Annotated in this window: 33 protein-coding genes and 3 tRNA genes; 7 read left to right on the forward strand and 29 right to left on the reverse strand. The window is 41.3% G+C overall.

Annotated features, from left to right (window positions below; genetic code table 11):
- The 5 genes from MTBBW1_RS03705 to MTBBW1_RS03725 form a co-directional block, all read right to left on the reverse strand.
- Positions 1-1,369 (reverse strand): KGGVGR-motif variant AAA ATPase (locus MTBBW1_RS03705; RefSeq protein WP_145980996.1); only part of this gene is annotated, 1,369 nt, incomplete at its 3' end.
- 224 nt (positions 1,370-1,593) lie between these two features.
- A complete protein-coding gene (gene brxC, locus MTBBW1_RS03710; RefSeq protein ID WP_080799293.1) occupies positions 1,594-5,175 on the reverse strand; it encodes a BREX system P-loop protein BrxC in 3,582 nt (1,193 codons plus the stop codon).
- 90 nt (positions 5,176-5,265) lie between these two features.
- On the reverse strand, positions 5,266-5,841 hold the full coding sequence (locus MTBBW1_RS03715) for a DUF1788 domain-containing protein (protein ID WP_080799295.1): 576 nt from the start codon (positions 5,839-5,841) through the stop codon (positions 5,266-5,268).
- Positions 5,842-5,929: 88 nt separating this feature from the next.
- On the reverse strand, positions 5,930-6,538 hold the full coding sequence (locus MTBBW1_RS03720) for a DUF1819 family protein (RefSeq protein ID WP_080799297.1): 609 nt from the start codon (positions 6,536-6,538) through the stop codon (positions 5,930-5,932).
- A gap of 682 nt (positions 6,539-7,220) precedes the next feature.
- Positions 7,221-7,318 (reverse strand) — tRNA-Sec (locus MTBBW1_RS03725).
- A gap of 719 nt (positions 7,319-8,037) precedes the next feature.
- Here MTBBW1_RS03725 and MTBBW1_RS03730 point away from each other — a divergent pair.
- From MTBBW1_RS03730 to MTBBW1_RS03760, 7 genes are all read left to right on the forward strand, one after another.
- Entirely contained in the window at positions 8,038-9,186 is a 1,149-nt protein-coding gene (locus tag MTBBW1_RS03730; protein ID WP_080799299.1) for a M20/M25/M40 family metallo-hydrolase, read from the forward strand.
- Entirely contained in the window at positions 9,179-10,447 is a 1,269-nt protein-coding gene (gene larC, locus MTBBW1_RS03735) for a nickel pincer cofactor biosynthesis protein LarC (RefSeq protein WP_245809232.1), read from the forward strand. The genes MTBBW1_RS03730 and larC overlap by 8 nt, the downstream gene beginning before the upstream one ends.
- Positions 10,448-10,827: 380 nt before the next feature.
- Entirely contained in the window at positions 10,828-11,886 is a 1,059-nt protein-coding gene (gene recA / locus MTBBW1_RS03740) for a recombinase RecA (RefSeq protein ID WP_080799302.1), read from the forward strand.
- A gap of 169 nt (positions 11,887-12,055) precedes the next feature.
- Positions 12,056-14,692 (forward strand): alanine--tRNA ligase, encoded by a 2,637-nt coding sequence (gene alaS / locus MTBBW1_RS03745; RefSeq protein WP_080799304.1) that lies wholly within the window; start codon positions 12,056-12,058, stop codon positions 14,690-14,692.
- A gap of 110 nt (positions 14,693-14,802) precedes the next feature.
- Positions 14,803-15,846 (forward strand): ABC transporter permease subunit, encoded by a 1,044-nt coding sequence (locus tag MTBBW1_RS03750; protein ID WP_080799307.1) that lies wholly within the window; start codon positions 14,803-14,805, stop codon positions 15,844-15,846.
- A gap of 263 nt (positions 15,847-16,109) precedes the next feature.
- Positions 16,110-16,931, forward strand: coding sequence for a substrate-binding periplasmic protein (locus MTBBW1_RS03755; protein WP_080799310.1), 822 nt, complete (start codon positions 16,110-16,112; stop codon positions 16,929-16,931).
- 141 nt (positions 16,932-17,072) lie between these two features.
- Positions 17,073-18,905, forward strand: a complete 1,833-nt coding sequence (locus tag MTBBW1_RS03760) for a PAS domain-containing sensor histidine kinase (RefSeq protein WP_080799312.1) — start codon at positions 17,073-17,075, stop codon at positions 18,903-18,905.
- Positions 18,906-19,165: 260 nt separating this feature from the next.
- Here MTBBW1_RS03760 and MTBBW1_RS03765 read toward each other — a convergent pair whose 3' ends face one another.
- The 24 genes from MTBBW1_RS03765 to MTBBW1_RS03885 form a co-directional block, all read right to left on the reverse strand.
- On the reverse strand, positions 19,166-19,876 hold the full coding sequence (locus tag MTBBW1_RS03765; protein WP_080799315.1) for a hypothetical protein: 711 nt from the start codon (positions 19,874-19,876) through the stop codon (positions 19,166-19,168).
- 63 nt (positions 19,877-19,939) lie between these two features.
- Entirely contained in the window at positions 19,940-20,296 is a 357-nt protein-coding gene (locus tag MTBBW1_RS03770; protein ID WP_080799316.1) for a hypothetical protein, read from the reverse strand.
- 291 nt (positions 20,297-20,587) lie between these two features.
- On the reverse strand, positions 20,588-21,595 hold the full coding sequence (locus tag MTBBW1_RS03775; RefSeq protein ID WP_080799319.1) for a virulence RhuM family protein: 1,008 nt from the start codon (positions 21,593-21,595) through the stop codon (positions 20,588-20,590).
- Positions 21,596-21,598: 3 nt separating this feature from the next.
- Positions 21,599-22,663 (reverse strand): TaqI-like C-terminal specificity domain-containing protein, encoded by a 1,065-nt coding sequence (locus tag MTBBW1_RS03780; RefSeq protein ID WP_186441068.1) that lies wholly within the window; start codon positions 22,661-22,663, stop codon positions 21,599-21,601.
- A gap of 1,670 nt (positions 22,664-24,333) precedes the next feature.
- A complete protein-coding gene (locus MTBBW1_RS03785; RefSeq protein ID WP_080799325.1) occupies positions 24,334-24,780 on the reverse strand; it encodes a hypothetical protein in 447 nt (148 codons plus the stop codon).
- A 142-nt stretch (positions 24,781-24,922) separates the two neighbouring features.
- Complete coding sequence (locus MTBBW1_RS03790) at positions 24,923-25,093, reverse strand: NUDIX domain-containing protein (RefSeq protein WP_080799328.1); 171 nt, start codon at positions 25,091-25,093, stop codon at positions 24,923-24,925.
- 96 nt (positions 25,094-25,189) lie between these two features.
- Entirely contained in the window at positions 25,190-25,729 is a 540-nt protein-coding gene (locus MTBBW1_RS03795; RefSeq protein ID WP_139786650.1) for a hypothetical protein, read from the reverse strand.
- Positions 25,730-26,416: 687 nt separating this feature from the next.
- Positions 26,417-26,491, reverse strand: a tRNA-Cys gene (locus MTBBW1_RS03800).
- A 12-nt stretch (positions 26,492-26,503) separates the two neighbouring features.
- Positions 26,504-26,578 (reverse strand) — tRNA-Gly (locus MTBBW1_RS03805).
- 60 nt (positions 26,579-26,638) lie between these two features.
- Positions 26,639-27,205, reverse strand: coding sequence for a CDP-diacylglycerol--glycerol-3-phosphate 3-phosphatidyltransferase (gene pgsA, locus MTBBW1_RS03810; protein ID WP_080799335.1), 567 nt, complete (start codon positions 27,203-27,205; stop codon positions 26,639-26,641).
- A gap of 7 nt (positions 27,206-27,212) precedes the next feature.
- On the reverse strand, positions 27,213-27,860 hold the full coding sequence (fsa, locus tag MTBBW1_RS03815) for a fructose-6-phosphate aldolase (protein WP_080799338.1): 648 nt from the start codon (positions 27,858-27,860) through the stop codon (positions 27,213-27,215).
- A 67-nt stretch (positions 27,861-27,927) separates the two neighbouring features.
- Positions 27,928-28,503 (reverse strand): 2-amino-4-hydroxy-6-hydroxymethyldihydropteridine diphosphokinase, encoded by a 576-nt coding sequence (folK, locus tag MTBBW1_RS03820; protein ID WP_245809234.1) that lies wholly within the window; start codon positions 28,501-28,503, stop codon positions 27,928-27,930.
- A gap of 238 nt (positions 28,504-28,741) precedes the next feature.
- Positions 28,742-30,130 (reverse strand): argininosuccinate lyase, encoded by a 1,389-nt coding sequence (gene argH, locus MTBBW1_RS03830; RefSeq protein WP_080799343.1) that lies wholly within the window; start codon positions 30,128-30,130, stop codon positions 28,742-28,744.
- 76 nt (positions 30,131-30,206) lie between these two features.
- Positions 30,207-31,424 (reverse strand): argininosuccinate synthase, encoded by a 1,218-nt coding sequence (locus MTBBW1_RS03835; protein WP_245809235.1) that lies wholly within the window; start codon positions 31,422-31,424, stop codon positions 30,207-30,209.
- A gap of 70 nt (positions 31,425-31,494) precedes the next feature.
- The gene (argF, locus tag MTBBW1_RS03840) at positions 31,495-32,418 is read right to left on the reverse strand and encodes an ornithine carbamoyltransferase (protein ID WP_080799346.1); all 924 of its coding nucleotides are present in this window, start codon (positions 32,416-32,418) and stop codon (positions 31,495-31,497) included.
- Between the two features lie 30 nt (positions 32,419-32,448).
- Entirely contained in the window at positions 32,449-33,678 is a 1,230-nt protein-coding gene (locus tag MTBBW1_RS03845) for an acetylornithine transaminase (RefSeq protein ID WP_080799349.1), read from the reverse strand.
- Between the two features lie 68 nt (positions 33,679-33,746).
- Positions 33,747-34,622 (reverse strand): acetylglutamate kinase, encoded by an 876-nt coding sequence (argB, locus tag MTBBW1_RS03850; protein ID WP_080799352.1) that lies wholly within the window; start codon positions 34,620-34,622, stop codon positions 33,747-33,749.
- A gap of 192 nt (positions 34,623-34,814) precedes the next feature.
- Positions 34,815-36,236 carry an ATP-dependent protease ATPase subunit HslU gene (gene hslU / locus MTBBW1_RS03855; protein ID WP_080799355.1) on the reverse strand — a complete coding sequence of 474 codons (1,422 nt, stop codon included), beginning with the start codon at positions 36,234-36,236 and terminating at the stop codon, positions 34,815-34,817.
- A gap of 182 nt (positions 36,237-36,418) precedes the next feature.
- Positions 36,419-36,955: an ATP-dependent protease subunit HslV gene (gene hslV, locus MTBBW1_RS03860; RefSeq protein WP_080799359.1), complete on the reverse strand. Its 537-nt coding sequence runs from the start codon at positions 36,953-36,955 to the stop codon at positions 36,419-36,421.
- Between the two features lie 114 nt (positions 36,956-37,069).
- Positions 37,070-38,068, reverse strand: a complete 999-nt coding sequence (locus tag MTBBW1_RS03865) for a tyrosine recombinase XerC (protein WP_080799362.1) — start codon at positions 38,066-38,068, stop codon at positions 37,070-37,072.
- Complete coding sequence (locus MTBBW1_RS03870; protein ID WP_080799364.1) at positions 38,068-38,250, reverse strand: uracil-DNA glycosylase family protein; 183 nt, start codon at positions 38,248-38,250, stop codon at positions 38,068-38,070. The genes MTBBW1_RS03865 and MTBBW1_RS03870 overlap by 1 nt, the downstream gene beginning before the upstream one ends.
- Complete coding sequence (locus tag MTBBW1_RS03875) at positions 38,229-39,053, reverse strand: hypothetical protein (protein ID WP_139786651.1); 825 nt, start codon at positions 39,051-39,053, stop codon at positions 38,229-38,231. The genes MTBBW1_RS03870 and MTBBW1_RS03875 overlap by 22 nt, the downstream gene beginning before the upstream one ends.
- A 4-nt stretch (positions 39,054-39,057) precedes the next feature.
- The gene (gene coaBC / locus MTBBW1_RS03880) at positions 39,058-40,347 is read right to left on the reverse strand and encodes a bifunctional phosphopantothenoylcysteine decarboxylase/phosphopantothenate--cysteine ligase CoaBC (RefSeq protein ID WP_080799371.1); all 1,290 of its coding nucleotides are present in this window, start codon (positions 40,345-40,347) and stop codon (positions 39,058-39,060) included.
- Between the two features lie 101 nt (positions 40,348-40,448).
- Positions 40,449-40,958, reverse strand: a complete 510-nt coding sequence (locus MTBBW1_RS03885; protein WP_080799374.1) for a hypothetical protein — start codon at positions 40,956-40,958, stop codon at positions 40,449-40,451.
- Positions 40,959-41,451 lie beyond the last annotated feature (493 nt).

The raw sequence follows: 41,451 nt of genomic DNA on the forward strand, positions 1-41,451 counted from the left end.
AGGTCAAGCCTTTTGTCATCTTCTCTTCAGTGTTGTGTGAAAGGGAGGGTTTTATATGAAAGAATTCACAGTCCGCAGTTTGAGTCCTTTCATTCTTTGTTGTGTCGGATGGCCTGACATGGACGTTATTCAGTGTATCTGTTTCTATGGCGTTCAGATTTTCATAACGACCTATGCAGTTTACCAATTTTTCAAACAGCTCGTTGTAATCATGGAACATTTTTTTATTTACAATACTGATAAAATCATCGGAATCTTCATCTTCTGTTCCGATTTTCTCCAGGCTTGGATACCTTGCAAGGGAGAATGCAGCTAAGGCAGGGAGAGTTTCCAGGTCATCCTCAATGTTGTTTTGGATGTATGTCTCAATTTCCCTGTTAAATGAATTCAAGGCACTGCTGAAAGAGGAAGATATAATGGAGAGGACAAGAATCAGGTCAACTTCTCTTCTTTTTTTGAGCAATCTATTGATAAAAAAGTGCATTCCCGGACTGTTCTGAATATTATTTCCAAAAAAGCCCACAACAGTAGTTGAAAGCCGGTTTGCAATGATGCCGAAAATATCATTGAAACCGGTTCTTGAATCAATCAATATGAGATCTGGAGAGAAGTATTTATTGATATTTTTAATTGTGTCCAGAAACTGATCCACAATGGTTGATGTGCTGTGAATATCGAGGCGAGCCAGTGCTTCAAGATAGTCCAATCTGCTTTGTTCGTCAAAAATATTACCCGCAGGCAGCAGATGGATTTCACCGTCACCGGAATATTTTTTTGAAATTTCGTAGGTATAACCTTCCTGAAGGTTTACTTGATCACCAAGCCCCTCTTTATCTTTTAGATACTCGACAATACCATTTCTGGGGATATCTTCGTTACTCACATCAAAATAATTTATTAAACCCGGGGCCTCAAAATCACAGTCAATGATGAAAACTTTTTTTCCATAATGGGTCGCATAATAGGATGCAAACAATGCCAGGGCTGTGGTACGTCCCACCCCCCCTTTATAGCTGTAAAATGAGACAATGGGGCATGACACCACTCTTCTTGTCTCACCGTCATCATCAATTATGTTTGACAGACTTCTTCTTAAGCCCAGATCAAGGGGGGTTGTCCGTTCAAAAAGAGATTTGTAATACTCATCGTCTTCAAAGTCCTCTGGAGAAATGAGTTCAAAATCGATATCTATTTTTTCTTTTTCGGTTAACTTATTAAAATCATTTATAGTGAATGTCTCAGAAACAATGTAAAGGGTTGCCGACATATTTAATTTCAGTATTAATCGATATTCTGAGATTTGATGCCGATCCTTTAACGCCGACAGTTCTTTCTCGATGGCTCGCAATTTTTCAAAAATGATCAGCATGATATTAACCTCTTGTATTTAAAAATATTTCTTTATGAATTATTTTGGCTGTTTCATAGAATGAGACATAATGTCGTTTCTCAGTCACACTTAATGTGCATGAATAGCGAATAATTGCATCCCAATTGCAGTATAGTTTGAGAACTTCTTGATCAATACCTGACAAGTATATTCATGCTTACGTGCTGCATTTAGAAAATCTTTGTAAACCATTTTCATTTGCTTCACTGAACCCTTACTTTAAAATTCTCATGAATTGCCTTAAGCAACTCAGATCTGACAGTTTCGATAAACGTATTGACATCCTCTTCACTGTTAAGATGTGCTTTTTTATTTAGATTGGAAAGCTTGATAGATTTTGTCTCTTTTGGGGGAGGTGGTGGATCATCCTTTTTTCTGAACTTATCTTCAATCTCAATCAAAGCATCTTCATACAGTTCCTGAACTTCTCTTACACTGTATGCAATCTGCGGGATGCTGAACTCTCCGGCAATCTTCTTTTTGGAGTTCTGGAGCGGGAATAGTATCCTGTTTCTGAAGTCATCATCTGCACTGTTTTCATTCAATAAGTTCATGACGTGCCCGATTTTATAATCAATTTCATCAAGAACTTCTTTTTGATGATCATCAACCTGCTCGGTGTTGACCTTATCCACAATTGAGATCAGCCCACTGACACTCTTGAGCATCAGATAGGGGCTTGGTGAGGATGCAATGCTGCACAGTTCCTTAAATGCTTTATTAGCGTCAAAGTCTTTTTCTATGGCGAATCGGTTGGGTTTAAAACGATCAAGAGCCTTTAGAAGCGTCTCCCATGTCTCTTTTTGGTGTGAATAAAAATCCTGTAGATCCTGGAAATCTTCCTGTGCATCCAAAAGATCATCTTTCTTCTGGATAAAGGATTTGATTACCTCAAAGGAATCATGGATATCAAGGATGCTGTTGATGGACTGCAAACATTTATCAATCTCATTTTTCCCCGGATAATTTCCCGTGTCTGCAAGGGTTTTGTAGGTCGTCAGTGGAAGCCTCCACTCTTTCAATCCGGTTTTGATATAGTCACTGATTTTATCCTGACCATCCGGGGCAAGATTTCCGAACAGCTCTTTTCCAATGCTCTGTGCCTTTTTTATCTCTGCTGACGAGACAATGGGTTTTTCCAGAATTTGAACATGCTTCCACTGTGGGGTTTTAGTCAGAAGCGGAATCGCATCCTTGGACCTGATTTTGTTTTTATCAAGGAGCAGATTTATGGTTCCGGCCATGAAGAGCTTGGAAATAAGCACCACCACCTGAAATTCCGGCCATCCATATGGGCGTCTGGAAAAGTGTTTGACCAGTTCATCCAGCACAATGGCTTTATTGGTTGCCGTTTTTAGCTGGATATAGGTACCCAGCTCTTTGACATCCTGATAATCCTTTTGGGTAAATCCAATCAGCTCTTCCTGGGCAATATGGTCTGAGAGAAGAATCTGTTTGATCTCTTTTACGGGATCGTCATGTACCGTGGAAAGATAGCTGTACTTATTAAAAATATTTTGGATCAGATGATCAAACACACTGTCGATAACCTTGACTGAACTGGCGGATGCCCGGGAAGTATGGGATCTTTCCGGGCAGTAAAATGATTTTCCAAGGGTATAAAACTCAGCACCCTGAATCAAGTCATCCACTTTGGAGGTGAGTCTCTCTTTTCTGTTCCTGTTTTCATCAGACAGATCCCTTAGTATCTGCTTCAAACTGGTGGATGCCGCAGCATCGCTTTTATCTTTAATGTATTTTTCCGTCTGAATGTACGTGCGGATGTCGGAGAAAAGAGCTTGATCGTTATCCAGCTTTATTAGAACCGTTCCATCGCTGTCTGCACTGTGCATGGAGCATCTGCCGGAATTGAAAACCGTGTACTCATCATGCATGGGGCTGATGATTTCAAGGGTGAGATCATAATCAAGTTTTCCTTTGTAGGGTTTGTCATCGCAGATTCGATTGAATGGATAGTCGCGTTTAAAGGGAATATATTTGTGTTTGGTCTTACCCTTTAATATCTCCTCAAAGATGATGTTTGCCAGAAGATCGGTTTCAGCATGGAAATGAATTTCAATGCTCTTGATTTCCCTTGACACTTCCCGCTCCTCATTGGTCAGGAAGAAGTAGAGATCTCCATTTCTGCTGATGAGGTTCTCTTTTTCAAGTCGCAGCAATGCGTCATCAATATTTTGCTTCAGAACAATCCTGTCCGCATCCACCTGATCAATGGAGAGGGTGACAAGGTTATCCACATTGGGTTTGATGATATCCACATACCGGATGAGAAAAAGGGTCTGGAGAATCTGAATATCAAATGGCGGCTTTAACCCTTTGTTCTCTTTTGCCTGTTCAATGCTTCGTTTCACCGATGTATCCAGAAAGCTTTCGATGCAGGGAAAGAACGCATGGAGCGGCACCAACGTGGTGGTTTCATTTTGGGAAACGTTCATTGCTGCGGATTGGAACGCATCCAACATGGAACGCTCCCCACGACTCAAATGAAGTCCGGTGGCCCCTGCTTTACGGATGGATTCAAATATCTTCTGAACCAATTGGAAGTGGTAGGGGGTAAAGGGGTAATTACTTACAAAATCCTCTTTGGTGGAAAAGTTCTTGAGGGTGGTGGTATCATGGGTAAAACTGAGTTGGCTTTTGAGAATATCTCCTTTATCGAGAAAGAGATCTTTCAGTTCGAACGCGGCACTATCCTGTTTTTCCAAGAGACGGGCCTGGATCACCTCATCAGTATTGGCACTGGACAGGGAGAGTCTGGTGTTGAAACGTCCCTGGATCTTGGAAAAATCATTGGCCTTGGTGGATTTGATATCTCCGATAATGGCGTCGATATCTTCCTGGGATGTCACCATGACCCATGCTCGACCTCCACAAACCCTTCCTAAATCTTCCACAATGGTCTGGAGGTTCAGCATCAGATGGGTATCGCTTCCAATGAACTGACCGATTTCATCCACCAGAAAGATCAACCGATGGTTTTGGGGCTTTGTATCTAAATACTCTTTTACCTGCTTTGCAAAATTTTCAACGGTCTGGGTAAAGTGTTCCTCATTTTTTTCAAACCACTCCCTTGTGGCTTCCGGTTTTTTATCAAGGACAATAGATAGTGCTTCTACAATCTCATCCTGAAGCAGTGTATAGGCATCCCGCTCTTCTTCCCATGGTGATCCGTAAATCTCTTTGAACTTCTCTTTAAACGCTTCATATTGCCCTTTTTTAGTAAGGTACCTTTCGATCTCTGCAAGGGGAAGCGAGTCTGAAGAAAACCCGAGGGATTCATTGAAGAGTCTCCAGAAAACGGAAAGAATGGCGGCTCTGTCATTGGATGCATCCGCTCGACTGTCAATGTTGAACAGAATCACATCTGCGGAGAAACTGCCCAATCGTTTGATGTCGGCCAGAATCATGGGGTCGTTGATCTTTTCCGTAAAAAACTCCACTGCCCTTTTTTCATTTCCGGTATCGGGACACCGGGCTGCTTTGTTACCCAAGAGATAGGACAAAATTTTCAGGAAATGTGACTTGCCCGACCCAAAGAAACCGGAGATCCAGACGGCCATTCGACTGGCTATGACGGGATCGTTGGGATTATCCATTGCAGCAAGATAAGCTGCCATGAATGCTCTAAAGTGTATGTCCAGCTCCCGGGTCACGACATATTCGTCCAATTCCTGCCATACAATGGATTCATCTAACTGATCAGCTTTAACAACCCCGTTTATGGGGCGTGAGATGTTCTTCTTGAAAATACTCTGAATCTGCATAGTTATGTTTCCTTCGAGATAATGATACCGTATTCCATCCGTATGAAGTTATTTTTTATAAAATCAGGCCGAAAATCATCAAGTAAACCATCATTGTGGAACCAATTGAAAGGCCCTGTAGTAGTTTGATTCTTTCAATTTTCCGAAAAGACTGAGTCCCTGCCCGGTAAATATCCCAGGGTAGAACAATACCAGAGGGGTGTCCCCCATTAAATGGTGGAGGTTGCCCAGCACGTTATGACTTCTCAGCATGGGGTAAGCACTTCCAACACCAGACACAAGGACAAGATCCTGCTCTTCCGGTTTAGCCAGATCAACAAACTCTTTTGCTATCTTCTTTGCATCTAAGGGGCCTTTGATTGCTTTCAGTACCGCGTCATTCCCTTTCTTCTGCTGAATATCCAAAACCCGATCCAACAGTTTTCTATTTTTCAGGTACTCCACAATCAGTTCAAACAGGTTGATGTGCTGGAGGCGGATGTCGGGTTTTCTTTTGGGGAGCTGGCTCAAGAGAAACTGGATGTGTTCTCTCATTTCAAGTTCATTTTCTGCTGGATAGTCAAAAATATAAAATCCGATTTCATTGCCGAGTCCTGAATTGGACAGCAACTCATCGGAAGTTAAACGATCTAAAATTTTATTCAAACGGTCTTTAAATGGGGCCATTTCACTCCCTTACTTTTTTGTATGAACCAATTGATATCCATTGAGAGATCTATGTCTGTGCATAATGATGACAAACGCTTGGCCCTGGCTATAATGAGATTTCCATGCATCTCAATACGTATGATTCATCGTTTTTTACCAGATATCCTCTAATTTGAGGGGACAATGACACCGGAGTCAACTTGCAGGTCTTGGTATTGTCAATATAGCCTGCTTCCGACAGCATTCTGAAAACAATCTGTTTGAGCTTGGAACGGGTCGATGGTTTCCATGATTCTACATGGGGTTCGATTTGAGCACACTCATCAAGGTAATCCTTCCAGTCAGCAGTTGTGATCTGTTTGGTAAAGGTAAGCCAATGTTGACGGAGGATGGTATCCATGAAGTCTCCCACAAGCCTGCTGTGTTTTATGGATGCAGAAAGCAGTGCCTGGGATGCAGTTTCCGATGAGCCTTCCACAATCATTTTCCACAAGTCTTTAGTCATGAGAGATAGTCTTGCTTTGATCAAACGGGCCTGCCTTCTTGCAGCTTCAGGGCTTCTTTTTTGTAGGATATTGTCGATGACAATCGCCTGACGCCACTCTTGAGTATCGACATCATCAATAAGCAGACGTGCAATTTTACGGCTCTCTTCCACAAGCAAAGCACCTGCTACTATTTCACCAGAGTATATTTTAGGTTGAAAGTTTGTCATTCATTCCTTTTTGATAATCAATTAGATTCATTTATGATTTTCAATCAAGCCAAGTCATACTTTATGAGTAAACAATTAAAAAATGTACCATATGTGTTTCGACATAATCAAACCATCTCTTTGAAACGGTAATAATCATGTGCTTGATAAAGATATTATAGTGTAATATCAACTATATATATGAAAGGATATGATCATGCAAGCAATAAAAGATGAAGTTGTAAAAGCAAAAGAGAGGGTGAAAGAGGCCAAGGCAGCATTAAAGGAAGCTAAAAAAGCTTAAAGAATCCAGTGGAAGCAGGAACTGTTTGATGACTTCAAAAAAAAGGGCATTGGAAAGAGCCGTTATTGGAAAGAGCCGTTGAAGCTGAAAACAAAAATAAAACAAGATTAAAAATTATACACATACTCAATTAACTATGGTAAGTCTGGGCTATCGAAAAGTCCAACTTTTGATTTTATTTTTTTTGAGAAGTGGAAGCTATGGTGGAATAAAAATTGGGGGATGGTGGATATCTAATGGAAGTTGATCAGAAAAGCAGTATATGAAAAACACAACCGTGGTTACGTGGCAGCAGAAAAAAAACTGCCATGAACTGCCACAAACTGCCATAAACTAGCATGAACTGCCACAAACTACCACGAATATATGGATTTTAACTACTCGAAATAAAAAAGAATTTGGCGGAAGTGCATGGGAATCGAACCCACCCGGGACGGTTTTAGCGCCCCACATCGGATTTGAAGTCCGAGGGCCCCACCAGTGAGCCGCGCACTTCCATGGGGTAAATTCAGAACGTAAAGGTACCTCCTATATATTTTTTCAATTTTTGTCAACAGTGAATTCAATAAAAATTGCCATTTCCCATTTGCCTTTAAGAGCCAAATATTTTTTCTTTAAAAGCCAAATGTTTTTTCTTTAAAAGCCAAATGTTTTTTCTTTAAAAGCCAAATGTTTTTTCTTTAAGAGCCAAATGTTTTTTAAACAGGCTCTCAATCTTTTACCGTGGAAATAGATACAAATTTTCATATTCGGGGGTGGCTGGATGGCAGCCATGACCGTTTACCGTGAAAATGGATACAAATTTTCATATTCGGGGGTGGCTGAGTCGCAGCCATGTCCGTTTACCGTGGAAATAGATACAAATTTCCATATTCGGGGGTGGCTGAACGCCGGCCATGACCGTTTACCGTGAAAATGACTATCATTTTTATATTTGGGGGTGATTGATACGTAATCATTCATGTCTGTTTACCGTGAAATTCCCAACCCCACTATTTTCTTTCACGGAGACGACCGGAATCGGACATCATTAAAGGTTCATTCAAGGTTTACTCTCTATTTCTAAAAATTGACCCTATTCTGCCTTTGTGATAGTTCAAAATTTGGTGTATAAGATAATTTACTCTGTTATTAACTGCAATTCCATTTACTCTGCATTCCATTGCACATGCAAGATTGCAGTGGCGGATTCCATCAATTAAAAAGAGGGCTTTTAATGATCAACAGCGACAGAATTATAGAAAGATTTACAAAATTTGCACAGATTGACTCTGTATCCAAGGAAGAGGCAGAAATAGCACAGCTTCTCAAAAAGATACTAAAAGAAATGGGTGCAGAGGTTTTTATGGATAATGCTGCTGAAAGTGTTGGCGGCAATTGCGGAAATCTTGTGGCCAGATTTAAGGGAAACACAGATGTTGCCCCTGTTCTTCTCTCAGGTCATATGGATACAGTCGAGCCTGGTAGAGGGGTGAAGGTGCAGTTTAAGGATGGGGTTTTCAGAAGCGACGGCACTACAATACTTGGCTCAGATGACAAATCAGCACTTGTTATAATACTTGAAGTGATGGATGTCATACTTGAAAACAACCTTCCATACCCACCTGTTGAAATTGTATTTACAGTTTGCGAAGAGATAGGTTTGCTTGGAGCCAAAAATTTTGATCTCTCCCTGATTAATGCAAAAATTGGCTATATTCTTGATTCAACTGATACTGAAGGAATTGTAACCCGTGCTCCATCTGCAAAGCACTTTACCATTAATGTTCATGGCAAGGATGCCCATGCTGGAGCTTCCCCTGAAAAGGGAATCAACGCCATTGCTGTTGCAGCAAAGGCAATATCCCAACTGGAGCTTGGCCGAATTGATTTTGAAACAACCTGTAACATAGGAAAAATCCAAGGCGGAAAAGCCACCAATATTGTTCCGGATCTTGTTACACTTCATGGTGAGGCCAGAAGTCACGACGAGGCAAAACTTGAGAGAGTCACACAAAACGTGTGCGATGTTTTTAATAAGACAGTTGAGATGTTAAGAAAAGAGAAAAATGATCTTCTGCCAAAAGTTGACATTGACATTAAGGAGGATTTTCCGGCAACCTATATTGCTGACAATCATGTGGTGGTTACCCTGGCACAGCGTGCTGCTGCAAATCTTGGGAAAAAACTTGAATGTAAAGCCATTGGCGGCGGAGCAGATGCAAACATCTTTTTTGGCAAAGGTGTTGTAACAGGTGTACTTGGCACAGGCATGACCGATGTTCATACTGTCAGGGAGTCAATAACCCTAAAAGATATGGAAAACAGCGTCAGGCTTATTCTTGAAATCCTGAAACTTCATGCATCCGGAAGTGACAATGTCTGACACAATGATTGCCTATTTTGATATGTTTTCCGGTATAAGTGGAGATATGACCCTTGGAGCATGTCTATCCCTTGGGGTTCCTGCAGAGTGGCTTAACCGGCAATTTGAAAAAATTCCACTTTTAGGCGTTAAAATAAGGAGAGAGGATGTAATCCGTAACGGTATTTCTGCTGTAAAGCTCTTTGTTGATGAATCCCACCATTCCCATACCCTGGATGAATTGCAAAGATTGGATAAATTAGAAAAAGAGTATGCAAGCGAGGCTTCCAGCCACTCCCATTCAAGGAATTTTGAACAGATTAAATCCCTGATTTTTAATGCACCTTTTTCTGAATATGTAATATCTTCGTCTGTTGCAGCATTTAAAAAAATTGCAGTGGCTGAATCTGCAATCCACGGGGTACCCCTTGAAAAAATCCATTTTCATGAAGTCGGAGGAGTGGATGCCATTGTTGATATTGTGGGCACTTTCCTCTGCATGGAGTACCTTGGTATTCAAGAGGTTTATGCATCAATGATACCCCTTGGAAATGGAAGTGTTACATGCAGCCACGGTGCAATACCAGTACCTGCTCCTGCCACCATTAAAATTCTTGAAGGCGTTCCTGTTAAAGCATCAGGCAATGCATTTGAGATGGTAACCCCCACAGGTGCCGCCATAATCACCACCCTTGCATCATCATTTGGAGACATTCCTGACATGGTGATTGCCGGAAGTGGTTATGGCTCAGGAACATATGAGTCAAAAAGCGGCCTTCCCAATCTGCTGCGCATAATAACCGGACGCAAACCTGCACCAAAAGCAATAGAAAACGAGTATATTTTTTATGAAAAGGTTTGTGTTCTCACAACCATTATTGATGACATGAACCCCGAAGTTTATGGGTTTCTTATGGAAAAGCTTTTTGTATCAGGAGCACTTGATGTCTCATGGACTCCTGCCCAGATGAAAAAAAACAGACCTGGAAACCGTATTGAAGTGATCTGTAAAAAAGAGTCTCTTGATAGTATGATTCATGTGATACTCACTGAAACAACCACCACCGGTGTACGTTTTGATATTGTTAACAGAGCCTTTCTTGAAAGATGCACCATAGATGTTGAAACTGTTTTTGGAAAAATTGCTGCAAAAGAGATTAAAGAGCCTTCAGGAGCTGTTCGTATTGTGCCTGAATATGATATCTGTCATAAAATAGCACATGAAAAAAATATTCCTCTGCATGAAGTTTACAGAGAAATTATGGCAGCAACACTAACATAGAAAGCTTGGTATGCTCTTGTATTAAGAGAACTTTTTTGATACAAGAAGTCTTTGCATATGTAATAACGTACATGGCGGATTACCGCCACAATCGAAGGGATGAAAGTCGTTTTTAAAACAGCCTGTTACCGAGACTTTCATATAAACGGCCATGGCAGATCCATCTGCCACAACGAATCATGAAAGTCCTTTAGAGCCTTAAAAGACGGGGACTTTCTTATAAACGTACATGGCGGATAGCCGCCACAATCGAAGAGATGAAAGTCGTTTTAAAAACAGCCACTTACTGAGACTTTCATATAAAAAGATTGCTCCCTGAAAACAAACTTTATGATTTAAGATGGCCTTACTCGGCCACAACCTTTTAGGAGATAAAATATATGGTAGATGCCACAGAAAAGGATAAAGCTCTTCAATCTGCAATGAGTCAGATAGAACGACAATTTGGCAAAGGTTCAATCATGAAGCTGGGATCACGCCCTGTTCAGGCTGTACCTGTGATTCATTCAGGTTCCCTGGCTCTTGACAAGGCTCTTGGTATCGGGGGATATCCCCGTGGCAGGGTTATTGAAATATATGGCCCTGAATCATCCGGAAAAACAACCCTTGCCCTCCATGCAGTGGCAGAGGCACAGAAAAAAGGTGGAGTTGCGGCATTTATTGATGCAGAGCACGCACTTGATGTCTCCTATGCCAGAAAGTTGGGAGTTGATTGTGATGAACTTCTGATTTCCCAGCCTGATACAGGAGAACAGGCACTTGAAATTGCGGATATGCTTGTAAGAAGCGGTGCTGTGGATGTAATGATCATTGACTCTGTGGCAGCCCTTGTACCAAGGGCAGAAATTGAAGGAGAGATGGGTGATTCCCATATGGGCCTTCAGGCAAGGCTTATGTCCCAGGCATTGCGAAAACTTACAGCCACAATGTCAAAAACTAATACAACAGTTATTTTTATAAATCAGATCCGCATGAAAATCGGCGTTGTATATGGAAATCCCGAGACCACAACCGGCGGTAACGCCCTGAAATTCTATGCATCCATACGCATTGAGATCAGAAGGGCTACAGCCATCAAGGAGGGTCAGGATGTAATGGGTAACAGAACCAAGGTTAATGTTGTTAAAAACAAACTTGCCCCACCATTTAAAAGTGTTGAATTTGATATAATGTATGGAGAGGGCATTTCTAAAACCGGGGATCTGCTGGACATGGGAGTTGACCTTAACATCATTGAAAAAAGCGGTGCATGGTACTCATATGAAGGAGAGCGCATGGGTCAGGGAAGACAAAATGTTAAGACCTTTTTTGCTGATAATCCCCAGATTTATGAAAAGATTGAGGCTAAGGTTAGGGAGCAGCTTGGCATTGCTGACAAAATGCCACCAGGTAAAGAGAGTGTGACACCAGTTAAGGGAGCGACAGAACCGGAATCTTGAAATGATAATTCTGATTCCACGCGAAATCAGGTGCAAAGGAAAGTTGATCCCCATATTCTTCAGTTATTAAAAAAAACTGATCCTCGTTTGGGTAATTTGGCCATGAAATTTGATTCCCGCTTTGTACAGCTTAGTTTTGACTGGGAAAGCGGGCATTCAGGAGTAAAAGATGACAGGTAAGGAAGCACGCAGAAAATTTATTGAATACTTCAAAAAACATGATCATCAGGTGGTAAGAAGCTCGTCTCTTGTACCCCAGGATGATCCTACCCTTTTGTTCACCAATGCCGGCATGGTACAATTCAAAAGAGTGTTTACCGGAGATGAAAAAAGGGACTATTCCACCGCTGTAACTGCCCAGAAATGCGTGCGTGCCGGCGGAAAACACAATGATCTTGAAAATGTCGGCTATACAGCCCGTCACCATACCTTTTTTGAAATGCTCGGAAATTTCTCCTTTGGGGATTATTTCAAGGAAAAGGCCATGGAACACGGCTGGAACCTTCTTACCAAAGGTTATGGCCTTGATCCGGAAAAGCTTTGGGTCTCTGTCTTTCAGGATGATGATGAAGCATATAACTTATGGAGAGATCACATAGGTGTTCCTGAAAGCCGTATTGTGAGACTTGGAGAAGATGATAACTTCTGGGCAATGGGTGACACAGGTCCATGTGGCCCGTGCAGCGAAATTCACATTGACCGCGGCCCTGAATATGGCTGCGACAGTCCTGACTGTGCTGTCGGGTGTGAGTGTGACCGCTACCTTGAGCTGTGGAACCTTGTATTCATGCAGTTTGAAAGGGATGAAACAGGAAAAATGACACCTCTTCCCAAACCAAGCATTGACACAGGGCTTGGGCTGGAAAGAATTGTATCTGTTCTCCAGAATGTCCCCACAAACTATGAGACAGATCTTTTTATCCCCATTATGGAAAAGGTTGAGCTTCTGTCAGGCAAAAAAAAGTCAGACTCCCGTGAAACAGAAGTTGCCATGAAGGTCATTGCCGACCACAGCAGAGCGGCTGCCTTTCTTATATGTGATGGAATCCTGCCATCAAACGAAGGCAGGGGCTATGTGCTGCGAAGAATCATGAGGCGGGCAATCCGTTATGGACGCTACATCGGCCTTACACAGTCATTTCTCCATGAGACAGTGGCAACTGTCTTTGATATGATGGATGAAGCATACCCTGAGCTTAAGGATTCAGCAGCTTTTATACTCAATGTAGTTAAAAATGAAGAGATTAAATTTTCCGAAACCCTTGATGTGGGACTGAAACTTCTTAAAGAAACAATTGATAAACTTCAGGAGCAGGATTCGCCAGATAAAATCATCTCAGGAGATGTAATATTCAGACTCTATGATACATATGGTTTTCCGGTTGATATTATCACAGATATTTTAAAGGGAACCGACATTGCACTTGATATGGAAGGATATGACCGTGCAATGGATGCCCAGAAGGCAAGATCTAAAAGCTCCAAAACATTTTCAGGTGTGGCAGAGGCATTCAAAACCCTTACCTCCCAGGGTGTCAAAACAGGGTTTACAGGATATGATGAGCTGGAAACCCAATCTCCTGTCATACTAATTGTAAGGGATGGCAAAGAGACTGAAATTGCTATTACAGGCGATGAGATCGAATTTGTTACTGAAAGGACTCCTTTTTATGCTGAATCAGGAGGCCAGGCCGGAGATTGTGGTGTTGCACTTCCCTCCCTCTCATCAGGTGACAGTTTTACAATAAAAATTAATGAGACCATTTCTGATCCCACAGGTATCCGCATCCATAAAGGTGTTGTGGAAGAAGGCAGTGTCAAAAAAGGCGACACACTTCTTATGAAGGTGGATGCTGAAAACCGTTCGGCAACAGCACTTAACCATTCAGCTACCCATATTCTGCATGCTGCCCTCAGATCAGTGCTTGGTGACCACGTAAAACAGGCAGGTTCCCTTGTGACATGTGACAGATTAAGATTTGATTTTACTCATTTTTCTGCCATAACAAAGGAAGAGATCGCAGCCATAGAACTCTATGTCAACGCCCGAATCCGTGAAAATGTTCCCCTGGCAACAGTTGAGATGAGTATGGATGATGCTGTAAAATCAGGGGCAACTGCCCTTTTTGAAGAGAAATACGGAGATCATGTAAGGGTTGTCTCAATGGGAGAATTCAGCCGTGAACTGTGCGGTGGTACACATACAAGCCGCACAGGTAACATTGGGGTGTTCCAGATTGTGTCAGAAGCAGGTATTGCCTCAGGCGTAAGACGCATTGAAGCTCTGACCGGTGGAAAAGCAATTGAACACATTCAGGAGAGCATAAGCCAGCTTCAATCAACGGCAAACCTTTTAAAATGCCCCAAAGATGGGGTACTCTCAAAGGTCGAAGCCATGATTTCCGATAAAAAAGCAGCAGACAAGGAGATCATTTCCCTTAAAGCTAAGATTGCCTCTAAATCCGTTGAAAGCATTGATTCAGAGATAAAAGAGATCAATGGCGTCAAAGTTTTGTCAAAACAGGTTGAGATTGACAATCCTTCACAGATGCGTGATCTTGCTGACAAGTTCAAGGCAAAAATAGGTTCCGGCGTGGTACTTCTTGGAGCGGAATCAGGAGGCAAGGCCCTTTTGATATGCGTTGTCACAAAGGATATAACAGACAGATTCCATGCCGGAAATATTGTAAAAAAAGCTGCTGCCATTGTTGGTGGTGGCGGCGGTGGCAGACCAGATATGGCCCAGGCCGGAGGGACAAAACCGGAACATCTTGAAGCTGCCCTTAATTCTGTATATGATCTTTGATTTTTTCTAATGAATTAAGTCTGAAATCGTTTCCCAAACTCCCTCTTCACTAATGGAGAGGGAATGGCCACCACAGAAGATTACCCCTCACAACAAGAATCTTAAGCCTTATGACAGCATACTTTATCAGACGTCTTCTGTTGATAATACCAACATTCATCGGTATAACGGTAATGGTGTTTGCTATTACAAGGTTTGTGCCGGGCGGCCCTGTGGAACGGATAATTGCAAACGCAAGACAGATGCAGGCCATGGGAAATACAGGCGGCGGAGGCGGCCTTTCTGACGAAAGCCGTGCAGGAGCGGGACAACCTCTTTCTGAGGAGCAGATTGAACGACTTAAAGCCTACTACGGGTTTGATAAACCGATACTTGAAAGCTACTATCTGTGGCTTTTAAAGGTACTCAAATGGGATCTTGGCACATCAACAAGATACTATGATCCTGTATGGCAAACCATAAGAGAAAGGATTCCAATATCACTCTATTTTGGACTTCTGACCCTGATTATGGTTTACGGCGTCTGTATTCCCCTTGGTATTGCCAAGGCAATTTACCACAAAAGCGGGTTTGATAATCTAAGTTCAATTATAATTTTTACAGGATATGCCATTCCAGGCTGGGTTGCCGGGGTTATTTTTCTTGTACTTTTTGCTTCGAAACATGATATCTTTCCCCTTGGCGGACTTACATCAGATCTTTTTGTACTCATGACTCCCATGGAAAAAGTAAAGGATGTAGTGTGGCATACCATACTTCCTCTGCTCTCCTATGTAATAGGGTCATTCACAGTGATGACACTTCTCATGAAAAACACTTTGATGGATACCCTTTCTGCAGATTATGTCAGAACCGCCATCGCCAAGGGTTTATCCTTTAGACAGGCGATTTTTCGTCATGCATTGCGAAACAGCCTGATTCCAATCGCAACGCATTTTGGAAATAATATCTCCGTTATTCTCATGGGCTCGTTTCTCATTGAAAAAGTCTTTAATATCAATGGTATGGGGCTTTTAGGGTACGAATCGGTTGTGGACAGGGACTACCCCATGGTCATGGGAATTCTGGTTATCTCCTCTCTTCTTTTCATGCTGGGCAATATCCTGTCTGACATATGCGTGGCCATTGTGGATCCAAGGGTACGTTTTAAATAGTATGTACAAAATGATCATGGCTGGAAGTCAGCCACTCCCGAATATGGAAATTTGTATCTATTTCCATGGTAAACGATCATGGCTGATGATCAGCCACCCCCGACCATGGAAATTGTATCCATTTCCACGGTAAAAAAATTCCGTTACTTTTCAGAAATAGTATCTCCACTCATGACTTTAAAAAACACATATATTGATTCACCGCCATAACCTCAGAACAAGACCACATTCATATTAACAACAAAAGCAAAAAAGGTTTATACATGAAAAAAATAATCTACCCAATTACAGTATTTATTTTGCTTCTCTCATTATTCTGCCTTCCTGTTTATTCTTCTGAAAAAATTGTTAAAGTTGCAACCCTTGATGAATATCCTCCATACTGTTTTCCCCAAAAAAGCAAAAAAGGCTTTAACGAAATAATTCCCCCCGGAGTTGATTCAGCAAACCTGCAAGGGTATAGCTGGGATGTTCTGCGGGAGAGTTTCCATGCCATGGGATATACAATAAACTTAAGTATTTACCCCTGGAAAAGGGCAGTTTATGAAACAAGCACAGGAATGGATGACATCATTTTTCCCATGATCAAGAACCCGGAAAGGGAAAAGACATTCAGTTTTTCAAAAGAGTCTGTTGATCAGGTCAATTTTTTAATTTACGTTCCCCTTGACTCTACCATAGAGTGGCAGGGTCTGGACTCTTTGAACGGCTTGACAATAGGAAAAATAAGGGGCTGGAACTTTGGGAAAAAATGGGACCAGGCAACAGGATTTGAAAAAGACGATGTCACAAAAATAATCCAGGGTTTTAAAATGCTTGATATGGGGCGTATTGATGGTTTTGCAGGGTATGAAATCAATTTTGATTATGCCCTCAAAAACGAAAACTGGAAAACAAAATACAAAAAACTTCCTTCTTTTGATGCATCAATAGAATATGTTGCCGGTGTTAAGACCAATCCCGGAATATCTATAATTCTTGATGACTTTGACCTTGGCAAAAAGAAGATAATTGAAAATGGAATTTTTTCTGACATATCAAGAAAATGGGGTGTAGAAGAGCCGCCTCAGAATCAGAACAACTAATGCTTCTTCAAGTTTGAACTGTCGAAGATTTTTAAAACACTTCAAGATTTCAAGTTTTTTCTACCCGTTAACCAAACCCTGCAAAAACACTTAATTGAGTACTCAGCATGATAAATGCAGAATTTAAAAAAGGATGGTGCTATGACAGATATCAAATCTTCAAGATTGGTTGAAGCCTTTAAAGCTATTGGGGATGGTATTTATATTATCAACTCCGACTACACAATAGAATACATGAATAGTGCCATGACTGCTCTTTTTGGTGATGGCGTTGGTAAAAAATGCTACGATATAATGAATGAGGGCAAAGGTATCTGCAACTGGTGCCGCTTTGACGACGTATTTAATAAGGGTGAAACCCGTTATGGCGAAGTAATCCTTGAAAAATTTAATAAAACATTCAACCTCATAGAGCTTCCCATAAGCAACAGTGACGGCACTCGCCTGAAGCTTTCAATTTATCGTGATATTACAAAGACAAAAGAGCAGGAAGCAAGGCTGAAAAGCTCTGAAGAGGATTACAAACGACTGTTTGAACATGCAGGCTGTGGGGTATTTATAAGCAGCAAAGAGGGAAAATTTCTGGATGTCAACAGGACTTTCCTTAAAATGCTTGGCTATGTAAACCGTGACAATTTTCTGGCCATGGATATTGCAAGGGATCTCTATCTTAAGCCTGAAGATCGCAAGGAGTTCATGAGCATTGTTGAAAAACAGGGAAGAGTTGTTGATTACGAGGTGGAGTGGCGCAGGAGGGATGGCCATACCATCCAGGTTCTGCTCACAAGCCATGTAAGGTATGACGAAAAGGGCAATGTTCTGGGTTATGAGGGTATTGTGGTTGATCAGACCCAGAGAAAAATGATGGAAGAGAAGATGCAGAAAGCCCTCAATTTTCTGGATCAGACAATCAACTGTTCTGTCAATGCCATTATGGCCGCAGATTTAAAGGGAGAAGTTCTCATCTGGAACCAGGGGGCTGAAGAGGTTTTTGGCAAAAGTGCCGAGGAGGTTATAGGTAAAATAAACATAAGGGAGATTTACACCGGAAATCTTGCAAAAGACGTAATGAAAATGATCCGATCCGATGATTATGGAGGCAAGGGAAAGCTTAAATCATATCCAGTAACATTCAAGGATATTAATGGAAATGAGACAGAAGGAAATCTTTCCGCTGCACTTCTTTATGATGAACATGGAAACGAAATTGCATCTGTTGGAATCTTTGTGGATCTCAGCGAACGCCTTGCCATGGAGAGAAAACTAAGTGAAACACGTCAGCAGCTTTTGCAGTCAGAAAAGCTTGCTGCCATGGGACGTTTGACTTCCCAGCTTGCCCATGAGCTTAACAATCCTCTTTTCGGAATCATGAATACCCTGGAGCTTATGAAAACCGAAATATCTCCACAGAACAAACGGCGCAAACTTTTGGATATGTCCATTTCTGAAACAGCACGACTTGCGGATATGCTTAGAAAAATGCTCTCCTTTTCCAAACCTGATCAGGAGGAGAAGCGAAATGTCGATATAAATGTGCTTCTCGACGAGATAATCCTTCTTTATGAAAAGAGATTCAGGGAAAACAGTGTTAAATTCACCTATGAGTTTGCACAAGGGATGCCAATGGTCTATGCTTCACGGGATCAGTTGCGCCAGGTTTTTCTGAACATGATATCCAATGCAATGGATGCCATGCCAGATGGGGGCAATTTAAGTATCAACACCCTATTTGATGCAAAAAAGGTTCGTGTCATAATTACAGACACCGGAGGCGGCATTAAGGAAGAGCATATAGAAAAAATTTTTGACTCCTTTTTTACAACCAAAACCGACAGTGTCAAAGGGGTAGGACTTGGCCTTTCTGTATGCTATGGATTTGTCAAGGAGCATGGAGGAGATATTCTGGTGGAGAGTAAAGTGGGTCAAGGTACCAGCTTTACAATATGCCTTCCGGTAAGTGATGTGCCAAAATAAAACTTAAACTAAGTATGTTATGACTGAAAAAGCTACGGATTTTTGCCTCCTTAAAATCCGTTAGCATCAAAAAGTGCTTCAAATACTCCCCACCCAAAAAAATATATTTCCTTTATCGTGGATTCTTTCACGTTAATTGGTGGAGAAGTGATCGCCCCTTAAAAGTTAGGAACGAAGGGGGGCTAAAGATTTTCCATAAAAAAGCTTGCAAAAAATAAAGCCTATTTCCATCAAATATCGAGATCACTATCATCTTAACATTATTTCAAATATTTTTCTTTCCACTCATCAAGTCTTGACATTGCTTCAAATTCACCAATATGTCCTTTTTGTATCTGAATATCTAATGCAGATACAGCAATAGTACGATCTCTTGTATCAAATATGATTTCATCCAGAATCTCAATAGTATCAGAGTGTAATGGTTCATCTTGATCATTACCGTAACTTTCCAAAAACTCTATGCCTGATAAAATTAACTCTCTCTTTTTACTTTTCAGTGCAATCGAGCATAATTCGAATATTTTGGGAATGTCATAATGATTTGCAAGGGCTATTAACATTTCAAGTGCCAAGCCCTTCCTCTTATTGGCAAAGCTATCTCTTGAAATATTCATAGCAAAAAGTTCCTCTGCAAAATCAACCAACTTCAGGGCAATGAGATATTCTTGCTCTTCTTCAGAGGTTCTCTTTTTGATATCCGATTCTGTATCCATAAAATAGTGGTTTTCAAATGTATATCTTGAGAGGCCTTTTAGAATTGTTCTTTCTATACGCTGTTTATTTGGACCTTTTGAATGGATCATTTTTCGCTCTAAGTCAAAAAGAATCTCTAATGAATCGAGCGTCATTTGTTTTCCACGATAAAAGAAACCGTCAAGTTTGCGTATTTTTTCAGAAAGGCTTTTTTTGTTTGATTTTTCTCCCAGTAAAAATTCGTTGTACACATCATCACATATTTCTTTGAGCATCACTTTTCCTTTAAAAGCAGAGATCGGATTGAATTTCTAAACAGGCTCAATTAGGTTAGCCGCTTATAAACTTTTCAATTGAACTGTAAAAAAACGAAAACCTTTAGATTTCATTTCCTCAAAGTTGGCTTCAGCAACTTGCAAACCTTCTTTTCGTGCAAGCGGATAAAATTTTTTGTACGAGTCCTGATCAAAAGCATATGCTGCCCCTAATTTAAGACCATTCAATATTTCTTCAAATGATGTTTTTTTAATGATCCTTTTTGTAAAATCATCGGGATCTATTTCCTTCACGAATGCTTTCATAGTTCGTGAGGAAGCTGAAATTACACAAGCATCACCTCTGTCACCTGTGCAAACAACCTGATTTGGTGGAACAAAGGCAAAGTAACCAATTATTTTTCGTTTAGGGTTTGCCATTTTTTTCCTTAGTTTACTACTGAAGGTAACATAAATACTCAAAATCGACATCTTATTGCTTTTTCAGAAGTTATTGCAGTTGTCTGAACCAGGATAACCAGGATGGATAGGATGCTCAGGATAGATAATCCTGCCTTATCTTGTTAATCTTGGGAATCCTGATTCAGACAGTGTTGACAAGGCTTACAAGATCATAGGTGTCGACTTTGAGTAAATAGGATGAGATTCGGGTAATAAACGGCTAACGCCAAAATCAGCGGCACGGCTTTTTGCGTCCGCTGGATTTTTTTGTTATGTGTTTTTCTCATCTTTCAATAATTTTTTCATCTCACGGTCAAAATCAGAGATATATTTTTTATCCTCTTCTTTTCTATATTTCTCATATTCAATTTTTGCTTTTTCGACCGCTTTTTTATGGCTGATTTTTCCGGCATTGGTTAAAAGTTCTTTCTCACTGATTCTCAGGAAATCATCAAGTTTTTGAATCCAGTCCTGCATTTTCATTAACCTGCCGTTTGTTGCCTGGAGTTCAGCAAAATCGAGATACATGGAGACAATGAGATTGAGCTGCTTGAGTTCATCTTCAGAAAGATAATTTTTTGCTATTGAAATATCTCTTGTGGTTATATATTTGCCGTGAAAATTGGTCAGCCCTAGAAATGGTTTTTCTGCGTCAACTCTTTGGCTTATCATTTCTGCTGCTGTCTGGCCGTGGATGGCATAGTGCATTTTATTTTGAACGGCTGCAAAAAATTCCCTGGTCAAAGCGGCATCCTTTTTATAATCAATGCTGGTTGCATAGATATCAGTGACTTTCTGGTAAAAATTTCTTTCACTGCTTCTGATATCCCGGATTCTTTGAAGAAGTTCTTCAAAATATCTTGACCTTGCGCCTTCCTGTTTCAAGCGGTCATCATCCATTGTAAAGCCTTTTACAATGTATTCATGAATCCGTTTAGTGGCCCACTGGCGGAATTTTGTACCTTGAGGAGATTTTACACGATATCCAACAGAAATTATAACATCCAAATTGTAATATTTGACCTGTTTGCTTTGAGTTTTACCCTCTATTGCACCGTGTTTTGTGGTATGTCGGAAAAGCCGACACACCTCTTTTTCGTTCAGTTCCCTCTCTTTAAAAATATTCCCAATATGTTCAGTTATGGTTGTTCTTCCTTTTCCAAACAGCATTGCCATCTGTTCCTGTGTCAGCCAGACTGTTTCATCTTCCAACTGCACCTGAAGCTTTGTTGTACCGTCTGAAGCCGTATAAATGATTATTTCTGAATTATGTTCCATTTATCACCCCTCTATAATCGGCTTTAATATTTCAGGCGATTTTTCAGAAAAGCTGTTCATGCGTTTGACTATTTCACTGTCCGGATCGCTCCAACGGTTATGAAGTTCGGTTATTACCTGTTCTTTCTGGGTATCGGTCAGAGTTTCAAACTCCTTGCCCTGCATAACCTCTTCAATATCTTTTTCTACAAATTGCAGGATATCTATTTTTCGTTTTTTCATATGGTCGGGGACGTAGAGGTTGAAAACCATGCAGTCAATGACAGATTCAAAATTTTTTGTATCTTTTTCAAGATTGGTCTCTTTCGCAAATAAGATACAATCAACAACGTTGGAAAATAATAATTGTAAATGGTTATCAGGTTTATAAATTGGAATTTCTAAAATCGGCCCCTTATCAACCTGATATGCTTTCCCTTGCATTTTCCCTTTATTTCTCAACCAAAATGCAATTAGTTCTGAGTTAAAAAGAGCAGTAAGATATTTTTGATTAATTCGATTTGTTTTAATGATAAAAAATGTTTGAGAAACATAACAGTCAAAATCTGTAAATGTAAATGTTGGGCGTTGAGGACACTTTCTTAATGATATTATTTTTTCTCCTTTAAAGAAATATTCATTTCTAGCACGATGCAGTCCGTATGGCTTATTATCAGATGTAATAACATTAGAAAACCTGTCTAAATGCCTTTTAATATTTGGATATGGTTTTATTGTGAGGGGGTTTTTAAAACTTGAATCAGTGTAAATTACCCAGGTGTCATTAATGCTGTTGCCGAAATATCTTGTTAACTGGTTTGTTGAATAGAAAGGCTTTATTAATTCGGTTTCTTTTTCAGTAAGATCAAGATTGTCTTTTTCCTCATTTGATAAATTAAAGATGCCTGCACCAATCGGTATTTGGTTACTTAATTTTGTAGCTCCTTTTTTATTAAGAAAATCTTGATGGACATCAATGCCTGTTGCAACTTCTTTTGTTTTATAAAGAGTAAAGTTGCTTTTTGCTATTATGACATCTAAAACCTGCTCACTATCAGCTTTAACAAATGATATTCGGTTATTAAGCAAGTTAATCGGTATTATCTAAAGATTGTGATAATCGCTAATATCATTATTTTCTCTTTAAATTATTCACATAACAATAAGCTCACCAGCCACGCCTGACAAACTCCAAAAGAACCGCTCACGTCCTGCGTGGTATCGGGTAGCCGGGGTCTGTTTCCAGCCCCAAGCCGTAACGATAGGTAGGACTTTTCAGTCTTTCCCCCACTCCAAACCGTGCGTGCGACTTTCACCGCACACGGCTTTCCAGCTCAGAAATCGAAACTGATCTGTTCCTCACTACTCACCTGCTCGCCTGCACTTAACGTCCGGGCTGTGCCAGCAGCTTCAAGGCTGCTCCCAATCTACAATTCCTGGTTAACATTTGATCAGGTTTTTGATTCTTCTTCGCCTGGCTTCCTTCACCATGTCCGAGCCATTACAGCTCGGCATTTGGCTACTACGTTGCCTCCGCCCTCTCTCCCGCAGGCTGGCATTCTCGCCTCCCGTTAAGGTATAGCGGTGTGAGAGTTCCTCAGTTCCGATATAAGATACATAACAGCAACCCTTAGCTGCCTGCTGTCCACCGGGTGGGCAATGAGACAACGCTTTGATGATTAGGGAGCATCAAAGCCAGCCACCTCACCATTTTGGTTCAGGTGTTTCAGCCATTTTCACCTGTTACGGTTCACGACGGTTAAGCAGATTCCTGTTCGTCAGCATAGTTTGCAGGGGTAGCCCGGTCATCCGATTTATGGCTATCAGAAGCCGGTACATTGTCTGAAGGCTTCACACCCTGACAAGTGCCGCTTGTCAACGCATGCTTCATCCCCCTTATGTTGTTGTCTAAACATAAATTCTTTATAGAATCAATACCTTATATCGTTAAAGAGCGCACCCCTAAGAACCGTGCATGAGACTTTCACCTCACACGGCTCAAGCATTGAAAAAAGTTCCGTCAAGAACCCGGCAATATCTAAAAACAGATGAATTGCCTTCTCGTTTCACATTTGTAGACAATTTACTTTGTTTGGCAGAAGCCTCCCAAAGCTCTCCAGGCCGTCAGTGACTAAAAGTCACCATCTATCCACACCATGAAGATAAAACTGCCCAAACGTTTCCCGGGATTCAACACCTGTCGGAAGTCTGCTCACTTTCGTGTCGGGGATACCCCCGTATCTGCCTCATTACAAGGCAGCCTTTGCTTTCTCCGACATCTTCTATCTGCTCACCTTACGGTTTGCTTTCCATACTTAAATGGAGACAATTGGGCTTACCCTGATTCCTCTGATATTACACAGTAGGTTAGCGTCCGTCTATCCGCCGGGAGAATTTAAGATCACGTATGATGACACCAGAGCATCACAACCATACCCCTCACCATTTTGGTCAAGGCTTGTCAGCATCTTTGGCCTCTCATCGCTAACGACGTTTATCGACGGTTCACATGTGTTACGCATACCACCATTCTTAGCTTCCATCCAGCTTGATGCTGCCAGAGTTGAGGTTACCTCACGGTTTCCTCTCCAAGCCTTTCGGCTAAGGACTCCATTGTCCCCTGGGCTTCACACAAAATCGTTACCAGTAATGCATGCCAAGGTAAGAAACTGCCGGTGATACGGCAGGTTAATTTGCATTAATTAACAATAATATCAGCGACTTCAGGTCGCACCCCTTGCAGCGCCTTGTTAGCCTTTTTATTTATCGCATTTTGAAAGTAGGTATTTACCCGCCTCATCAATCAAGGGGAATAGGTATCCTTGGTTCCCTGTTCCATTAACATTTAATGGTTTATGGGCGCCTTGTTTTATTAAAATATCTTGTAACTCAGCTAAAATATCAGGGATGTAAATAGGTCGTAACAAATTAGTGTATGAAGCGTCAATTTTTCGCCCATTGATTTCCCAAGTTTCTCCAGCGTCTCTAAAAGGATTGTTACTGTCGTAAGCATTACCCTGGGCGATAGAGTAAGCAACTATGTATTGCCTGAAATAGGAAAAAATAATATCTCCTTTTCTTACATCTTTCATCGTGTCCCAGTGGTAAATATTTTTTCCTGATTTAGTATTTTTCGGTGCCCAAAGATATCCACCATTTTTTTCTTCATGATGTGTTTTGTTTTGAGATACCCACCAATAAGCCATAGCTAACCTCCTTAATTTTTATTTGGATAATATTTTTGCTATGGGGACATCAGCCTGGGCAAGTTTGAAACTGCACAAATTTTCGACTGGTACCTGTAGATTGTTTTAATATTTGCCCTCAAATCCCACCTAAAATCCCATGCTATTTTTCGAATATGATATTCCTCAGGTAACCAATCTTGAGATATATTTCGAGGCACGATTGTGGTGTTTCGTCTTTCTCTATTTTTCCTCCTGGGAACTCCCAATAACCTTCTAACATTTGTCCTTTTTTTCTCCTCGTTAGAAGGACACAATTCTCATTGCGAATCACACTAGTGCTTCTTCAAGTTTAAACTGTCGGGTGACTTTTAAGGCTTTTCAAAGGTTCAAGGCATTTTCTACCCGACAATCAAACCTTGAAAGCACACTAGGGGGCAACTCTATTCCCAACGTATTGCTGAATAAATGATAGATATTCCCTCCCTCCTTGTGTTCTTCTTTGTATTGACCTGTAAACTGATGCAGAAACTTTTATGAGATCATCATGGGACGTGTTGGGTAGATCGACTTGAATCATTTGGAACATTTTTTCAAACTTGGCCTTTAACTCATGGTCATCAATCTTTAATTCGGTTTCTCCGAAATGGAATCTATCAAAAGCCAATTCTAAAAGCTGTAATGCTTGCTTGTCTGTAAATACATTTTCATCCTCTGCGTAAAATTGGCAAAGAATTGATTCAATTACATTTGCAATATCTTGAAGATTAGATGAATCGGACATTCGCTGTGTACTATAGAAAGGTACTTTTCGATAGTTTCTGATCAAGGAAACATCTTTGTAGTATGAGCATCCTGCGCATTTTTCAGCCGTGCGAGATTGCCCGCAGCAGAGGCTACATACAAAAGTGTTATCTGCCGCACATTTTCGTTTTCCTTTACGAGAATTACAGATTGAACATTTTGCCATAAGTATATCCTTTTTGGGGCTGCCGAACGCCCTCATAACCTGTTTTCCGTACATATCGGAAATCTTGCCTGCAAAGCATAACAGCAGGATTTGTGCCATAGGAAAATCTGGTTCATGCGATTGTTATGTTTCTGTATTTATTTACCATACAATCGTTATCAATATTTATATAAAACAATCTATGAAGGATGTCCCGCAATGATATAGAAAATTTACAGAGCAATTAATTTTTAAAGAGGTTGCATCATCATGATAAAATCAAGCCTAAAAGTATTTATTCCTTTATAAAGTACGGTGTCAAGCAATTCTTTAAAAAGTTACATTCCCGAGATAAGATATCCTCTTTGTGGTATTTTTTAATAAAAAACATTTTATAAAAAATGATTCTTAAGGTGAAGCTCACTTATTCTAGCCTGGACAAAGTAGTAATCCAAAAGGTAGGCCAAGGGGAACATGGGGACAGGCTTTCTAAAGTGTTAGGCCATCATCAGAAGGCATTGGAGTTTTCAGAGCTCCTTTAATGGGCAAGGTATGTGAAAGAGAATGATCTGCAATGGTGGATGCGTGATTTTATGACAGCGTACAAGGCTCATAAATATTTGGTGAATAATGCGGGGAATAGATTTTAAGCACAAAAAAAAGGTTTAGAAAATAATTTCTAAACCTTTGTATGTATTCTATTTTTTATGGAGGCGGCTTCCGGATTTGAACCGGAGAATAACGGCTTTGCAGGCCGTCGCCTTACCACTTGGCCAAGCCGCCTTTTTTGTTTAATGGAGCGGGAAACGGGATTTGAACCCGCGACTTCGACCTTGGCAAGGTCGCACTCTACCACTGAGTTATTCCCGCTCAGTTAAAAACAGAAACTTTATATATCTGATGCCCTTTTTTGTCAACAGTTAATATCAATCAAAATGCAATTAATTTTCTGAACTTGATAAAATAGTCAGCACCTGACCAAATTGTGAAAAACAGCGCACCATACAGCAAAACAGAACCTATGGCCCCAAAATCAATACCAAAATAGGAGTGATGGATCAAAAGCGGGATAATTGCAGCAATCTGAAATCCTGTCTTGTATTTGCCAAGCCATGACGCTGAAACATCTTCTCCTTGCTCGATGATTACGCATCTTAGGCCTGTCACGGCAAGCTCTCTTCCAATTATCATGCAGGCGACCCATGCGGGTATATAGGCCAAAGAGACAAGCATTATAAAGGCAGATGTCACAAGAAGCTTGTCTGCAAGGGGATCCAGAATTTTCCCAAGGTTGGAAACAAGTCCATATTTTCTTGCAAAATAACCGTCAAGATAATCTGTTATAGATGCCAGAGAAAAAAGTGCTGCTGCCAGAAGCAGTGCGATCTTTCCCGGGTACATCATCAGAATTACAAGAAGTGGAACTGCCACAATTCTTGACATGGTCATGACATTGGGATGTAATACAGTTTTTAATAGCTTGTTTTGCAAGGTCATTGGTTGATTACTTATTCTCTTTTTTCTTCCAGTCAGCCATGAAAGCAGCGATCCCCTTGTCGGTCATATGATGAGATGCAAGGGCCTTTAACACCTTGTATGGGATGGTGGCAATATCTGCCCCGATAAGTGCAGAATTTAATACATGAAGGGGATTTCTTATACTTGCCACAATCACTTCTGTTGTATAACCATAGTTGCCGTAAATATCTACAATCTCTTCTATAAGGCCCATACCATCCTCGGAGAGATCATCAAGGCGTCCAACAAACGGGCTTGCATAGGTTGCTCCGGCCTTGGCAGCCATCAAAGCCTGAAGAGCCGAAAAAATAAGCGTAACATTAGTTTTAATTCCCTCTCCTGATAGGGTTCTTACAGCTTTTAAACCTTCAATTGTCATGGGAATCTTTACCACAATATTATCACTTATTTTTGCAAGTTCTCTTGCCTCGGATACCATACCTTCATACTCAAGGCTTATGACTTCTGCACTTACAGGGCCGTCAACAACTTCGCAAATCTCTTTGATGATATCCTTAAACTCACCATCTTCTCTTGCAATAAGAGAGGGGTTTGTTGTGACGCCATCAACCATGCCCATGCTGTTTGCATCCTTGATTTCATCAATGTTGGCAGTATCTATAAAAAATTTCAAAATCTTCCTCCGTCCACTCACTATATTATTTATTGTTCAAAAATTATGTAACCAACTCTATGTAAAATTATACGTTACAAAAATTTAAATCCACTTGTCCATTAATTATTTCTACTTTCTGTTCAGGATCGTTTTTAATATTCTCCAGAAGAGCTTTGACTGTGCTTCTGAAAACAGGGTGAATCGCATCAGGAGCTATATCACAAAGGGGTTTTAATACAAAGCACCTTTTGTGCATCCGTGGATGTGGAAGGGTAACTTTTTCTGTCTCAAAAATGAGGTCACCATACAAAATAATATCAAGATCAATGATCCTCGGGCCAAAACGAACAGATTTTTCATATTGACCAAGATTCTGCTCAACCTGCTTCAGGGTGAACATCAATGATTCCGGTTTGAGGAATGTATCAACTCCTATGGCAGCATTAACAAACCACTCCTGATCAGTGTAGTCAACAGGTGCTGTCCTGTAAAAAGAAGATACAGAGACAACAGATACCCCATCCATGGAATCAAGCAAATCAATTCCCTTAATACAGTTCCCATTTTTGTCTCCCATATTGGAGCCAACGGAAAGATACACGCGTATGTTTTTTTCATGCATCTCGGTCATGGTCAATGGGAAAACAGCAGATTCATGCATTGGAAATCCTGAGATGATTTAAAAAAGTTGTCTCCTTAAATTGAGGAGGAAGCGGGTCGCCTTTTTTACCGCACCCCTGCAGTGTAAAAACAAAGAGAAACAACGCAATAATAAAAATAGAACTCATCCTATACAAAACAACAGGTGTTATGTCACTAACAATTCTGCAGAAACTTTCCGGCATCACTTAATTCCTTTTTCTGACAACTGAACTCTTAATTTCTTAAAAACACCTGTATCACCCAAGGGTAATTCCAAGGAGAAGCGCAGCTTTTTCCACAGCAGATTTGACACTGTCATAACCGGTTCCACCATGTGTGATGCGCCTTGATATCATGCTCTCAATGGAAAGAAAATCAAATATATCCTCACTGACAAGATCTGAAAACTGTTTTATTTCATCAAGGGAAAGTTCATGCAGCTCCTTTCCATTTTCAAGGGCAAATGCAACAGCCTTTCCTGAGACAGAATGAGCCTCCCTGAAAGGCATCCCCCTAACCACCAGATAATCAGCAAGATCAGTGGCATTCAAAAAACCTTTTTCAGCAGCAGTGCGCATCACACTGCCATGTATCTTAACATGGGGAATCATTCGGGTGTATATATCAATAGAGGCTTTCAGGGTATTTACCGTGTCAAATAGAGGTTCTTTATCCTCCTGCATGTCGCGGTTGTATGCAAGTGGAAGGGATTTCATCAAAGTGATTATGGCCATGAGATTGCCAACAACCCTGCCGCTTTTTCCTCTGACAAGCTCTGCAACATCGGGATTTTTTTTCTGGGGCATGATGCTGGAACCGGTTGTAAATGCATCAGATATTGTTATAAATCCAAATTCGGACGAAGACCACAGCACAAACTCTTCGGACAGACGTGAAAAATGGATCATGCATATGGTGGCATGTGAAATGAACTCCATTATAAAATCCCGATCAGAAACAGAATCCATGCTGTTGTCTGATATTTTTGAAAATCCAAGAATCTCACGGGTCAGCTCACGGTTTAAAGGAAATGTGGTTCCGGCAAGGGCAGCAGAGCCGAGTGGCATTACATCTGTTCGTTTCAGGGAATCTGAAAAACGTTCATAATCCCGCTTGAACATTTCATAGTACGCCATGAGATGATGGGAAAAAAGCACCGGCTGGGCCCTTTGAAGGTGTGTATATCCCGGCATAACAACCCCCATGTGCTTATGGGCAGTCTCTACCAGAACCTTCTGAAGAGCAATAAGTGAATCCATAACCTCAAGTGTCTGTTTTTTAAGGTATATTCTCACATCAAGGGCCACCTGATCGTTGCGGCTCCTTCCGGTGTGAAGTTTTTTGGCAACACTGCCCGCAACATCACCAAGAGCGCTTTCAATATGCATATGGATATCTTCAAGGGCATCAGAGTACTCAAACTCGCCTTTTTCAATGCGGCCTTTTACCACCTCAAGACCCTTTTCAAGTTTTGTTGCCTCTTCTTCCGTAATTATGGATTCATGGGCCATCATCTTAAGATGAGCCAAGCTGCCTTCAATATCACTTGCAAAAAGTGCCTTGTCCACATCTATGGATGATGTGAACTTCTCCACCATCTCATCAGTGTTTTCACTGAATCTGCCATCCCAGGGTTTTTGTGACATAAATAAAATTTCCGGTTTAATTAATGGCATCCTTGACATGATCCCAAAGATGCCTTCTGTTTTAATACATCGGTTTTTAAAGGTTTAATGACCTTTTTTTATGTGCCATTTTCCGGATTCTCAAACGCAGTGCATTTAGGCGGATAAATCCTTCCGCATCTTTCTGACTGTAAACATCATCATCCTCAAATGTTGCAAATGATTCATCATAAAGGCTCCTGTCAGACTCTCTGCCAAGAACATAGCATCCACCTTTATATAGTTTCAAACGAACACGACCCGTAACGTCAGTCTGGGTATCATCTATCATCTTCTGAAGAAGTTCCATTTCAGGAGAGAACCAGAAGCCGTTGTAGATAAGTTCAGCATATCTTGGAATAAGAGAATCTCTGAGATGGGCAACCTCACGATCAAGGGTAATGGACTCCATATTCATGTGGGCAAGTCTTAGAATTGTACCGCCCGGAGTCTCATATACTCCCCTTGATTTCATTCCTACAAATCTGTTTTCAACAAGATCAACCCTACCTATGCCGTTTCGCCCTCCAAGGGTATTGAGGTTTTTTAGAAGGGTTGCAGGAGACATATCTTCGCCATTAATGGCTACAGGATCACCTTGGTAAAAGGTAATGTCAACGACTTCGGGTTTATCCGGAGCATCTTCCGGCCTTATGGACATTGTGTACATTTCATCCGTGGCCTGTGCCCACGGATCTTCCAGGATACCACCTTCATAACTGATATGAAGCATATTCCTGTCCGTACTGTAGGGCTTTGCCGGTGTCTGGGGAACAGGAATTCCATGATTTCTCGCAAATTCCATCAATTTTGTTCTTGATGTAAGATCCCAGTCCCGCCATGGGGCAATTATCTTTATTGTTGGGTCAATTGCAAGATATCCAAGTTCAAAACGAACCTGATCATTTCCCTTGCCTGTGGCCCCATGGCTTACAGCATCAGCCCCTTCTTTTGCGGCAATTTCAATCTGGCGTTTGGCAATAAGGGGCCTTGCTATGGAAGTACCCAGAAGATACTGCCCTTCATATATTGCATTTGCCCTGAAAGCTGGAAAAACATAATCCCGGACAAACTCTTCTCTCAAATCTTCCACATAGGCTTTGACGGCACCTGTTTTCATGGCCTTTTCCTCAAGACCGTCCAGCTCCTCTTCTTGTCCCAGATCTGCTGTAAGGGTTACAACTTCACATTGATAAGTTTCAATGAGCCACTTCAATATAACAGAAGTATCCAACCCACCGGAATAGGCCAGTACAACTTTTTTAATGTCAGACACTTTATATTCTCCATTCGATGTTTTTGGGCATAATTCTAACTCAGGACACATAAAACTTTTTACAGGTTCATCATGCATTGGTTCGCAAAATCAGTGTTTCCAGTATTGCCTTATGCATGTGGCGCTTGTTTTCTGCCTGATCCCAGAATACAGCACCCGGTGCTTCCAGTATATCCACTGAAATCTCTTCTCCCCTGTGGGCAGGCAGACAATGCATAACCATCACATCATCCTTTGCATGGGAGAGTAGTTGCCTGTTAACCTGAAATCCCTCAAAATCAGATATACGGCTCTGCTGTTCTTCCTCCTGACCCATGCTTGCCCATACATCTGTATAGACAACATCTGCACCCTTGACAGCCTCCACAGGATCATTTGTAAAACAGATTTTACTTCCTCCCCTTGAAAGAGAACTCTCCCTTATGAAAGGGGCAATACCGTATCCTTCAGGAGTTGCAACAATAAGCTCAAGATCCAGTACAGCAGCAGCATTAACCCAGGAATTTGCCACATTGTTACCATCTCCAACCCATACGATCCTCTGGTTTTCATAACCACCTTTAACTTCAATGATGGTCATGATATCGCTTAAAATCTGACAGGGGTGATAGGAGTCTGTCAAAGCATTTATAACAGGAATTGTAGATGATGCAGCAAATTTTTCCACAAGTGTGTGATCAAAGGTTCGCATGGCAAGGGCATCAATATAACGGGAGAGTACCCTTGCCGTATCTTCTGCCGGTTCATTGCGGGAGATCTGTGTATCTTGTGTACTCATATAAATGGGGGTGCCCCCAAGCTGTATCATTGCGGTCTCAAAGGCTACCCTGGTCCGTGTTGATTTTTTATCAAAAATCAGCCCCAGACTCTTTCCCGTCAATGGTCTGTCAGAAATGCCCTGGTTAAAACGTTTTTTAAGTTGAAGCGCCCTTTCAAACAGCCAGGTAAAATCAGATGCATCCAGGTCAAGCAACGAGAGTAAATCTTTCTTCAATGGATTTCTCCTTACATCATTAATGTGGAATTACAGCAGCATATCCAGCGCATCCACAAGTGCATCAATCTCCTCCACTGTAATAATCAGGGGAGGCGCAAATCTAAGAATATTACCCTGAATTGCATTAATAATAAAGCCTTTTTTCAGACATTTTTCCACAATATCAGAAGCTTCATTCTCAAGAACCATGCCCACAAGAAGTCCTTCTCCTCTCACATCCTTTATACAGCTATGCTTCTCTTTAAGCAGATTGAGGCGTTTTCTGAAATAGTTCCCCTTCTCACGGCATTCACTCAAAAATTCAGGAGCGGAGACAATGGAAAATACTTCAAGAGCAGCAGATGCCACAAGGGGAGTCCCCCCGAAGGTGGTGGCATGGCTTCCCGGAGCAAAACCTTTAGCTACTTTTTCTGTTGCAAGCATGGCACCCATGGGAAGACCGTTTGCAAGGGCCTTTGCAAGGGTCATGATATCAGGGGTAACCCCATATATCTCATGGGCAAAAAGATATCCGCACCGCCCCATTCCGGTCTGTACCTCATCGAAAATAAGCAAAATACCCTTCTCATCACAAAGAGTACGCACAGCCTTGAGATACTCAGGATCTGCCGGAACAACCCCGCCCTCTCCCTGCAGAGGCTCCATGATTACTGCACAGACAGTGTCGTCAATAACAGATTGAAGGGCATCAAGGTCATTAAAAGGAATTTGAATAAAACCATCCATCAGTGGCGAGAAACCCTGTTTTATCTTATCTTGACCTGTGGCTGTAAGGGTTGCCATGGTTCTCCCATGAAAGGATTGTTTCATGGAAACTATTTTATATCGTTTATTTTTATTACCTGAAACACCTTCTTCACTCTCCTGTTTGCTCCCTGGTGCTTTATGCAAAGTTTCATTAGAGTTAAAATAGCGCCTGGAAAGCTTTATGGCAGCTTCATTTGCCTCTGCACCTGAATTTGCAAAAAAAACCCTGTCTGCAAAGCTGTTTTCAACAAGAAGTTTTGCAAGTTCTGCCTGGGGTTGGGTATAATAGAGATTTGAAACATGAACAAGAGTTGCAGCCTGTCTTGCAACAGCCTCAGTAATACGGGGATGGCTGTGGCCAAGGCTGCACACTGCAATGCCGGCAAGAAAATCTGTGTACTGGTTTCCCTCTTCATCCCAGAGGGTTGAACCTTCTCCCTTGACAAACACCCTCTTTATTCTTCCATAGGTATTAAAAATATATTTGTCTGTTTTTTCAATTGTATCCATTTTCTTAACATTCCCTGTCACTAACATAAAAAATGAGAAGTTATGACTCTTTAGTGAGTTGTTGACTCTTACTGAACCACCTGGGTACCAATACCTGAGTCGGTAAAAAGCTCAAGCAGCAAGGCATGGGAGCGGGTTCCATTTATAATGTGGGATTTTTTAACACCATCTGCAAGCACATCAAGGGCACACTCCACCTTTGGAATCATTCCCCCCTTTATTTCCCCTGATTTAATCATGGAGTCAATCATCTCAGCATTTACTGTGGAGACAAGATTTGATGTTTGATCTAAAAGTCCATCCACATCTGTCATGAGGATCAGTCGCTCAGCACCAAGAGCGCCTGCTATCTTTGAAGCCACAAGATCGGCATTGATGTTGTAGGTTTCCCCTTTTTCACCAACTCCAACTGGTGCAATCACGGGAATAAAACCCCTGTCTGCAAGGGTATGGATAATTTCAGGGTTGATGCGTGATACAGTTCCAACCATTCCGGGATCAATAATCTCAGGAGGGTTATCACCTTGAGCTTCCTGATAAATGGTCATCTTCTCTGCAACAATAAGCCCGCCATCCTTTCCTGTAAGGCCAACAGTTCTGCCCCCCTTGCTGTTGATCCTGGCTACAATCTCCTTGTTGACCTTGCCCCCCAGAACCATCTCAACAACATCCATTGTCTCGCCGTCTGTATAACGCATTCCACGCACAAAACTTGATGTGATCCCCATGGCACTGAGTACTTTGTTTATCTGCGGCCCACCGCCATGAACCACCACCGGGTTTATTCCAATATATTTAAGAAGAGTTATGTCACTTGCAAAATCATCCTTGAGTTTTTCATCAACCATGGCATGACCGCCATATTTTACAACAATGGTTTTTCCTGAAAAACGACGAATATAAGGAAGAGCCTCTATTAAGATATCTGCTACATTCATTGTCATATTAACTACCTGTAAATATTATGGATATGCAAAAAACACCCTCTGTTAAAGCCATATTTCGAGATTTTCTCAGTGTTCTTTCAAGGTTTGATTTTCGGGTAACCCCTTGACCCTTTGAGTTCTCTAAAAAATCACCCGACAGCTTTAACTTGAAGAAGCACTCAGTCATAATCCACAGAAATTATTAATACACTACAGTATATAGCGGCTCAAATCCTCATCCTTGACAATATCCATGAGCTGTTTGTCAACAAACTCAGCATCCACCACAATCTTTTTTTCCTCAATATCAGGAGCATCAAAAAGAACCTCTTCAAGGAGGCGTTCCATTAGGGTATGAAGGCGTCTTGCCCCTATATTCTCTGTCCTTTCATTCACATCCACAGCAATTGCGGCAATACGTTCCACTGCACTGTCAGTAAACTCAACCTCAACTCCTTCGGTGCGAAGAAGGGCCATATATTGAAGGATCAAAGCATTTCTCGGCTCTGTCAATATCCTCTTGAACTCTTCCCTTCCAAGGGAGTGAAGCTCCACACGTATGGGAAAACGCCCCTGAAGCTCCGGAATCAAATCCGAAGGTTTTGATACATGAAAGGCTCCGGATGCAATAAAAAGAATATGATCTGTCTTTACTGTTCCGTATTTAGTTGGCACAGAGCTTCCCTCAACAATTGGAAGAAGATCTCGTTGTACCCCTTCCTTGGAAACTTCAGGGCCGTGGCTGTTGCCTTTGCCTGCAATCTTGTCAATTTCATCCAGAAAAATTATCCCTGATTGCTCAACCATCTCAATAGCATCATTTGTCACTTTTTCCATATCAACAAGATGTGCAGCCTCTTCCTGGCAAAGAATCTTCATGGCCTCGGAGACTTTGATCTTACGGCGTTTGGTGTTTTTGGGCATCAGGCTTCCAAGCATATCCTTCATGTTGATGCCCATCTCCTCCATGCCTGTATTGCTGAAAATTTCAACCATGGGCATTGATTTTGACGGAACATCCATATCCACCATGCGGTTATCAAGCTTGCCTGCCTTAAGCATCTTGCGCAGCTTCTCCCTCGTGGAAGAGCTTGATCTCTCAGGCGGGGAGACAACATCAATTGCATTGTCATTTTCAAGGATATCAATGGAGGATATGCCATTTTTTTCCAAACCATCCTCGGAGCCATTATCCTGGGATTTCCTGCTGTCAGACCCTGGAAGTAGAAGATCAAGCACCCTCTCTTCTGCAATTACAGCAGCCTTCTCCTGAACCGCATCCTGCTGTCTTGCCCTAAGATTATTGACTGTCAGCTCAAGAAGATCACGGATCATGGACTCCACATCACGTCCAACATATCCAACCTCAGTAAATTTGGATGCCTCAACTTTATAAAAAGGAGAATCAGTCAAAGTTGCAAGACGCCTTGCAATTTCTGTCTTGCCAACACCCGTAGAACCTATAAGTATAATATTTTTCGGTGCAATCTCATCCCTTAAGTCCTCTGGAACCTGGCGCCTTCTCCAGCGATTTCTCAAGGCAATGGCCACTGATTTTTTGGCATTCTTTTGACCGATTATGTATCGATCAAGCTTCTCCACAATCTCTTTTGGTTTTAAATCATTAAGCATCGGATTATTCTCTCATCTCTCTGTTAGGAATGAGTCCGGAAATAACTTATCCACTCTCCCACTCTCCAGAGACGAAGATGTAGCTTTGGGAGATAAGCGGGCAAGCAATTTAAGACCTGTTCCCTATTTACCGTGCAAAAAAACCTCATCATTATTATTATGATCAGGCAGATGACGGTTCATTATATCTCTTCTATTGTAATATTGGTATTAGTGTAAACACACAGAGACGCTGCAATTGCCATTGCCTCTTCCACAATTTTGCGTGGCTCAAGCTCAGTGTGGTTCATCAGAGCAAAGGCAGCCGCATGGGCACCGACACTTCCGGAACCAATGCTTATTACCCCGTGATCAGGCTCAATTACATCACCATTGCCTGACAAAAGATAGGTATTTGTCTCATCAGCGGCAATCATCATGGCTTCAAGTCGCCTGAGATACTTGTCGGTTCGCCACTCCCTTGCAAGTTCAACAGATGCCCGTGTTAAATTACCGTTATAGCGTTCCAGCTTCTGTTCAAGTTTTTCAGCAAGATGCAGGGCATCGGCTGTGGCCCCTGCAAAACCTGTGATAATTTTTTCATTATAGATCCGACGCACCTTTCTGGCCTTGTGTTTAGTGATGGTGCTGCCAAGAGTGACCTGGCCGTCTCCAGCCACAATCACTTTCCCTTTATGGCGCAATGCCAATATGGTGGTACCGTGAAAAGAATCTGTCATTATTTGTCCTTAAAAAAAATGTGTGTAACCTTCGTAGCTTAAAAATCTCCCTTATCATTCATATGACCAGAGGAGAGCAATGGCGGCCATGACGGTTTATCTCATACCCTTATCTTAACTTCTTGGATGAGATTTATCATACACCTGCATCAATTTGTCAATGGTGACGTGGGTATAAATCTGTGTGGTGGAGAGACTTGCGTGGCCAAGAATCTCCTGGATGCCTCGTAAATCAGCACCGGCATCAAGCATATGGGTTGCAAAGGAGTGGCGCAGCATATGGGGGGTTACATGCATCGCAAGACTGCATTCTGAAACAATCTTTGTCAGTATTTTCCTCATGGAACCATCTGTAAGGCGGCTGTTTCTGTGGTTAAGGAAAAGTGGATCAAGGCGCAGAGGTAATATGTGTCTATATTGCAAAATGGCATTCAGGGCACGTTCACCAACTGGCACAATTCTCTCTTTATTGCCTTTTCCCAGAACCCTTATTAACTGTTGATCAAAGTTGATATCATGGAAATCAAGGGCTGCCATTTCCGAGACCCTAATGCCGGTTGAATAGAATGTCTCAAAAATAGCAGAGTTTCTCTTTTCAAGCAGTGTTGAAGAAGGAATTGAGTCAAGCAGAAAAAAAAGATCATCAACTGTGAGAAAATCGGGAATATTGCGTTTAAGTTTGGGGAAAGGAACTGAATCAGCAGGGCTTACCTCAATTTTGCCACATTTGACCAGATAATTGTAAAAAGACTTCAGGGTGGAGAGCTTGCGAGCAACAGAGCTTTTTTTGATATCCGACTGTGCAAGGTGAATAATAAAGTCTCTGACAACACTCTTCTGGTTGTTTTTAATACAATCCAAAAACTCTTCATCATGATTCTTGTTGTTTTTAATACAACCCAAAAGCTCTTCTTCATGATCAGAAAGATATCCATCCTTTTCCAGGTAGCTATCTTTTTCCAGAAAAACTTTGTGGCTTTGTATATCAAGGGTGTAATGCTTTACAAGAAAACGCAAATATTCTTCAAGATCACTTCTATATGCACGTAATGTGTGAGGTGAGTAACCTTTTTCAGCATCAAGACTTTCAAGAAATGAGTAAAAAAGCGACATTACAGACCAAGCCCTGACATTATTTTCTGCATATCTTCCCACACATCCTTTTTTCTTGCAGGCTTTTCAAGAAGCACAGAGGGATGCCAGGTGGGCATTACAGCAGAAGAAGTTTCACTGCCTGCTACTTGATAAGAGAAGAATCTCCCCCTTGATTTTGTCAAAAGGTATTCCCGTCCCATGAGAACTTTAAGTGCATGGTCTCCAAGTGTACATATAATTTCAGGGCATCCTTTTTTATGACTTGTTCCATCTCATTTCTAATCTGATTAACCTGCCTGCGAACAACAGGAATTCCTTTTGTATAATCAAGGGGTAAGAAGATGCAAAGGCAGATATTTTGACGAGTCAAATGCATTGCCTTAAGAATTTTAAGGAAAAGTTCTCCTTCAGGGCATTCGTAAGGGTCAGAGATTATATTTGAAATGTCTGCATCAGGTTCTTTTGTGGAGACGTGAAGCGGAGTTTGATCAGTTAAGTGCAGTGCTTCACTGAAAAAAAGCAGTCTGGCATGGATGTCGCCATCCATTAAAAGCAAATTGTTCGGTAAAGGGAAGATGTTCTCATCCACGTTAGAGACATTAGGTTTGGAGAGATCAAGTGAGCTAACCTCTTCTGCTTTGCCGGAAACCCTGTGAATTTGGGCTTTTATTGAAAGGTTGCTAACCCTGGCTGTGTCATCTTTGGAAGAAGCAGTATATTTTGAAAATGTTTTTTTTGTGGATTTATATTTAAGATCATTGATATTTCCAAGGTTTTTATGCGTTACCTTTCCGGAAGGAATTTGCTCATGATGCTGTTGAGAAAATGAGTGACTATCATGGCTCCAAAGGTTAAGAATATCTATGGAATGCTCCGACAGCTCAATAGAATTTTGGCCGGACTCCTGATTCCATGACAACAGGGAAACAGCACCATCCAGAATTTTTTTAAACTCTTCCCTGTAAAATGACATAGAGATAAAAACCTTAGATTTTTTATTCATATCATCAAATCTTTGCAAGAATACGATCAAGAAGAGTATGCGCCACCTGTTTTTTGGATGCAAGGGGAAGCTCTTCAACCGTACCGTCCCTGAAAAAAAACTTCACCTTGTTGGTATCTGATTCAAATCCTGAACCTTCCACCCCTACAATATTCCCCACAATCATATCCAGATTCTTTTTCCTGATCTTTGCAAGGGCATTTTCATCAAGATTTTCCGTTTCTGCTGCAAATCCTGCCAGAAACTGTTTTGTTTTTCTCTCTCCTGCCATCTTCAAGATATCAGGATTTTCAACAAGATCAATGGTAAGAGCAGCATTAGCGGAAAAAGAATTAACATCTGGAAAAGAGGACGCGTCAGTAAGGTCTTGCCCCACAGCAGAAAATGTTTCTGACACGGAATGCTCTGAAACTGCATTAACCTTATCTTTTTTAATCTTGCTGCTTTTTGGCTCAAGGGGTCGGTAGTCAGCAACTGCTGCAACTTTAATTATAATATCGGCATCATCCATATTTTGCATTACAGCATCTGCCATCTCAAGGGCACTTGTAACCTTTACAACATCAACCCCAAAAGGCGGAAAAATGGATGTGTGCCCTGAGATAAGGGTAACCAGCCCTCCCCTCTTTTCCGCAGCCTCGGCAATGGCATAACCCATTTTTCCAGATGAGTGGTTGGTGATATATCTCACAGGATCAATTGCTTCCCTTGTTGGGCCTGCTGTAACAAGAATCTTTTTGCCTTCAAGATCCTTTGGATGAAAAAGCCTTACAACTCTGTCAAAAATAAGTTCCGGCTCTGGGAGACGACCGGCACCACTTGTTTTACATGCAAGTTCTCCTGTGCCAGGTTCAAGAATGGTAACTCCATCTTGTTCCAGAATATCAAGGTTGCGCTGGAGAGCACGGCTTTCATACATCCAGGTGTTCATGGAAGGGCATATCATAACAGGAGATTTCACCGCCATCATCATTGTGGTAAGAGCATCATCTGCAATGCCACAGGCAAGTTTGCCTATGATATTTGCGGTGGCAGGAGCAATTATAACAGCATCCGCCTCCTGTGCCCACTCTATGTGGCGGACAGAAGATTCCTTTGAGTTAAAAAGACCGGTGCAGACATCATTCTCCGACAACACACGGAATGTTGTTTCTCCCACAAACTCAAGGGCAGATGAGGTCATGACCACTTTGACATCTGCCCCTGCTTTTTTCATGAGGCGAAGAAGTTCAACTGCTTTGTATGCTGCAATTCCGCCGCATACACCAAGGATAATGTGTTTATTCTTTAGCATATCCGAAAGAGTAATCCTTATTTTTTTGTGACAAATCCATGAAATAAAAACCAATAGAACTCACCATGATTTCCCACAAATTAAAAAAACACAAACAAATCTCATTCAAAAAGAGTGCTTTCTCCCAACGGTTGAACTCCAGGAACTGTTTCTGCGACAGCAGGGGCAACACCTATCTCGGCATACGTATAAAACTCCTTTTCCCGAAGTGTAATAACTGCCCATCTGGAAGATTTATGAAAAATCATAATTGTTGATGCAGGGGATTTTATCTGACTTACCACATCCCAGTTATCTTTCTGCATGTTGTTGTTAAAAAAATTGAAAAGGGAGTTAATCTCAATTCTGCCCTTAAGTGTTAAAATACCTGATGTGTATCCAGGAGTACTGACCACAACAGTTGATTCGTTAACTACTGCAAGATCTTTTGGTACAAGAACATCATCAAAGTCATAATAAAGAGCAGTGGGTTCACGGGAAACTGCCGGAGAAGGTGTGGCAGATGTTCTGCTGTTTTTATCAGCAGCCATGTTACTGCTGCATCCTGAAAAAAACACCAAAGAGAATAAAACCATAATAACTGCGTTTATTTTTTTAGTCGAGAGATCCATTTTACCTCCGGATACATTTATAGTATTTATATTAAATAATACGATGATAATATTTGGATTAAATAATACGGTGCTAATACGCAACAAATTTAAAAGTATAGTAATTTCCATTTTATCTATTGTAAACAGGCATGATTGATTACGTATCAATCACTCTCAAATATAAAAATGATAGCCATTTTCACGGTAAAACGTCATGGCTGCCATCCATCCACCCCCGAATGTAAAAAATTGTATCCATTTCCACGGTAAACAGGCATGATTGATTACGTATCAATCACCCCCAAATATAAAAATGATAGTCATCTTCACGGTAAACCTTCATGGCCAAACATCCGGCCTCCCCCGACTATGAAAACAATGTATCCATTTCCACGGTAAACGGACATGGCTGGCGCTCAGCCACCCCCGACCATGGAAATAATGTATCCATTTCCACGGTAAACGGGCATGGCTGCCATCCAGCCACCCCCGAATATAGAAAATTGTATCC

Origin of the sequence: Desulfamplus magnetovallimortis, from assembly GCF_900170035.1 — a bacterium.
In the GTDB taxonomy this organism is placed as follows: domain Bacteria; phylum Desulfobacterota; class Desulfobacteria; order Desulfobacterales; family Desulfobacteraceae; genus Desulfamplus; species Desulfamplus magnetovallimortis.

Excerpts from the sequence above, each read along its gene's own strand:
- MTBBW1_RS03755 (WP_080799310.1), top strand. The coding sequence starts at position 16,110 with ATGAAAAAAATAATCTACCCAATTACAGTATTTATTTTGCTTCTCTCA.
- argH (WP_080799343.1), bottom strand. The coding sequence starts at position 30,130 with ATGTCACAAAAACCCTGGGATGGCAGATTCAGTGAAAACACTGATGAG.
- alaS (WP_080799304.1), top strand. The coding sequence starts at position 12,056 with ATGACAGGTAAGGAAGCACGCAGAAAATTTATTGAATACTTCAAAAAA.
- MTBBW1_RS03845 (WP_080799349.1), bottom strand. The coding sequence starts at position 33,678 with ATGGATACAATTGAAAAAACAGACAAATATATTTTTAATACCTATGGA.
- brxC (WP_080799293.1), bottom strand. The coding sequence starts at position 5,175 with ATGCAGATTCAGAGTATTTTCAAGAAGAACATCTCACGCCCCATAAAC.
- MTBBW1_RS03870 (WP_080799364.1), bottom strand. The coding sequence starts at position 38,250 with ATGGGACGGGAATACCTTTTGACAAAATCAAGGGGGAGATTCTTCTCT.
- recA (WP_080799302.1), top strand. The coding sequence starts at position 10,828 with ATGGTAGATGCCACAGAAAAGGATAAAGCTCTTCAATCTGCAATGAGT.
- MTBBW1_RS03715 (WP_080799295.1), bottom strand. The coding sequence starts at position 5,841 with ATGGCCCCATTTAAAGACCGTTTGAATAAAATTTTAGATCGTTTAACT.
- MTBBW1_RS03765 (WP_080799315.1), bottom strand. The coding sequence starts at position 19,876 with ATGCTCAAAGAAATATGTGATGATGTGTACAACGAATTTTTACTGGGA.
- MTBBW1_RS03760 (WP_080799312.1), top strand. The coding sequence starts at position 17,073 with ATGACAGATATCAAATCTTCAAGATTGGTTGAAGCCTTTAAAGCTATT.
- MTBBW1_RS03770 (WP_080799316.1), bottom strand. The coding sequence starts at position 20,296 with ATGGCAAACCCTAAACGAAAAATAATTGGTTACTTTGCCTTTGTTCCA.
- MTBBW1_RS03865 (WP_080799362.1), bottom strand. The coding sequence starts at position 38,068 with ATGTCGCTTTTTTACTCATTTCTTGAAAGTCTTGATGCTGAAAAAGGT.
- larC (WP_245809232.1), top strand. The coding sequence starts at position 9,179 with ATGTCTGACACAATGATTGCCTATTTTGATATGTTTTCCGGTATAAGT.
- MTBBW1_RS03720 (WP_080799297.1), bottom strand. The coding sequence starts at position 6,538 with ATGACAAACTTTCAACCTAAAATATACTCTGGTGAAATAGTAGCAGGT.
- MTBBW1_RS03885 (WP_080799374.1), bottom strand. The coding sequence starts at position 40,958 with ATGGATCTCTCGACTAAAAAAATAAACGCAGTTATTATGGTTTTATTC.
- pgsA (WP_080799335.1), bottom strand. The coding sequence starts at position 27,205 with ATGACCTTGCAAAACAAGCTATTAAAAACTGTATTACATCCCAATGTC.
- MTBBW1_RS03775 (WP_080799319.1), bottom strand. The coding sequence starts at position 21,595 with ATGGAACATAATTCAGAAATAATCATTTATACGGCTTCAGACGGTACA.
- MTBBW1_RS03750 (WP_080799307.1), top strand. The coding sequence starts at position 14,803 with ATGACAGCATACTTTATCAGACGTCTTCTGTTGATAATACCAACATTC.
- coaBC (WP_080799371.1), bottom strand. The coding sequence starts at position 40,347 with ATGCTAAAGAATAAACACATTATCCTTGGTGTATGCGGCGGAATTGCA.
- hslU (WP_080799355.1), bottom strand. The coding sequence starts at position 36,236 with ATGCTTAATGATTTAAAACCAAAAGAGATTGTGGAGAAGCTTGATCGA.
- folK (WP_245809234.1), bottom strand. The coding sequence starts at position 28,503 with ATGCATGAATCTGCTGTTTTCCCATTGACCATGACCGAGATGCATGAA.
- argB (WP_080799352.1), bottom strand. The coding sequence starts at position 34,622 with ATGACAATGAATGTAGCAGATATCTTAATAGAGGCTCTTCCTTATATT.
- MTBBW1_RS03785 (WP_080799325.1), bottom strand. The coding sequence starts at position 24,780 with ATGGCTTATTGGTGGGTATCTCAAAACAAAACACATCATGAAGAAAAA.
- hslV (WP_080799359.1), bottom strand. The coding sequence starts at position 36,955 with ATGACAGATTCTTTTCACGGTACCACCATATTGGCATTGCGCCATAAA.
- MTBBW1_RS03795 (WP_139786650.1), bottom strand. The coding sequence starts at position 25,729 with ATGGCAAAATGTTCAATCTGTAATTCTCGTAAAGGAAAACGAAAATGT.
- MTBBW1_RS03730 (WP_080799299.1), top strand. The coding sequence starts at position 8,038 with ATGATCAACAGCGACAGAATTATAGAAAGATTTACAAAATTTGCACAG.
- MTBBW1_RS03875 (WP_139786651.1), bottom strand. The coding sequence starts at position 39,053 with ATGAATAAAAAATCTAAGGTTTTTATCTCTATGTCATTTTACAGGGAA.